The sequence below is a fragment of the Butyricicoccus pullicaecorum DSM 23266 genome, from assembly GCF_900167005.1.
Lineage (GTDB): Bacteria > Bacillota > Clostridia > Oscillospirales > Butyricicoccaceae > Butyricicoccus > Butyricicoccus pullicaecorum.
In genome coordinates this window covers 1-56,033 of record NZ_FUXW01000013.1, presented here as the reverse complement: position 1 = coordinate 56,033, position 56,033 = coordinate 1, and the positions used below count along the sequence as shown (strand labels likewise).

General features: G+C 56.3%; 52 protein-coding genes and 1 pseudogene. 18 read left to right on the top strand and 35 right to left on the bottom strand.

The features are described from left to right. The 9 genes and pseudogenes from B5D52_RS13480 to B5D52_RS13440 form a co-directional block, all read right to left on the bottom strand. Window positions 1-186: pseudogene (locus tag B5D52_RS13480) on the bottom strand (acryloyl-CoA reductase electron transfer subunit beta); the annotation flags it as partial. Between the two features lie 19 nt (window positions 187-205). Then, complete coding sequence (acrB, locus tag B5D52_RS13475; RefSeq protein WP_078689233.1) at window positions 206-1,006, bottom strand: acryloyl-CoA reductase electron transfer subunit gamma; 801 nt, start codon at window positions 1,004-1,006, stop codon at window positions 206-208. Between the two features lie 24 nt (window positions 1,007-1,030). Then, window positions 1,031-2,176, bottom strand: a complete 1,146-nt coding sequence (locus B5D52_RS13470; RefSeq protein ID WP_016148913.1) for an acyl-CoA dehydrogenase — start codon at window positions 2,174-2,176, stop codon at window positions 1,031-1,033. A 305-nt stretch (window positions 2,177-2,481) separates the two neighbouring features. Then, window positions 2,482-4,035, bottom strand: coding sequence for a HAMP domain-containing sensor histidine kinase (locus B5D52_RS13465; protein ID WP_016148912.1), 1,554 nt, complete (start codon window positions 4,033-4,035; stop codon window positions 2,482-2,484). Between the two features lie 109 nt (window positions 4,036-4,144). Further along, window positions 4,145-4,612: a YbjN domain-containing protein gene (locus B5D52_RS13460; protein ID WP_016148911.1), complete on the bottom strand. Its 468-nt coding sequence runs from the start codon at window positions 4,610-4,612 to the stop codon at window positions 4,145-4,147. Window positions 4,613-4,633: 21 nt separating this feature from the next. Further along, a complete protein-coding gene (locus tag B5D52_RS13455) occupies window positions 4,634-5,098 on the bottom strand; it encodes a YbjN domain-containing protein (protein WP_016148910.1) in 465 nt (154 codons plus the stop codon). 114 nt (window positions 5,099-5,212) lie between these two features. Further along, on the bottom strand, window positions 5,213-5,893 hold the full coding sequence (locus tag B5D52_RS13450) for a response regulator transcription factor (RefSeq protein WP_016148909.1): 681 nt from the start codon (window positions 5,891-5,893) through the stop codon (window positions 5,213-5,215). Window positions 5,894-6,037: 144 nt separating this feature from the next. After that, window positions 6,038-6,544: a flavin reductase family protein gene (locus B5D52_RS13445; protein ID WP_016148908.1), complete on the bottom strand. Its 507-nt coding sequence runs from the start codon at window positions 6,542-6,544 to the stop codon at window positions 6,038-6,040. Between the two features lie 410 nt (window positions 6,545-6,954). Continuing rightward, a complete protein-coding gene (locus tag B5D52_RS13440) occupies window positions 6,955-9,603 on the bottom strand; it encodes an FtsK/SpoIIIE family DNA translocase (protein WP_016148907.1) in 2,649 nt (882 codons plus the stop codon). Between the two features lie 381 nt (window positions 9,604-9,984). Here B5D52_RS13440 and rfbA point away from each other — a divergent pair, with 381 nt between their 5' ends. The 5 genes from rfbA (at window position 9,985) to B5D52_RS13410 (ending at window position 13,781) form a co-directional block, all read left to right on the top strand. Further along, on the top strand, window positions 9,985-10,848 hold the full coding sequence (gene rfbA / locus B5D52_RS13435; protein ID WP_016148906.1) for a glucose-1-phosphate thymidylyltransferase RfbA: 864 nt from the start codon (window positions 9,985-9,987) through the stop codon (window positions 10,846-10,848). Between the two features lie 41 nt (window positions 10,849-10,889). Continuing rightward, window positions 10,890-11,342 (top strand): YjbQ family protein, encoded by a 453-nt coding sequence (locus B5D52_RS13430; RefSeq protein ID WP_016148905.1) that lies wholly within the window; start codon window positions 10,890-10,892, stop codon window positions 11,340-11,342. A gap of 483 nt (window positions 11,343-11,825) precedes the next feature. Then, window positions 11,826-12,188: a GntR family transcriptional regulator gene (locus tag B5D52_RS13420; protein ID WP_016148904.1), complete on the top strand. Its 363-nt coding sequence runs from the start codon at window positions 11,826-11,828 to the stop codon at window positions 12,186-12,188. A 7-nt stretch (window positions 12,189-12,195) separates the two neighbouring features. Next, window positions 12,196-12,969 (top strand): ABC transporter ATP-binding protein, encoded by a 774-nt coding sequence (locus B5D52_RS13415; protein ID WP_016148903.1) that lies wholly within the window; start codon window positions 12,196-12,198, stop codon window positions 12,967-12,969. Then, entirely contained in the window at window positions 12,969-13,781 is an 813-nt protein-coding gene (locus B5D52_RS13410; protein WP_016148902.1) for a hypothetical protein, read from the top strand. The genes B5D52_RS13415 and B5D52_RS13410 overlap by 1 nt, the downstream gene beginning before the upstream one ends. Before the next feature lie 40 nt (window positions 13,782-13,821). Here B5D52_RS13410 and B5D52_RS13405 read toward each other — a convergent pair whose 3' ends face one another. The 9 genes from B5D52_RS13405 to treP all read right to left on the bottom strand — a co-directional run bounded on the left by B5D52_RS13405 (window position 13,822) and on the right by treP (window position 24,598). Then, window positions 13,822-14,025: a helix-turn-helix transcriptional regulator gene (locus tag B5D52_RS13405; RefSeq protein WP_016148901.1), complete on the bottom strand. Its 204-nt coding sequence runs from the start codon at window positions 14,023-14,025 to the stop codon at window positions 13,822-13,824. 5 nt (window positions 14,026-14,030) lie between these two features. Beyond that, window positions 14,031-14,240, bottom strand: a complete 210-nt coding sequence (locus B5D52_RS13400) for a hypothetical protein (protein ID WP_207637503.1) — start codon at window positions 14,238-14,240, stop codon at window positions 14,031-14,033. A gap of 105 nt (window positions 14,241-14,345) precedes the next feature. Next, window positions 14,346-15,131 (bottom strand): hypothetical protein, encoded by a 786-nt coding sequence (locus tag B5D52_RS13395; RefSeq protein WP_016148899.1) that lies wholly within the window; start codon window positions 15,129-15,131, stop codon window positions 14,346-14,348. Between the two features lie 30 nt (window positions 15,132-15,161). Then, window positions 15,162-15,980 carry a Cof-type HAD-IIB family hydrolase gene (locus tag B5D52_RS13390; RefSeq protein WP_016148898.1) on the bottom strand — a complete coding sequence of 273 codons (819 nt, stop codon included), beginning with the start codon at window positions 15,978-15,980 and terminating at the stop codon, window positions 15,162-15,164. Window positions 15,981-16,190: 210 nt separating this feature from the next. Next, the gene (locus B5D52_RS13385; RefSeq protein WP_016148897.1) at window positions 16,191-16,691 is read right to left on the bottom strand and encodes a VanZ family protein; all 501 of its coding nucleotides are present in this window, start codon (window positions 16,689-16,691) and stop codon (window positions 16,191-16,193) included. Window positions 16,692-17,203: 512 nt separating this feature from the next. Beyond that, window positions 17,204-17,539, bottom strand: coding sequence for a hypothetical protein (locus B5D52_RS15960; RefSeq protein ID WP_016148896.1), 336 nt, complete (start codon window positions 17,537-17,539; stop codon window positions 17,204-17,206). Window positions 17,540-17,558: 19 nt separating this feature from the next. After that, window positions 17,559-20,189 carry a pyruvate, phosphate dikinase gene (ppdK, locus tag B5D52_RS13380; protein WP_016148895.1) on the bottom strand — a complete coding sequence of 877 codons (2,631 nt, stop codon included), beginning with the start codon at window positions 20,187-20,189 and terminating at the stop codon, window positions 17,559-17,561. 760 nt (window positions 20,190-20,949) lie between these two features. Further along, window positions 20,950-22,593, bottom strand: coding sequence for an alpha,alpha-phosphotrehalase (treC, locus tag B5D52_RS13375; RefSeq protein WP_016148894.1), 1,644 nt, complete (start codon window positions 22,591-22,593; stop codon window positions 20,950-20,952). A gap of 28 nt (window positions 22,594-22,621) precedes the next feature. Then, window positions 22,622-24,598, bottom strand: a complete 1,977-nt coding sequence (treP, locus tag B5D52_RS13370; protein WP_016148893.1) for a PTS system trehalose-specific EIIBC component — start codon at window positions 24,596-24,598, stop codon at window positions 22,622-22,624. 260 nt (window positions 24,599-24,858) lie between these two features. On the opposite strand from treP, the gene B5D52_RS13365 reads away from it, so the two are divergent. Continuing rightward, entirely contained in the window at window positions 24,859-25,587 is a 729-nt protein-coding gene (locus B5D52_RS13365; protein WP_016148892.1) for a GntR family transcriptional regulator, read from the top strand. A gap of 15 nt (window positions 25,588-25,602) precedes the next feature. After that, the gene (locus B5D52_RS13360) at window positions 25,603-25,995 is read left to right on the top strand and encodes a nuclear transport factor 2-like protein (RefSeq protein WP_016148891.1); all 393 of its coding nucleotides are present in this window, start codon (window positions 25,603-25,605) and stop codon (window positions 25,993-25,995) included. A 310-nt stretch (window positions 25,996-26,305) separates the two neighbouring features. Here the strand turns inward: B5D52_RS13360 and B5D52_RS13355 are convergent, their stop codons facing one another. Then, window positions 26,306-26,872, bottom strand: coding sequence for a hypothetical protein (locus tag B5D52_RS13355; RefSeq protein ID WP_016148890.1), 567 nt, complete (start codon window positions 26,870-26,872; stop codon window positions 26,306-26,308). A gap of 30 nt (window positions 26,873-26,902) precedes the next feature. After that, complete coding sequence (locus tag B5D52_RS13350) at window positions 26,903-27,178, bottom strand: hypothetical protein (protein ID WP_147535142.1); 276 nt, start codon at window positions 27,176-27,178, stop codon at window positions 26,903-26,905. A 262-nt stretch (window positions 27,179-27,440) separates the two neighbouring features. Here B5D52_RS13350 and B5D52_RS13345 point away from each other — a divergent pair, with 262 nt between their 5' ends. Beyond that, window positions 27,441-28,562 carry a Coenzyme F420 hydrogenase/dehydrogenase, beta subunit C-terminal domain gene (locus tag B5D52_RS13345; protein ID WP_016148888.1) on the top strand — a complete coding sequence of 374 codons (1,122 nt, stop codon included), beginning with the start codon at window positions 27,441-27,443 and terminating at the stop codon, window positions 28,560-28,562. A gap of 447 nt (window positions 28,563-29,009) precedes the next feature. After that, window positions 29,010-29,711: a ferric reductase-like transmembrane domain-containing protein gene (locus tag B5D52_RS13340; RefSeq protein WP_016148887.1), complete on the top strand. Its 702-nt coding sequence runs from the start codon at window positions 29,010-29,012 to the stop codon at window positions 29,709-29,711. Window positions 29,712-30,015: 304 nt separating this feature from the next. Here the strand turns inward: B5D52_RS13340 and B5D52_RS13335 are convergent, their stop codons facing one another. The 4 genes from B5D52_RS13335 to B5D52_RS13320 all read right to left on the bottom strand — a co-directional run bounded on the left by B5D52_RS13335 (window position 30,016) and on the right by B5D52_RS13320 (window position 34,973). Then, window positions 30,016-32,499 carry an ATP-dependent Clp protease ATP-binding subunit gene (locus B5D52_RS13335; protein WP_016148886.1) on the bottom strand — a complete coding sequence of 828 codons (2,484 nt, stop codon included), beginning with the start codon at window positions 32,497-32,499 and terminating at the stop codon, window positions 30,016-30,018. 415 nt (window positions 32,500-32,914) lie between these two features. After that, complete coding sequence (locus B5D52_RS13330; RefSeq protein ID WP_016148885.1) at window positions 32,915-33,922, bottom strand: hypothetical protein; 1,008 nt, start codon at window positions 33,920-33,922, stop codon at window positions 32,915-32,917. Then, complete coding sequence (locus B5D52_RS13325) at window positions 33,915-34,466, bottom strand: UvrB/UvrC motif-containing protein (RefSeq protein ID WP_016148884.1); 552 nt, start codon at window positions 34,464-34,466, stop codon at window positions 33,915-33,917. Before B5D52_RS13325 ends, B5D52_RS13330 begins: the two co-directional genes overlap by 8 nt. 54 nt (window positions 34,467-34,520) lie before the next feature. Further along, complete coding sequence (locus tag B5D52_RS13320) at window positions 34,521-34,973, bottom strand: CtsR family transcriptional regulator (protein WP_016148883.1); 453 nt, start codon at window positions 34,971-34,973, stop codon at window positions 34,521-34,523. A gap of 395 nt (window positions 34,974-35,368) precedes the next feature. Between B5D52_RS13320 and B5D52_RS13315 the strand changes: the two genes are divergently transcribed. After that, on the top strand, window positions 35,369-35,539 hold the full coding sequence (locus tag B5D52_RS13315) for a DUF362 domain-containing protein (protein ID WP_016148882.1): 171 nt from the start codon (window positions 35,369-35,371) through the stop codon (window positions 35,537-35,539). 603 nt (window positions 35,540-36,142) lie between these two features. On the opposite strand, the gene B5D52_RS13310 is transcribed toward B5D52_RS13315, so the two are convergent. From B5D52_RS13310 to B5D52_RS13300, 3 genes are all read right to left on the bottom strand, one after another. Next, complete coding sequence (locus tag B5D52_RS13310; protein ID WP_078689229.1) at window positions 36,143-38,014, bottom strand: DUF4914 family protein; 1,872 nt, start codon at window positions 38,012-38,014, stop codon at window positions 36,143-36,145. Between the two features lie 332 nt (window positions 38,015-38,346). Next, window positions 38,347-38,787 carry a ribonuclease HI gene (gene rnhA, locus B5D52_RS13305; protein ID WP_016148880.1) on the bottom strand — a complete coding sequence of 147 codons (441 nt, stop codon included), beginning with the start codon at window positions 38,785-38,787 and terminating at the stop codon, window positions 38,347-38,349. Between the two features lie 588 nt (window positions 38,788-39,375). Beyond that, on the bottom strand, window positions 39,376-40,230 hold the full coding sequence (locus B5D52_RS13300; RefSeq protein ID WP_016148879.1) for a hypothetical protein: 855 nt from the start codon (window positions 40,228-40,230) through the stop codon (window positions 39,376-39,378). 169 nt (window positions 40,231-40,399) lie between these two features. Here B5D52_RS13300 and mnmE point away from each other — a divergent pair, with 169 nt between their 5' ends. The 4 genes from mnmE (at window position 40,400) to B5D52_RS13280 (ending at window position 46,279) form a co-directional block, all read left to right on the top strand. Beyond that, window positions 40,400-41,764: a tRNA uridine-5-carboxymethylaminomethyl(34) synthesis GTPase MnmE gene (mnmE, locus tag B5D52_RS13295; RefSeq protein ID WP_016148878.1), complete on the top strand. Its 1,365-nt coding sequence runs from the start codon at window positions 40,400-40,402 to the stop codon at window positions 41,762-41,764. Window positions 41,765-42,363: 599 nt separating this feature from the next. Beyond that, a complete protein-coding gene (gene mnmG / locus B5D52_RS13290; RefSeq protein ID WP_016148877.1) occupies window positions 42,364-44,247 on the top strand; it encodes a tRNA uridine-5-carboxymethylaminomethyl(34) synthesis enzyme MnmG in 1,884 nt (627 codons plus the stop codon). Beyond that, window positions 44,244-44,936 (top strand): 16S rRNA (guanine(527)-N(7))-methyltransferase RsmG, encoded by a 693-nt coding sequence (gene rsmG / locus B5D52_RS13285; RefSeq protein ID WP_016148876.1) that lies wholly within the window; start codon window positions 44,244-44,246, stop codon window positions 44,934-44,936. The genes mnmG and rsmG overlap by 4 nt, the downstream gene beginning before the upstream one ends. Before the next feature lie 530 nt (window positions 44,937-45,466). Beyond that, window positions 45,467-46,279, top strand: a complete 813-nt coding sequence (locus tag B5D52_RS13280; RefSeq protein WP_016148875.1) for a ParB/RepB/Spo0J family partition protein — start codon at window positions 45,467-45,469, stop codon at window positions 46,277-46,279. 461 nt (window positions 46,280-46,740) lie between these two features. Here the strand turns inward: B5D52_RS13280 and jag are convergent, their stop codons facing one another. From jag to B5D52_RS16400, 6 genes are all read right to left on the bottom strand, one after another. Next, on the bottom strand, window positions 46,741-47,751 hold the full coding sequence (gene jag, locus B5D52_RS13275) for an RNA-binding cell elongation regulator Jag/EloR (RefSeq protein ID WP_016148874.1): 1,011 nt from the start codon (window positions 47,749-47,751) through the stop codon (window positions 46,741-46,743). A 2-nt stretch (window positions 47,752-47,753) separates the two neighbouring features. Beyond that, entirely contained in the window at window positions 47,754-48,716 is a 963-nt protein-coding gene (locus tag B5D52_RS13270; RefSeq protein WP_016148873.1) for a YidC/Oxa1 family membrane protein insertase, read from the bottom strand. 94 nt (window positions 48,717-48,810) lie between these two features. Then, a complete protein-coding gene (gene yidD / locus B5D52_RS13265; RefSeq protein ID WP_016148872.1) occupies window positions 48,811-49,023 on the bottom strand; it encodes a membrane protein insertion efficiency factor YidD in 213 nt (70 codons plus the stop codon). Then, window positions 49,020-49,379: a ribonuclease P protein component gene (gene rnpA / locus B5D52_RS13260; protein WP_016148871.1), complete on the bottom strand. Its 360-nt coding sequence runs from the start codon at window positions 49,377-49,379 to the stop codon at window positions 49,020-49,022. Before rnpA ends, yidD begins: the two co-directional genes overlap by 4 nt. Before the next feature lie 306 nt (window positions 49,380-49,685). Next, window positions 49,686-49,820, bottom strand: coding sequence for a 50S ribosomal protein L34 (gene rpmH, locus B5D52_RS13255; protein ID WP_016148870.1), 135 nt, complete (start codon window positions 49,818-49,820; stop codon window positions 49,686-49,688). Between the two features lie 926 nt (window positions 49,821-50,746). Continuing rightward, a complete protein-coding gene (locus B5D52_RS16400; RefSeq protein ID WP_155827640.1) occupies window positions 50,747-50,902 on the bottom strand; it encodes a hypothetical protein in 156 nt (51 codons plus the stop codon). Between the two features lie 312 nt (window positions 50,903-51,214). Here B5D52_RS16400 and dnaA point away from each other — a divergent pair, with 312 nt between their 5' ends. Continuing rightward, the gene (gene dnaA, locus B5D52_RS13250; protein ID WP_016148868.1) at window positions 51,215-52,519 is read left to right on the top strand and encodes a chromosomal replication initiator protein DnaA; all 1,305 of its coding nucleotides are present in this window, start codon (window positions 51,215-51,217) and stop codon (window positions 52,517-52,519) included. Window positions 52,520-52,591: 72 nt separating this feature from the next. On the opposite strand, the gene B5D52_RS16395 is transcribed toward dnaA, so the two are convergent. Then, window positions 52,592-53,101, bottom strand: coding sequence for a hypothetical protein (locus B5D52_RS16395; RefSeq protein ID WP_040333032.1), 510 nt, complete (start codon window positions 53,099-53,101; stop codon window positions 52,592-52,594). Window positions 53,102-53,213: 112 nt separating this feature from the next. Between B5D52_RS16395 and dnaN the strand changes: the two genes are divergently transcribed. From dnaN to recF, 3 genes are read left to right on the top strand one after another with little or no spacing between them, the layout of a single operon-like run. Continuing rightward, the gene (gene dnaN / locus B5D52_RS13240) at window positions 53,214-54,326 is read left to right on the top strand and encodes a DNA polymerase III subunit beta (RefSeq protein ID WP_016148867.1); all 1,113 of its coding nucleotides are present in this window, start codon (window positions 53,214-53,216) and stop codon (window positions 54,324-54,326) included. Continuing rightward, a complete protein-coding gene (locus B5D52_RS13235) occupies window positions 54,319-54,525 on the top strand; it encodes an RNA-binding S4 domain-containing protein (protein WP_016148866.1) in 207 nt (68 codons plus the stop codon). Before dnaN ends, B5D52_RS13235 begins: the two co-directional genes overlap by 8 nt. Window positions 54,526-54,585: 60 nt before the next feature. Next, window positions 54,586-55,686 (top strand): DNA replication/repair protein RecF, encoded by a 1,101-nt coding sequence (recF, locus tag B5D52_RS13230; protein ID WP_016148865.1) that lies wholly within the window; start codon window positions 54,586-54,588, stop codon window positions 55,684-55,686. Between the two features lie 75 nt (window positions 55,687-55,761). Here recF and B5D52_RS16390 read toward each other — a convergent pair. Further along, window positions 55,762-56,033, bottom strand: a 272-nt coding sequence (locus B5D52_RS16390) for a hypothetical protein (protein WP_207651149.1), incomplete at its 5' end; no start/stop codon positions are given.

The following is a 56,033-nucleotide window of genomic DNA, read 5'->3' as shown; positions in this document are numbered from 1 at the left end:
CTTAGCCATGCCCTCGACCTTGTCGCCCAGCAGCAGGCCGCAAACCTCTACGCCCATGTCGTCAGCCAGCTTGCGTGCCTCGGAGATCAGCTCCAGCACGGTCGGCTGCAGCTCGCCCTGGCGCTGCTCGCAGAATACCCATACGCCGGAGAAATCAGCCAGATTGGTATTGTTAAATTCAGCCATTGTAAGTATCCCCTTTCAATCAGATGATGTGCTTCTTCAGCAGCTCTGCAGCCAGCTCGGCAGCAGTGTTCTTGTCTGCGCCTTCCAGCATGCGGCCCTGGCCCTTCTGCGGAGGCGTGAAGGACTTGAAGATGTTGGTCGGAGAGCCCTTCAGACCGATGGTGTCTACCTCGATCAGCGGATCATCCTTCAGGGTGTTGTAATCGTATACTTCTACCGGCTTCTGGTAGCAGTCGAAGATACCGCCAACAGACATGTAACGGGGCTCGTTGAGCTCCTTGATGCAGGTCAGCAGGCAGGGAGTCTGGGTCTCGATGGTCATGTAGCCGTCTTCCAGCATGCGCTTAACGGTTACCTTCTTGCCCTCGATCTTAACGTCTGCTGCGTAGGAGATCTGCGGGATGTTCAGCTTCTCAGCGATCTGAGAACCTACCTGTGCGGTATCACCGTCGATTGCCTGACGGCCGCAGAATACAACGTCCTCTGCGTCTACGCCGATCTTCTTGATTGCAGCTGCCAGAATCTGGGAAGTTGCAAAGGTATCGGAACCGCCGAACTCACGGCCGGATACCAGTACACCGCGGTCTGCGCCCATTGCGAGCAGCTCACGCAGCATGCCCTCTGCCGGAGGGGGACCCATGGTAACTACAACAACTTCGCAGCCGGTGTTGTCCTTCAGGTTCAGTGCAGCCTCTACTGCATTCTTGTCATCCGGGTTGATGATGGTCGCCATGGAGGCGCGGTTGAGGGTGCCGTCCGGATTAACTGCAACCTTACCGGAGGTATCAGGAACCTGCTTTACGCAAACGATAGCTTTCATAATTCAGTAAATCCTCCTTAAGTCTTACTTGCCGATAACCTGGCCGGAAATGACCATACGCTGTACCTGAGAAGTACCCTCGTAGATCTCGGTGATCTTAGCATCACGCATCATGCGCTCTACCGGATACTCACGGGTGTAGCCGTAGCCGCCGAAGATCTGAACACACTGGGTGGTAACCTTCATAGCAACCTCTGCAGCATACAGCTTTGCCATAGCGGCTTCCTTGGTGTAGGGGATGTCATGATCCTTGTTGAATGCAGCGCGGCGAACCAGCAGACGAGCTGCCTCGATTTCGGTTGCCATGTCGGCTACCATCCACTGCAGACCCTGCTTGGTAGCGATCGGCTTGCCGAACTGTACGCGCTCCTTCATGTATGCAATCGCCTTGTCCAGTGCGCCCTGAGCGATACCCAGTGCCTGTGCAGCGATACCGATACGGCCGCCGTCGAGGGTGGTCATAGCGATCTTGAAGCCGCCGTTCTCCTTGCCCAGCAGACGGTCAGCCGGCAGACGCATATCCTCGAAGATCAGCTCGCCGGTCTGGGAGCCGCGGATACCCATCTTATGCTCGATCTTGCCGATGGAGAAGCCCGGGTCATCCTTGTCTACGATGAAGGCAGAAATGCCCTTGTTGCCCTTGGACTTATCGGTCATAGCGAAGATGACGTAAGTATCAGCGCAGCCTGCGCCGGTGATGAAGACCTTAGAGCCGTTGATGATGTAGGAGCCGTCTTCCTGCTTCTCAGCGATGGTCTGCTGAGCAGCGGAGTCGGTGCCGGCATTGGGTTCGGTCAGACCGAATGCGCCAACCTTCTGGCCGGAAATCAGCGGGCGGAGCCACTTTTCCTTCTGCTCCGGGGTGCCGTACTTGAAGATCGGCCAGCAGCAGAGGGTTGCGTGGGACGACAGGATACAGCCGGTCGTGCCGCAGAACTTGGATGCTTCCTCGATGGCGATGGTGTAGCAGATGTTGTCGCCGCCGGAGCCGCCCAGCTCCTTGGGGAACTGAATGCCCAGCAGGCCGTACTTCTGCAGCTTGCGAACGGTCTCCCAGGGATAACGCTCTTCTGCGTCGATCTCAGCCGCGAGGGGCTCGATCTCGTTAACCGCGAACTCGCGGCAGAGCTTCTGCATCATTTCCTGCTCTTTGGTAAGCCTAAAATCCATGCTATGAAACCTCCCAAATAAATTGTTCAAATTTGTGTAACAGTCCACACCTGCGTGCCGCACGCCTGCCGCCCGGAACGTTTGGGCGCGTGCAGAACGCTGGGCAGACCGAAAAGATACGGGTCTTGCGGTATGGTTTTGGTAACGTGCGTTTTTGGCACATCTATAATCATTATACTGCTGGGAAAAAGATTGTCAAGAATTTAACGCGTATTTCTTTGTGTAAAAATTATAGGTTCTCGTTGCATATAGCTGCAAATTTGCAACAAGTTGTGGGGTTTGGGTAATTCTTGATGAAAAGGCGGTCATGTCTCGGACAGGTTTGCGGGTACGTGCACACATGCTGGAAGTTCAACCCAGAACTGGATGCCGCCCGGTACGTTTTCCGCTCCCGTTGTGCCGCCCAGAAGGGCAGCCGATGCGCGTACGATGGACAGGCCGACACCCGTTCCGCCCGATGCGCGCGAGCGCGCCTTGTCCGTTCGGTAGAACTTGTCCCACAGACGGGGCAGCTCTTCCTCGGCCACGCCCTCGCCCTCGTTGAACACGATCACTTTGGCGCCGCCCTGTGCGGTGCGCTGCACGCTCAGCGCAATGCGTCCGCCGTCCGGCGTGTACCGAATGGCATTTGTCATGTAGTTCATAATGATCTGGTCGATCTGGTGCGCGTCGCTCTCAATCGTCACGCTGCCCGTACAGGTCACGGTCAGGTCGCGTCCGGTGCGCAGCACCGCCGTCTTGTCCACCGCACGCCGCATGCACTCACCCAGATCCACCGGCTCGCTCTGCACGCTCTCGCGTCCCAGTTCCAGCCGCGACAGGCTTAACAGCTGGCTCACCATGGTGTTCATGCGGTCGGCTTCCTCGGCAATCGTCGTGCAATAGAAGTCACGGTCTTCGGGCGACTCGGCTACCCCGGCCGTCAAGCCCTCGGCATAGCCCTGAATGAGCGCGATGGGCGTTTTCAGCTCGTGCGAGACGTTGATGATGAACTCGCGGCGCATCTCGTCGACCTGCTCCTTCTTCTTGATCTCCTCGGCCAGCTTCTGGTTGGACGTGCGCAGCTCGCGGATGGATTCCTCCAGATGGTCGGACAGCAGGTTGAGCGACTCGCCCAGCTGCCCGATCTCGTCGGTGCGCCCGCCCTCGTATTTCTTGGAAAAGTCCAGCCGGGTCATCGCCTTGGCCACCTCGCCCATCTCGATGAGCGGCTTGGTGAAGTGCGACGCCAAAAATGCACTCAGCGCCAGACAGATGAGCAGCGTCACCATGCCCGTGATGACCAAAAAGGTCATGTTGAACATGGAATTTTGCTTCATATAGGTGAACGGGACGCGCTCGACCAGGTAATCGTCGCCCAGTTTGCCCACCAGACACAGGAAATTCTCGCGCAGATCACGCATCTGGACGGCCACAAAGTCTACCTCGCCCGCGTTCAGCTTTTGGGGGTCGGCTGCCGACAGCGCCGACTTAACCAGCTGTTCCATGCGCCAGTTGGCAAACACGTTGTGACCAAAAATGTTCTGGCTCTCCTGCGCCGTGTCCGAGTCGTAGATCATCTGTCCGGTCTCGTCGATGATGCTCAGGCGCACGCTGTCGCTGTTCTCGATGCGAAAGAGCACGTCCAGAAAGGCTTCGGAATCACCTGCGTGATAGCTCGTGCGCACTTCCTCATAGATCTCGGTCAGCGAGTTCTGTCGCTGCGCCATGTAATAACTCTCGTAAAAAAACAGGTTCAGACTGGTAATCACCAGAATGAACACCACTGCCACCGCCGCAATCGCCGCGAAAAACTTCACTTTGACCGACCGCATCCGCGCAAATCGCAGCGACAGACTGTTTAAAAATCGCTCGGGCATATCGTTTTTGCCTCCTGATTCTTCAATATAGGGACAAAAAAGGGGATGGCCTGCGGCCATCCCCCTCGCTCTGCCGGGTCAAACCGGCTCTTTTTCCTGATTTCAGACCTTAGTGCATGTCCTTCTCAGCTTCTGCGATTGCTTCTTCCGCAGTCTTGCCGCCGTACAGGATGGACAGCAGGCTCGGAACGTAGCGGTCGAACATGCTGAAGCCTACGTAGGTCAGACGACGGATGACGTCCAGACCGGGCATGGTGTTCTCGTCTGCAACACCGGTGGTCTTGTAGCGAACTTCACCGTCGGTCATGTCCATCTCGAAGTTACCAACATGCAGGCCGTAGTTTGCACGGGTCAGGTACTCTGCAACTGCTGCACGCTTGTCTTCCTCGACCTTCATGGGCAGGTAGGTCAAAAACAGCATGGTGTGCGGGTTTTCCTTGTATGCCATGAAGCGAACTTCCTTCATTGCCTCGGTATCCATGGAGAAACGAATGCGGTTGTTCTCCTCCTCGAGCGCGAAGTTAAGCTGCATATCTTCCTTATAGTACTTTGCGATTTGCTTCAGATCAAAAGCCATTGTTTTGTCCCTCACTTTTTCTTAGTTGTTGGATTTCGTAAAAGATTGGTATGCCTCCGCGGCAGTCTTTCCTCCGTATAGGATGGCCAGAATGCCCGGCGCATATTTATCGAGCATGCTGTTGCCCAGATAGAGCAGACGGCAAAATGCTTCCCGGTCGATCTCGTTCTCCCGTCCGAGTGCGCCAACGATCTTATAATTGACGTCGCCCTCGTCCAGGTTCATCTCGAACCCACCCAGCACAACACCGTAATTGACACGGGTGATGTACTCGCACACGGCTGCGCGGTGCTCAGGCGGAACGCTCAGCGGCAAGCGGGAGAGAAAGAGCACGGTACGGCTGTTTAAAATCGTGATATCGAGCGAGACGTTGGACAGCGCTTTGGTCTGGAAGACGACCAGGATACGGTCGGGGTCTTCCTCGTCAAGATGGTATTCAATGTCCTCTTTTTCCAGATAAGCTTCCAACTTTTCGCGTGACAGCACGGGTTCCACCTCCGTATCCGATATACCCCTAGCATACCACAGCCCGCAGGAAAAGTAAACCAATTTTGGTAGTTTTGACAGATTCCGGCAGGGGAAGGGCAGGGGAAAACCGGGTCAGTCGGCGTCGAAACGGTAGCCGTAGCCGCGTACCGTGCCGATGAGTGTACCGCATGTGCCGAGCTTTGCGCGCAGCTTCTTGATGTGGGTGTCAACCGTGCGCAGATCACCGAAGTAATCATAGCCCCAGACCGCGTTCAAGATGGTTTCACGCGACAGCGCAACTCGGCGGTTGTTCTTGAAGTACACCAGAAGCTCGTACTCCTTGGGGGTCAGCTCGACCGGATTACCCGCGACCGATACCGCGCGGCTGCGCTCGTCTACGGTCAGATCACCGAAGCTCTCGGCCTCGTCAGCCGGTGCACCCGAACGCTTCAAAAGCGTCTTGACACGTGCTGCCAGCACCAGCGGCGAAAACGGCTTTGCAACGTAGTCGTCTGCGCCCGATTCCAGACCGTGCAGCTCGTCGGTGTCCTCGGCGCGCGCGGTCAGCATCATCACCGGCAGCGGTTTGCCGTGATCGCCCGCGCGAATGGCCGAAAGCACGGCGAAGCCGTCCATCTTGGGCATCATCACGTCTAAAATCACCAGGGACAGTTCATTCCGGCGCTCGGTCACGATGTCCAGCGCTTCCGCGCCGTCTCCGGCCTCCAATATCGTATGACCGTCCCGGCGCAGAAAATCCGCAACCAGTCTGCGAATACGTGCCTCGTCGTCGGCAATCAGGATTAGTGCCATATATGCGGTCTCCTTCCAAGCGTACTTCATTATTATATCCGATTATACCGGATATTTTTGAATATTTCGTGACCAAATCCGAAATTTTTTGAATTTTTTATAAAAAGAGCACACCTGTCGGTCAGATGTGCTCGAAAAAAGGCTTTATTCTGCTGCGTAGGCTGCGACGATCTCACCGATGTACATGGTGTGGTAGTTCTGATCGGCGTACCACTTATCCAGCGTTTCCTGATTGACAAAGTTTTCCTTGGGCATGTCCTGCACAAAGCGCTTGCGGCAAACCAGTACCAGCTCGGCTTCCTCGAACATGACTTCGCCGTCGACCTCGATCGGGGTCAGGCCGGAATCCTTCATCTTATCCATGTCGCGTCCCGACTTGCTGCCCAGTACGTTCAGTGCGTCGCGGTTGCCGTCCTTCAGGAAGGTCAGGGTGAAGGTATCGCTCGAGTCGACGAACTCCTTGGTGTAACGGGTCTGGCGGATGTAAGCGGTCACCGAGGGCTTGCCCCAGATGACACCAACTGCGCCCCAGCTGACTGTCATCATGTTGAACTTATCCATGCTGCCTGCGCCCACGAGTGCCCACTGCTTGGAGAGCTTCTCAAAGGGGTTAAAGGTGAGCGTGCTTGCGTCGATTTTCTTGAGAGACATGGTAAAAAACCTCCTGTAAAGTGGATTTTTTGAGGTAGGGGAGAACTGATTCCCGCCCGCAGGCGAAATGAAGTTTGGATCAAACCTTTTCAAAGGTTTGCGGGTTCTTAGGGCAGAGCCCTAAGTCGCCCGTCGCAACGGGCGAAACTCCCCTTTTTGATTCCCGGGATTCGGCCCGGGAATCAACCAATTTATTTTTTTAGTTGATTCCGGCTTCGGCCGGAATCAAAAGAGTTTTGCGCGTCCTACGGGACGCGCTTCTTTTTTATTTTTTAGTTGAAACCCGGGTCGGACACCGGGTTTCAAGTGGGGATTCCGCTCGCTGCGGCGAGCGTCTCAGGGCTCTGCCCTGAGAACCCGCAGCCTTTGAAAAGGCTGGCGAAACTTTCAGTTATGGGTGCGGTGGTTTTTTAGGGGAGCTGTGCGCGGCGCATCTTCATTTCCCGCCAATCGTCCTTAGAAATCAAGATTTGACGCGGTTTACTGCCCTCAAACGGGCCGACGATGCCGCGTTCCTCCATCTGATCGACGATTCTTGCGGCGCGGGAGTAGCCGAGTTTGAGTCTTCTCTGGAGCATGGACACCGATGCCTGACCGCAATCAAGCACGACGTCGATGGCTTCCATGAGCAGTTCGTCTTCCTCGCCGCTGCCGTCACCGCCGCCGCTGCTGCCGCCTGCGCTGTCGCCTGCGGCCTGCTTCTCGATGTGTTCCAGAATTTCCTCGCTGTACTCCGCCGAGCCGTTTTGTTTGACGAACTCGATGACGCGTTCAATTTCGTCATTGGAGATAAAGCAGCCCTGAATACGCTGGGGTTTGCCCTCGCCGAGCGGTGCGTACAGCATATCGCCCTTACCGATGAGTTTTTCCGCGCCGGTCTGGTCGAGGATAATACGCGACTCGATCTGGGATGCGACGGCAAATGCGATACGCGAGGGGATATTTGCCTTCATGATACCGGTGATGACGTCAGACGACGGTCGCTGGGTCGCGACGATGAGGTACATACCGGCGGCACGCGCCTTCTGTGCGATACGGCAGATGGAAGTTTCGACTTCCTTGGCTGCGACCATCATCAGATCGGCCAGCTCGTCGATGACGATGACGATTTCGGGCAGGACTTGGTAAGCCTCGGGCGTTCCGCCCTCGATCTCAGCCGCTTCGGCCTTCTTTTTGCGCATGAGGGCGTTGAAGTCCTCGAGTTTACGCACCTGATGATCGGCAAACAGTTTATAGCGGCGCTCCATCTCGCCGACCGCCCAGTTGAGTGCGCCTGCGGCCTTTTGGGGGTCGGTGACGACCGGGATGAGCAGGTGAGGGATGCCGTTATAGTTACCGAGTTCGACCATTTTGGGGTCGACCATAATCAAACGAACCTCTTCGGGAGAGGATTTATACAGCAGGGAAATGAGCATGGAGTTGACGCACACCGACTTGCCCGAACCGGTGGTACCTGCGATGAGCAAGTGGGGCATCTTTGCGATATTGCCGACGACCGGTGCGCCGGTGATGTCCTTACCGACCGAGAAGGAGACGTGTGATTTTGCCTTCTCGAAGGTTTCCGAGCCCAGAACCTCGCGGATATTGACCATGGTGACCGTTTTATTGGGCACCTCGATGCCGATGGCAACCTTATCCGGGATGGGTGCGATACGCACCGACACCGCGCCGAGCGACAGGGCGATATCATCAGACAGGGCAGTGATACGGCTGAACTTGATGCCGCGCTCGATGGTCAGTTCGAAGCGGGTGACCGACGGGCCGCGCACGATGCCGATGATCTGCGCCTCGATGCCGAACGACTCCAGTGTATCGATCAGACGCTGGCTGTTCTCGGTCAGCTCGGCCTGCACGTTGCCCTTGGAACCGCCCTTGGGCGGGTCGAGCAGGTCAATGGGCGGATGTTCATAGACCGGGGCGGGAGCCTTCTGGCTCTCGTCCATCTGTGCCGACAGGGTGGCCTGCTCGTCCTCCGAGATTTTACCCGGCTTATCCGCAGGCTTGGGCTTGTCCGCGTGCGACGCGGGCTGCTCCCACGGCGGCGTATCGTCCTCTTCGGGTTCCAGCGCGTCCCGGTTTTCCAGCAGGGACAGGATATCGCCGAAGGCGTTGTCCTCGTCCGCGTCGTCCTCCGCGGACGGTTCGGGGATGTGCACCGACTCGAAGTCCGACTGGTCGCGCACCGCGTCCATCACAAGTTCGGGGATGGACTGGGCTGCCTCGTCCGGCTCGGTCGGGGTGTCGTCCTTATGTACCGACTTATGCGTCGGCTGGATGTCCTCGTCCTCGTCATCCAGTGCAATGTCGAACGCTGCGCGCTTTTCCGCACGCTGTGCGCGGCGGTTGGCGATGGCCTCGTGCACGTTGGGCAGCACGATCGGGCCGTCGTCGATCTCGTCCTCGTCATAGTCAGCGTCCAGCGGTCTGAGTGCGTCCCACACCGCGCCCGGTGTGATGCGGCAGATGGTCATAATGTCCGCCAGCAGGCCGATGACCAGCAAAATATTCGCGCCGATGCCCGAAAATGCCCAGCGCAGAATGGTATACAGTCCACCTGAAATCAGGCCGCCCGCTTCCAGCTTGGCGCCGTCGCCCAGCAGGCGGAAGAGGGTCATACCGGCTGCGCTGTAATCGGCACCGCAGAAAAAGGCGTGCGCCAGTGCACCGATGAAGATGGGCAGGCAGGCGATGGCCGCACCGCGCAGACGCACCGCGCCGCGGCGGCGTGCAAACAGCAGGCCGCACAGGCCGAAGAGGGCGAACGGCCAGACGTACAGACCCCAGCCGAACAGTCCGCCCAGAGCGGTATGGATCATGCGCAGCACAAAGCCGTCGTTTTTGAGGACCGAGATCAGGCACAGCACGCCCAGCACGCCGTAAATGGCAGCCCAGACCTCACGCGGGATGGATTCCTCCTCGGGATGGGGCGTGGACACCCGTGCGCGGCGCTTTTCCTCCTGCACCGCCGGCATCTTGCGCGTCTTGCGCGAACCATCAGACGTGGATTTCCGGCTTGTATTCTTGTTCGCTGTCGCCGTGCGCTTCTGTCGCTCAGCCATGCACCGCACCCCCTCTCAAATCACAGGCGCTCTTCGCCTGGGATACATTCATAGTCACTTCTTCCTCCATTTTTCAAAAATGTAATACGGTATCATAATACCACATTTCTGCGTCTTTTTCCAACCTTTTCTCTCCCCTCTATCCCCATCCTTCCCCGGATTTTTGACCGTATTCTCCCAGCAATTTTGAATTCTTTGCGTCGAATTCGTTAATTTTTTGCGAAACATTGTTTTTTCGGCCCACAGTGTGCTATAATGTGGTATCAGAATCGATATCACCCGTATCTCGATCCGCGGCACCCGGCCCCGTTTGGCCGCGCCGCACCACCGCCGTCCGCTTATCGCCCGACGGTCATCTATTAAGGAGGAAGTGCAACCGCAATGAAAGGTATTATCCTAGCGGCTGGTAAGGGTTCCCGACTCTATCCCATGACCCGCCCGACCTGCAAGCCGCTCTTGCCCGTCTACGACAAGCCCATGATCTACTATCCGCTTGCCGTGCTCATGCAGGCCGGTATCCGCGACATCCTCATCATCATCCCGCCCGGAGAGGAAGGCCCCTTCTACCGTCTGCTCGGCAACGGTGCGCGCTGGGGCGTCAACATCTCCTATGAAGTTCAGGAAGTCGCACGCGGCATCGCTGACGCTCTGCTCATCGGCGAACGCTTCATCGGTAAAGACCCCGTCTGTCTCGTGCTCGGCGACAACATCTTCCATAGTCTCACCCTGGAATCTACCCTCGCACGCGCCGTGCGTACCTCCCATCAGGGCGGTGCGACCGTATTCGGCTACTACGTCCACAATCCCCGCGCATTCGGCGTGGTCGAGTTCGACGAGGATGGCCGCGCCATTTCCATCGAAGAAAAACCCCGTCTGCCCAAGTCCAATTACATCATCCCCGGCCTCTACTTCTACGATAACTCGGTGATCGAGATCGCCAAGGGCATCAAGCCCTCGGCACGTGGTGAGCTGGAAATCAGTGATGTCAATTTGGAATATCTCCGCAGAAATCAACTGCATGTAATCAAACTTGACCGCGATTTCGTCTGGCTCGACGCCGGAACTGCGGACAACCTGCTGACCGCCGGCATGGGCGTCAAGGAAGTACAGGACGACACCGGCAGATATGTGGCTTGTCTGGAAGAGATCGCCCTCAATCGCGGCTACATCGACGTGGACGATGTACACCGGATGGGCAACGAGCTTAGCCAGACCCTTTACGGACAGTATTTACTCTGTCTCTAATTACTTATTGTAAATCTTACCCAAAAAGGAATGTGACCCCCATGGCAGTCTACACCATGACCAAAACCTACAAAACCCGTGCTCACATGGGTATGATCGACATTACCGAGGACTTTCAGGCCGCTGTCACCGCTGCCTGCCGGGAAAAAGGCATCTCCTCGGGCACCATCACCGGTTTCACCACCGGCGGTGTCGCAGGTCTGACCACACTGGAGTTTGAACCCGGTATGGTGCACCACGACCTCAAGGCCGCAATGGACATTTTCTCGCCCTACACCGATGAGACCGGCCGCGTGATTCACTATCATCATCACGATACTTGGCATGATGATAACGGTTCGTCGCATATCAAGGCCGCTCTGCTCTCGCCGTTTATCGTGATTCCGTTTGTAGACGGAAAATTGACGATCGGCCCGTGGCAGAATCTGACATTGGTGGAATGCGATACCAGAAACCGCGTGCGTGACGTGGTGTTTCAGGTCATGGGCGAATAACCACCCAAACCACCGCACCCCTAACTGAAGTTTCGATCAAACCTTTTCAAAGGTTTGCGGGTTCTCAGGGCAGAGCCCTGAGCCGTGTCCCGCAGGACACGGAACCCCCTTTTGATTTTCGCTTTGCGAAAATCAACCAAAAAATAATAAAAAAGCGCGTCCGCAGACGCGCAATGCTTCGCGCACAAAGTGCGCTCATGGGAAAGACCAACCATCCGGTTGGTCTTTCCTTTTTTGTATGTTTAGATTGATTCCCGGGTCGGACACCGGGAATCAAGAGGGGAGTTTCGAGCCTGCGGGCTCGACCAGGTTCCACCTGGACGGGCTCAAGGGACTCGTCCCTTGAGAATCCCGATCTCCGCCTGACGGCGGGATAAGTCCGGCGCTAACTTTCCGTCACAAAAAAGACACTTGACAAATCAACCTTCTTATTGTATCCTTGTATTAAGCTACTAATACACAAATACACAAGGAGGGATGAGCATGCAATGGAAACTGACTGACGATCGCCCGATCTGGACCCAGCTCACCGAACAGCTCACCGAGCGCATCGTCTCCGGTGTCTATCCGCTCGGCTCACGGATGCCATCCGTGCGCGATCTCGCCGCGCAGGCCGGTGTCAATCCGAACACCATGCAGCGCGCACTCGCGCAGCTGGAAACCGATGGACTGGTCGCGACCAATCGCACCGCCGGACGCACCGTCACCGAGAACGCAGACGCGGTCGAACACGTCCGCCTGAGTCTGGCAGAAGACAAAATGGAACTCTACGTATCCGGTATGGCCACGCTCGGCTACACCGAAACACAGGCAGCGCAAATGCTGCTAAACCGCAGAAAGGGGTAAATGATTCATGGAAGAAATGCGCACAGGCGCTGATTTCGTACAGGTCGATAAGAATGTCGATCCCGTACTCATTCGGCTGCAAAATCTGAGAAAAACATACGGCGCAAAGCCTGCGCTGAACGGCCTAGACCTCGAACTTGGCCGCGGCAAAATCGTTGGTCTGCTCGGCCCGAACGGTTCGGGTAAGACCACTTTGATCAAAATTTTGAACGGTCTGCTCCGTCCCACCGAGGGCATCGCCCTCATCGACGGCTACGCACCCGGCGTCGAGACCAAGGCGCGCGTCAGCTACCTGCCCGACCGCATGTACTTCGCTGACTGGATGCGTGCCTGCGATCTGATGGACTTCTTTTCCGACTTCTACGCCGATTTCGACCGGCAGAAGGCTGCGGAAATGTTCTCCGCGCTGGGCATCCGTCCCACCGAGCGCATCAAGACCATGTCCAAGGGTACCAAGGAAAAAGTACAGCTCGTACTCGTCATGAGCCGCAAGGCTGAGCTCTACCTGCTCGACGAGCCCATCGCCGGCGTCGATCCCGCGGCCCGCGACTTTATCCTGAGCACCATCCTCACAAACTACAACGAGGACGGCACGGTCATCATCTCCACCCACCTCATTTCCGACATCGAGCGCGTACTCGATGAGGTCATCTTCCTGCAAAACGGTCAGATCGTTCGTCACGACACCGTCGACAACATCCGCGCCGTGGAAGGCAAGTCGGTCGATCAGCTCTTCCGTGAAGTCTTTCGCGCGGTACCCTATCAGGGAGGTGACTTCTAATGTTTGGTAAACTGATGAAATACGAGATGAAGTCGCTGTCCAAGGGACTCATCCCGCTCTACGGCGCAATCCTCGCCGTCGCGCTCATAAACTCCATCATGTGGTCGGTCAGCGGCAACGGTCCGACCTCCACCACCAGCACGATCAGCGGTCTGTCTCAGCTGACCGCCATGCTGGTCTACTTCGGTCTGTGCGTCGCCATCGCCGTCGTGACCTTCCTCGTCGTCATCCAGCGATTCTACAAGGGTCTGCTCGGTCAGGAAGGCTACCTGATGTTCACTCTGCCCGTGCCCACCTGGCAGCTCACCCTGTCCAAGCTGGTCGGTGCGACCATCATGACCATTCTCTCCGGCATCGTCGGCATCCTGTCGGTCATCATTCTGGGTTCGGTCGGCCTCAACTGGGGCGCATTCCTGCGCGGTCTGGGTCAGCTGCTCGCAAACTGGGATTTAGACATGACCTTCATCTGCATCGAGCTGTTCCTGCTCGGCGTCGTCGGCACCGCAAGCATGGTCACCGACATCTACATCGCAATGGCGCTCGGTCATCTGTCGAGCAAGCACCGCGTTGCGATGAGTTTTGTCTGGTTCATCGTCATTCAGACCGCTCTGTCCTTCCTCACCGGTCTCATCGGCATCGTTCTGGGCAATATCCCGGCGTTCACGCTCTTTATCACGAACTTTTTCATTATTTCGCCCATCATCGGCACGCACAGCATGCTGTGGTTCAGCATTCTGGTTTGTCTGGTCGAAACCCTCATTTTCTACTTCGGTACGACCTGGGTGCTCAAAAACAAGCTCAATCTGGAATAAGCCGGAACATACAGAAAACCGCCCGAAAGGGCGGTTTTTTTCATTCCTCGGTAAACCAAAAAAGCTCTTCTACCGTCGTCTCAAACACCCGGGCAATGTCCATTGCCAGTTTGAGCGACGGATTGTATCGGCCTTTCTCCAGGTTTCCGATCGTCTCGCGCCGCACGCCGACCAGTCCGGCCAGATCTTCCTGGCTCATCTGGTACCGCGCGCGGTATTCCTTCATTCTGGTTTTGAGTGCCATCGGTCTCACTCCTCCGACTCGCGCAGGCCCTGTTTCTCACGATGGCGGAAAATCAAAAGCGAACCGGTGAAAACCACCAGCATGAGGATAAACGACAGCACAAAGGCCGCCGAGCCGAACAGTGCCTGCAAATAAAATTGCTCCGAAATCTGCGCAAAGCCGTCTGTAAACTGAAGTTCCCGGAAGCCGTAGTACATCGCACGGGGCACCATCACGGCCTGAGACAGGATGCCAAAGGCAAAACCGGACAGAAAAGCAAGGGGGTTTCCAAAAGAAAAACCGCTCCGAAGAGCGGTTTTTTTGCTGTGTGCATTTGAACTTTACATATCCTGTGCGCCGGGACGTGCCCACAGGAGCATAGTGTCGGTATCGGTGTAGCCCTGATCGTCAAACATCATAGTGACGAGCAGGCTGTCCGCGCTGTCCGACGCGCTCAGGTACATGGAATAGCCGTAATCATCCCAATTGGGGTACAAATCTACCTGATAGCCGTACTGCGTCGTGCCGTCGTCGTTGTCGAACGTGTCCATCTCGTAGATGAAGGCATAGCCATATTCCACTTCGCTCTGATCGTCCGGTGCATAGCTGTAATCCATGGTGTCCAGGTCGAGGTACAGGTATCCGCCCTCGTCCAGTCCGACCCACTCGCCCTGCACGGTGTCATACGCCGAGGCAGGCACCTGATATTCGGGGCTGGCTTCCTCGATTGCGGGCGCGTTGTCCGGGATGTCCGGTTCGGCTTCCACGACGGAAAAGGAATTCAAATCCAGATCGTCCACGACGTCGCCGACCGCCGAGATCACGGTCGGGATCAGGCTGATGATGACGACCGCGACCGATGCCACCGCGCCGATCTTTGCCGAGGACTTCTTATCCGAGCGATGGGTCTTGCCCTTGAGGTCGGCACTCTCGACCGGCTTGGCCGTCGCGTGCGTCTTTTTGTGCCGCACCGCGCTATATTTCCGGTCATCGCTCGCCTTGCTCGACTGCTTATACTTCTTATTCACGCGCTGCTTGCCCGACCAGCGCTCTGGGTTGGGCGTGCCGCACATCGGGCACTCCCGGTCATCATCCATATAATGAATCTTACAGTAGGGGCATTTCATCTTCGTCGCCCTCCTCTCCCGATTCCAGTCTTACCGCTCGCGGCCGAGCAGATAATAAATGGCCTTGGCTACGCCGTCGTTGGCGTTCGTATCGGTGATATATTTCGCGATTGACTTAACCTCGTCGTTTGCATTGCCCATCGCAACCGGCATACCGACTGCGTGCAGCATTTCCAAATCGTTCTCGCTGTCTCCGATGGCGATGCAGCGGTCGATCGTCGTGCCCAGATGGGTACACAGCATGGTCAGTGCGCTGCCCTTATCGGCCAGGGGAGAGATAATCTCGATGTTATCGTCCGCCGAGCTCATAACCCGCACGCCCGGGATAGACGCAATCTGACGGCGTGCCATTTGCAGCATAAACGGTTCGCGCGAGCGGCAGAAAATCTTGTCGACCGACAGGTGATGGGTCGCGATGTACTCGGCAACCGAGGGCACGACCTGTTTGCTCGACAGAAAGCCCTCGTTGGTCTTATACTGGCTGAAAAACATCTCGTCGTACGGCGTAATATACAGATGTTCTCCGGCGTAAATCATCGAGGTCATGCCCACGCGCTCGACAACCGCTGCCGCGCGCACAGCCGGTTCCCACGGGATCGAAATGCGCATGGTGCATCCGCCCTTGGACACGCTGGACAGGGTGGCTCCGCCCGACGTGACCATCTCATCATTCGCGCCCATCATCTGCGCAAATTCTGCCGCTTCGCTGCAAATACGTCCGGTCGAGATGACGACATGGACACCGCAGCTGCGTGCCCAGGCGACGGCCTCGCGGACGGCGGGAGATACGGTGTTATGCGGGTTGAGCGCCGTGCCGTCCAGGTCAAGCGCAATCAGATCATACTTCATACGGGCTTTCCATCCTTACTTCTGTTACTAAAAATAGGATAAAGCATTTTGGCAAAAAAAGCAAGGGAAGGTGGGCGAGAATGATGGCGGGGAAGGGTGATACGAGGGGCGAAAATTATACGAAATGTATTATGATTGCAATTTGTTATATTCATAGGGTGAGCGGGTGGGAAATACGAAAAAGACCGCCCGATATAGGCGGTCTTGCGGTCAGTTCATCAGCATCAGCACGATCAGCGCCGCCATCGCGGCCGAGGCAAGGGTCGCGAGCACGTTGAGCACGGTTGCAGTTTTTTGTCCGCAGAGTCTACGAAAGATTGCGTAAACACCGAGGCCGACCAGTGCGCCCAGCGTGTTGCCGAGCAGGTCGGTGACATCCGATGCACCCAGCATGAACACAAATTGCAGGCACTCGTATGCCAGGCTGGTCAGGGCTGCCGGAAGCAGACGCAGAGCAAGCGGTCGACCGGACAGGAGCAGTCCCAGATAGATGCCGAACGGTACAAAGGCCAGCACGTTCTGCATCACCTCGCCGTAATCGGCTTGGCCGTTAACGCGCAGCGGATCGCCCAAGGGGATGAGGTTCACCGTGCGCAGGTGCGGCAGGTCACTCGGGGACAGGGCGAGCTTGAACAGGATAATCCAGGTCAGCATGATGAAGTAAAAGACGAACAGGATGACCGTCCAGCGGTAGGTCTTTGTATGGAACATGAGCGTCAGCGCCTCCTTGCAGCATTTGGGATAGGTGTGCTATTAAGATAGAGGCGCGGAGGACGGGGTCGGTTCAAAGATTTGGGGAAATTTTATAGAAATTTTTTAGGAGTAGGGAAGCATCGGAAACGGCAAAAGCCGCACCCGCCATCCGGGCGCGTAGATCAGCACCGCAAAAGCAGGTCGTACTGCCGCACTGAGCGCCCGAACTGCACAAAGCCGGTACTTGGCTCGCAGTTGTCCCATAAAGTATACTGTTACTTCGTAGCCCCAGCATAACAGGGAGCGCCGGACGGCACGCACCCGCCGTGCGGAGTTCGTACATTCCCACCCTATCGGCGGCTCACAGTAACCCGGATGACAAGGGAAAACGGGGTCGCAAGGGGTGGAAAACCGTAGGTTGTCCATCCCTTGCTTTCGTTCTCCTTCTAAGGTGAGAACACCGGCCTTCCGGGTGAAACGGAAGCAAAAAAGATTAAGGCTGCAGCGCCAGCCGCCACGGGAAAAACGCTTCAGGCGTTTTTCATGAGCGCGCTTTGCGCGCAAAAGAGTCTTGCCGCCTGCGGGCGGCGCTTGAAACGAGAGTTTGTTGAAACCCGGGCCGAACCCCGGGTTTCAAGAGGGGATTCCGCATCCTGCGGGATGCGGCTCAGGGCGCTGCCCTGAGAACCCGCAAACCTTTGAAAAGGTTTGATCCAAACTTCAATAGGGGGTGCGGTGCTTCCCTGAACATGCGAAAAGCACCGCTTTTGACAAGCGGTGCTCTTCTTGGGATATTTGGACGATTCACGGAGGGCTAAATTAAGATAGGAGATTTCGCCGGTTTCCGCAATTCGATCCGGGCTCATTCAGTTTTGTCCCTGAGGCTTAGTCCTTGGGATACTTAACAGCTGCCTGTGCTGCTGCCAGACGTGCGATCGGCACGCGGTACGGCGAGCAAGATACGTAGGTCAGGCCGATTCTATGGCAGAACTCAACAGAGGACAGGTCGCCGCCGTGCTCGCCGCAGATACCAAGCTTGATCTCCGGGCGGGTCTTACGGCCGTTCTCGACTGCCATCTTAACCAGCTGGCCGACGCCTTCCTGATCCAGGCGAGCGAACGGGTCGGACTCCAGGATCTTCTCTTCGAAGTAACGATCGAGGATCTTGCCCACGTCGTCACGGGAGAAGCCGTAGGTCATCTGGGTCAGGTCGTTGGTACCGAAGGAGAAGAACTCTGCTTCCTGTGCGATCTGACCAGCGGTGATCGCTGCGCGCGGGGTCTCGACCATGGTACCAACCATGTACTTCATCGGGATGCCAGCGTTCTCGATCAGCTGATCTGCGACTGCCTTGATCTTACGCTTTACAAAGCGCAGCTCCTTGACGTCAACAACCAGCGGAACCATGATTTCGGGCGTGATGCGCAGGCCGTCTTCCTTCCAGACGTTGATTGCTGCCGAGATGATCGCCTCGGTCTGCATCTCTGCGATTTCAGGATACAGAACGTCCAGACGGCAGCCGCGAGTACCCAGCATGGGGTTGAACTCGTGCAGGCCTTCGATGATACCCGTCAGCTTGTCGACCTCGATGTTCATCTCAGAAGCCAGCTCTGCGATATCCTCGGGATCGGTCGGAAGGAACTCGTGGAGCGGGGGATCGAGCAGGCGGATGGTTACCGGCAGGCCGCCCATTGCGCGATAGATGGCTTCAAAGTCGCCGCGCTGCATGGGCAGGATCTTAGCCAGTGCCTTGCGGCGCTGCGCCTCGTCCGGTGCGATAATCATTTCGCGGACAGCCTTAATGCGGCTCTCCTCGAAGAACATGTGCTCGGTGCGGCACAGGCCGATGCCTTCTGCGCCGAACTTACGTGCCTGGGTTGCATCACGCGGGGTATCACCGTTGGTGCGTACCTTGAGCACGCGCAGCTCGTCTGCCCAGCCCATGAAGCGGCCGAAATCACCGGTCAGCTCTGCTTCCTGGGTCTCGATCTTGCCGACATATACGTTACCGGTCGAGCCGTCGAGCGAGATAAAGTCACCCTCGTGCATAACCGTGCCGTCTGCAAAGGTAATGGTCTTATTTTCCTCGGATACCTTGACGCCCGATACGCCTGCAACGCAGCAAGTGCCCATGCCGCGTGCGACAACGGCTGCGTGCGAGGTCATGCCGCCGCGTGCGGTCATAACACCCTCTGCCGATACCATGCCGTCGATATCCTCCGGCGAAGTCTCCTGACGAACCAGAACGACCTTAGCGCCGGTCTTATGTGCTGCAACGGCTTCCTCTGCGGTGAAGTAAACAGCACCGCAAGCTGCGCCGGGCGATGCGGGCAGGCCGGTTGCGATCGGGGTTGCTGCCTTGAGGGCTGCGGGATTGAAGGTCGGGTGCAGCAGTGCGTCGAGCTGGTGCGGTTCTACCTTCAGAATCGCCTGCTCCTTGGTGCAGATGCCCTCATCGACTAGGTCAACAGCGACCTTCAGCGCTGCCTGTGCGGTGCGCTTGCCGTTACGGGTCTGGAGCATGTAGAGCTTACCATTTTCAATGGTGAACTCCATGTCCTGCATGTCCTTATAGTGCTGCTCGAGGCGCTGGGAAATGTCTACAAACTGCTGATAAACTTCGGGCATGGTGTCCTGCAGTGCGGAGATCGGCTGCGGGGTACGGATACCAGCTACAACGTCCTCGCCCTGTGCGTTCATCAGGAATTCGCCGTACAGCTTCTTCTCGCCGGTTGCCGGGTTACGGGTAAATGCAACGCCGGTACCAGAGGTCTCGCCCATGTTGCCGAAGACCATCGACTGTACGTTAACTGCGGTACCCCAGGAGTACGGGATATCGTTCATGCGGCGGTAAGTATTTGCACGCGGGTTGTCCCAAGAGCGGAATACTGCGCGGACAGCTTCCATCAGCTGCTTCTTGGGATCCTGCGGGAAAGGCTCGCCGATGTTCTTTTCGTAGTGGTCCTTGAACAGGTTAATCAGTTCGAGCATGTCGTTCTCGTCCAGCTCGTTGTCGTGGGTCACGCCACGCTTCTCCTTGACCTGATCGATGAACTGCTCAAAGGTACTCTTCGGCAGCTCCATAACGACATCCGAGAACATCTGGATGAAACGGCGGTACGAATCGCGTGCAAAGCGCGGGTTGCCGGTCAGCTTTGCAACGGCGTCGCAGATGACGTCGTTCATGCCGAGGTTCAGGATGGTATCCATCATACCGGGCATGGATGCGCGTGCGCCCGAGCGAACCGATACGAGCAGCGGGGAATCGGGATTGCCCAGATGCTTGCCGGTCATCTTCTCGAGCTTATCGAGGTATTCCATGATCTGTTCCTGAATATCGGGATAGATCTGGCGGCCATCCTCATAGTAACGGGTGCAGGCCTCGGTGGTGATGGTAAAGCCCTGCGGCACAGGCATGCCCAGACCGGTCATTTCGGCCAGGTTTGCGCCCTTGCCGCCCAGCAGTTCACGCATGGAGCCGTTACCCTCAGAGAACAGATACACATATTTTTTCATATTCCGTTTGCCTCCGTTTCGTCCGTGTTCGATGAATCCTGAGTTGATTCGTCATTTCGTCCAAATTTCTGGTTCCCACCAGCACGTTTATTATAACATATATGAAAAGAAATAGGTTCTGGCAACTTCCACCTTTTTACTGTTTGTTCTTTGTGCATTTTGCACAGTTTTCAAGCCAAAAGCAATTTATTGACGGTTTTCCCTGCAAATAGATAGGTAAAATGACGGAGTATTATGCATTTTGTTTTGTAATATTGTGGTAATTTCCTGTCACGCAGCAAAAAATCGTCATTTTCTCCAATTTTCTCTCCTTTTGCCCTTGTTTATCCACAGGGTGGGGACAATTTTTCCCTGCTCGGGAAAGAAAAAAAGTCATGCACAGACTGTGCATGACTTTGGGGAATCGTTTGGGTGCTATCCGTTTGTATGCCCGTTCAGTCGGGGGACTGGTGGTTCCCCTTGGAAGGGGAGGACGGAAAGCAAGGGATGGACAACCTACGGTTTTCCACCCCTTGCAACCCCGTTTTCCCTTTCCGTCAGATAGACATTTCAGCCGCCGACAGGGTGGGAATGTAAGAGCTCCGCACGGCGGGTGCATGCTATCCGGCGCTCCCGGTTGTGCTGGGACTGCGGATTTGCCGCGAGCGTTTAGAGGTGAGTGCGAGCCGAGTGACGGTTTTGTGCAGTTCGGGCGCTCCGTGCGGCAGTATGGTCTGCTTTTGCAGTGCTCATTTACGCGCCCGGTTTGCGGCTGGGGTGGTTAGGCGCGGTACAGGATGACCGACTCGTAGGGGCGCAGGTGGAGTTTGGTCTGCACTTCGGTGTCGGGGTAGTTACTCAGCAGGCAGGTAAAGCCGGTCAGGTCGATGGGGCACGTCCAGTCGGTTTCGGTGCGGTAGAAGTTATTGACGACCACGATCTGCTGACCATCCAAAGTACGGGTATAGGCGAGTACGCTGGGGTTTTTCTGGTCGAGGGGTGCAAAATCACCGGCAGAAATCACGTCGTACTGCTTACGCAGCGCGATGAGTTTGCGGTAGTGGTTGAAAATGGAATCCGGGTCGTCGATCTGGCTTTCGGCGTTGATGGTCTTGGTATTGGGGTTGACCGACAGCCACGGGGTACCGGTGGTGAAGCCGCCCTGTGCGCTGTCGTCCCACTGCATCGGCGTACGGCTATTATCGCGGGAGTGCACGCGCAGGATATCGTAAACGCTGTCCTCGTGCAGGCCGCGTGCGCGCAGGATATGGTAATGGTTGATGCTCTCGACGTCGCGGTACTGGTCAAGCGAGGTGAAACCGGCGTTGGTCATGCCCAGTTCCTCGCCCTGATAGACGTACGGCGTGCCGCGCAGGCAATGAATGACCGTGCCCAGCATCTTCGCCGACTGCTTCCAATACTCGCCCTCGTCGCCAAAGCGCGACACGACGCGGGGCTGGTCGTGGTTGCACCAGAAAACAGCATTCCATGCGTTGTGTTCGGTCATGCCGGTCTGCCACGAGAACAGGATGTCCTTGAGTTTCTGGAAGTCGAAGGGGACGAGTACCCACTTCTCATTGCCCACAAAGTCAACCTTGAGGTGATGGAAGGAGAAGGTCATGGACAGTTCGCCGGTGTCCGCGCCCGCGTAGCGGTAGCAATTTTCCATGCTCGTGCTCGACATCTCGCCCACGGTCACGATCTCGGCATCGGTGCCGAAGGTCGCCTGGTTGAGCTCGTGCAGGTACTCATGCACGCGCGGGCCGTCGGTGTAGAATCTGCGGCCATCGCCCTGATCGTCGCTCTCATACGAGCCCTTGCTGATGAGGTTGACCACGTCGAAGCGGAAGCCCTTGACGCCCTTACTCATCCAGAAGCGGATGACTTCCTGCACCTCGTGCCGCACGTCCGGATTTTCCCAGTTGAGGTCGGCCTGGGTGGGATCGAACAGGTGCAGGTACCATTTGCCCTTCTCCGGGACGTACGCCCACGCGCTGCCGCCGAACTTGCTCTGCCAGTTATTGGGCGGGGTGTCCGGGTCACCGTCCTTCCAGATGTAGTAATTTTCGTACTTGGGGTCACCTGCGAGTGCCTTGCGGAACCACTCGTGTTCGGTCGAGGTGTGGTTAAACACCATGTCCAGCATCACGCGGATATCTCGTGCCTTGGCCTCGCGGCACAGCGTCTCGAAGTCCTCCATCGTGCCGAATCTGGGGTCGATGTTGCGATAGTCGGCCACGTCGTAGCCGTTATCGCGCTGGGGCGAGACGAAAAACGGGGTCATCCAGATATAGTCGACGCCCAGCGTTTTGAGGTAATCCAGCTTGGCGGTCACGCCGCGCAGATCGCCCAGTCCGTCGCCGCCCGTATCACAGAACGACTTGGGATAAATCTGATAGACAACGCTTTTGCGGAAATCGTACATGGAAATTTTGCCTCCTAAAAAACAGGTGTCAGCCCAGTTCAGCGACCGGGGTCTCGCCGTGCTTGACCTCACGGCCGGTATGCGTTACCAGGCTGTGTGCGCCCGGGTCGGTGACGATCAGCATGGTGGTCGTCGGATGGCCTGCGGCTGCGATTTTATTTGCGTCAAAGGTAATGAGTGCATCGCCGCGGCGCACCTTGTCGCCCTCGGATACGTGCAGGGTGAAGCCGTCGCCGCCCATGTCCACCGTATCTACGCCGACGTGGATGAGCAGCTCGGTGCCGTCATTCATGCGCAGGCCGCATGCGTGCCCCGTATCGGCCATGACGACCGTGATTTCAGCGTCTGCCGGTGCGTAAATGGTATCGCCGGTCGGCTCGAAAGCCACGCCGTCGCCCATAACGCCCTGAGAAAATACTTCGTCGGGTACGTCGGACAGCGGAATGACGCGGCCATCTGCGATGGCGGTCAGGACGTTGTCTGCCTGCTGGGTGGTGGCCGGTGCAGGGGTCTGAGAAGCGGTCTCAGCGGTGGTTTCGGGTACGCTCTCTGCGGCTGCCGGTGCGCCTGCGGTCACAAGACCGCGCTCCTCACGGCCAAGCTTGCGGCTGCCGACCACGATGGTCAGGACAAAGGGAACGACGATCGCGGTCAGCATCGCGAGCAGGAAGTTGACCCAATACTCGGGGAAGATGGACAGGATGCCCGGCAGGCCGCCGACACCGATGGAAATTGCGGTCACGCCCGTGCCGATCGAGATCATAGCCGCGCAGGCCGAGCCGATCATGCCGCATACCAGCGGGAATACATATTTCATGTTAACACCGAACAGTGCAGGTTCGGTAACGCCGAGATAGCAGGAGATACATGCCGGAATGTTGATCTGCTGGGCGCGCTCATTGCGCTTTTGCAGGACGATCATGCCCAGAACAGCCGAGCCCTGCGCGATATTGGACAGCGCGATCATCGGCCAGAGGTTGGTGCCGCCGTAGGTGTTGACCAGCTGGGAGTCGATGGCGTTGGTCATGTGGTGCAGACCGGTCATAACGATCGGTGCGTACAGCAGGCCGAACAGTGCGGCAAAGAGCAGCTTGACATTGGATGCAAGGCCCATGTTGACGATATTTGCGATAAAATCACCGATTTTCCAGCCGATCGGGCCGACCACGGTGTGTGCGATGAGTACAGCGGGAACAAGTGCGCAGAAGGGAACGACAACCATGCGGATGACTTCCGGGCAAATCTTCTGGAAGAATTTTTCAAGATAAACCAGGACGAAGCCTGCCAAAATGGCCGCGATGACCTGACCCTGATAGCCGATCATCTGTACCTGTGCAAAGCCGAAATCCCAGACCGGAATGTCTTCGGCTGCGGTGGTTGCGACCGAGAAGCCGTTTAAGAGCTGGGGAGAGATGAGCGTCAGGCCGAGTACGATACCGAGAATCTGGGTCGTGCCCATCTTCTTGGTGATCGACCAGGTGATACCAACCGGCAGAAAGTGGAAGATGGCCTCACCGATCAGCCACAGGAAGTTATACAGTCCCGCCCAGAACTGGGATACATCGGTCAGCGACTGCGTGCCGCCGCCCAGCAAATTGACCTCACCGATGAGGTTGCGGAAACCCAAAATCAGACCGCCGCAGATAAGTGCCGGGATGATGGGGGCAAAGATTTCGCCCAGTGCGCCCACGACGCGCTGTACCGGGTTCTGGTTGGTCTTGGCCGCGCTCTTGACCGCGTCCTTACTCACGCCCTCGATACCCGCGTACTTGGTAAATTCCTGATAGAAAGTCGCAACGTCGTTGCCGATGATGACCTGATACTGTCCGGCCTGGGTGAATGTACCCTTGACGCACGGAATCGCTTCGATGGCCTTTTCGTTGGCCTTTTTCGGGTCCACAAGCACGAAACGCATGCGCGTCATGCAGTGGGAAACTGCCTGGATGTTGGCCTTGCCGCCAATTTCATCCAGCAGCGTTTGGACTGCCTGCTGGTATTTTGCCATAAATGGGGTTCCTCCTCTTTCATTTGTTTCCTTGTACTCAACTTGTTTAAACAAGTTATTTTGCTTGTACATAAGATACCCCTTTTTCAGGGCGATTGCAAGGCGATTTTTGACCAAAAAATCAAATTCTTTTTTAGGCACTCTGACCAGTCGGTTTGCGCACAATTCCAGGATTGGCAAGCGCTCCTTTGTGCGATATAATAGGGTTTAGAATTCACATCCGGACGGCTTTCCGCGTCCGATGAGAGTGAGGGTCGTCCATGCCAAAGGCTATTTACGAACAAATTTATCGCGAACTGAAAAGCAGGATTGAGTCCGGTTTCTACCCCCCGCAGGAGCTGCTGCCCTCGGAAAACAAGCTCATCGTCGAGTTCGACTGCTCCCGCGGCACGCTCCGCCGTGCGGTCGCCGAGCTGGTCCGCGCCGGCTACGTCCAGACCATGCAGGGCAAGGGCGTGCGCTGCATCTTCCAGCCCTCCGGTCAGGCTACCTTTACCCTCGGCGGCATCGAATCCTTCGCCGAGTCCGCTGTACGCAACCACTGGCGCGGTACCAGCACCATCCTGTGCTTTATGCCCCTCGAAGCCGACGAGTCGCTGGCGCGGCGCACCGGGTTCCCGGTCGGCACGCCGCTCTATTATCTGCGCCGTCTGCACTATTTAAACGATCGGCCGCTGATTTTAAACCACAGCTACTTCCGGCAGGATGTCGCGGTCGGGCTGACCGCTGAGATCGCGTCCGGCTCGATCTATCGCTATCTCGAGCAGGACTTGCACGTCGCCATTATCAACAGCAAGCGTGTTGTGACGGTTGAAAAGGCGGACGGGCTTGACCTCCAGTACCTCGACATGGACGACTGCAACTGTCTGGCCGTGGTGAGCAGCCAGACCTACAATGGGGACGGTGTGATGTTTGAGTACACCCAATCCCGCCACCATCCCAAGTTCTTCCGCTTCCAAGACAATGCCGTAAGAAAAACGGGAATTTAAAGGAGTGTGTCGGCTATGAAAAAAATCACCATTCTCTGTCTGACCTTACTGTGTGTGCTGCTCACCGCCTGTCAATCGGGTGGGCAAGCGGAAACCTCTCCCGAGGACACGGTACAGGCCTTCTTTGCCGCGTTCGAGACCGCAAACTACCAGTCCATGCAGGATTACTGCACCGAGGACTGTGTAGACACGTATTTCCACGACGGCGATGTCTTCGGCATGGTCTGGGCCAAGGCCGAAAACATTCAGGAACAGACCATTGAGGATAAAGAGGGTTTTCTGGTCGCTGTCCAGATGGAAACCGCGCCGACTTCGGCACTCTATCCCGAAACCGAGACCTCGTTTTATGTCTGGCTGACCCAGAATGCGTCGGGCGACTGGCTGGTCGACTCGTTTACGACCGGGTAAAATTGCAAAATGGGTATAAAAAAAGACCGCTCCGAAAGAGCGGTCTTTTGATATGCAGAAATGGAAGGGTAGGGAGGTGGGAATCCGTTCCGGTGGGAACGGATTCTATGAGCGCGCCAGGCGCGCAGAGAGTCTTGCTCGCTGCGGCGAGCGCTTTTTTTTATTTTTTTGTTGAAACCCGGGTCGGACACCGGGTTTCAATGGGGAATTTCGTGTCCTGCGGGACACGACTCAGGGCTCTGCCCTGAGAACCCGCAAGCCTTTCGAGAAAGGCTTGAGCGAAAGCTTCAATAGGGGTGCGAGCTTTCTTTTACAGTTCCCGGCGAGTCGAGCGCGTCGAGCGGGTGATTACGCGATAAGCTGCGTCTGCGGCTGGCAGCAAAAACAGGGTCGTCGTGATGCACAGCACGTCGAAAAAGCATGCGCTCACGCCCCAGCCAAACAGCCATTCAGGTGACAGCCAGACCAGAGCACTCAGTCCCAGAGCGGCGCAGTCAAGCACCACGTGCAGTGCAGTGCGGCGGCAGATGACCGCCGTGCCCAGCAGCATGAGCACAAAGCCCGGTGTGAACTGGGACAGGTCGATCGACGGCCCGTCCACCGTGAGCATGCTCAGCTGCACCACCGACAGGACAACCGCTACCGCCAGTCCAAGCAGGTAGATGCGTCCGGTCTGGGTGCGCGTGCGTGCGCGGCAGGCCGCAAGCCCGGCGGCTGTCAGTCCCATGCACACAAGGCGTACCACCAGCAATTCGCCCACAAACAGCACCGCTCCTGTCTCCGGTCGGCGCACAAAGATAAATCCATCCGTAATCAGCGCTGCAAACAACAATCCTGCACCTACGGCGCACAGGATCGGGGTTCTCTGTCTCTCCATCCGTCCTTCACCCCTTCGGCTTTCTCGCCGTCAAAGCATCCAAAATATCAGCCACAGCAAAAGCGGCACAAAATCCAGCACGATCTTATACCATCGTCCTACCGGCCGGCGCAGCAGCAATCGCACGCCGTCGGCTGCCAGTATAATAGCTCCGACCACCGACGCTACCAGCGTCAGACCCAGTCCGCCGTATAAAATCATGGGCAGCGGGTGCAGAATCCAGCCCGACCGCAGGTATAGCAACATGAAGATGCCTGCAATCGCGAGCGATCCGTACGCAAACGCATACCCTGTCTTTCTTTTCATCGGTATCGGCATGATTCTTTCCCCCTCCGCCTGCATTTTTTCTCACTACTTATTAGACGATCCTTGATTCCATTTTGTTACCTGAATTGTAAAAAAATATCAACAAAATTTTAAGACGTTTTTTATCCATTTTGGCAGATATCTCCTGACTCCGGTCATTTCTCTGCCTTCTGCATGCCAGCCGTTCGACTTTTCACGAATCTGTGGTATAATACCCTTATCCGCTCTATTTCGAGAGTTAACAGAAAAGGTGAACGCTATTATGATTCAGATTACCGATAAAACCAAATGCTGCGGCTGCACCGCCTGCGTGTCGGTCTGCCCGCAAAACTGCATCACCATGCAGACAGATGACGAGGGTTTTTCCTATCCGGTCGTCAATCCTGACCTGTGCATCGGCTGCGACGCCTGCGAAGCCGTCTGCCCGTGCCTGAACCGCAAGCCCAATCCGCCCCAGCCGCAGGCTATGGCCGTACGCGCAAAGGACGACATCCTGCGCCGGTTCTCCTCGTCGGGCGGCGTGTTCTCGCTGCTGTCCACCGATGTTCTGAACCATGGCGGCGCGGTGTGCGGCGCGGTATTCGGCGACGATTTCCGCGTCCAGCACGTCATCGCCTGGGACGAAACCGGCGTGGAGCCCATGCGCGGCGCAAAATATGTGCAGTCCGACCTCGGCGACGTGTTCCGCCAGATTCGTGACCTCGTAGACAACAACACCCCGGTTCTGTTCTCGGGTACGCCCTGCCAGACCTCCGGTCTGCGTGCTTACCTCGGCGGCGACGCCGACAAGGTGCTCACGGTCGCCATCGTCTGCCATGGCGTGCCGTCTCCCAAAATCTGGGAAAAGAACCTGCGCGAACTGGGCACAGTCACCGACGTGCGCCTGCGCGACAAACGCCAGAGCTGGAAGCGATACGCAACCAACTACTTCGTCGATGGCAAGGAGATTCTGCGCCCGGTCATGGACGACCCGTATATGAAGGGCTTCCTGCGTGACCTCTATAACCGTCCCTCGTGCACCGATTGCCCGGCTAAAACCGGCGGCTACGCCGACCTCACCCTGGGCGACTTCTGGGGCATCGAAAAATTCCTGCCCGATATGGACGATGATAAGGGTACTTCGCTCGTGCTCGTGCAGACCGAACAGGGTAAAAAAGCCCTCGCGGCGATCGCGGATCGGGTGGAGAGTAAGGCCGTCACTTTTGCCCAGGCGACACAGTATAACCCTGCTGTCACCACCTCGGCACACGATCACCCGCAGAGAAATGAGGCTATGAAGCGATTGGAAAACGAACCCCTCGCCGCTGTCGTCGCAGATTATACCAAGACAAGCGGTATGGAGAAACTCAAAGGCTTCGCGCGGAAATTGCTCGGTCGAAAGTAACGATAATCACCGCACCCCTCACTGAAAGTTTCGCCAGCCTTTTCAAAGGCTGCGGGTTCTCAGGGCAGAGCCCTGAGTCGTGTCCCGCAGGACACGAAATCCCCTTTTGAAACCCGGTGTCCGGCCCGGGTTTCAACCAAAAATAACTAAAGAGCGCTCGCCTCAGCGAGCAAGACCCTTTGCGCGCAAAGCGCGCTCATAAAAACCGTTCCCGCCGGGAACGGTTTTCTTTTTTCCCACTTCACCGCAAAAACGTCTGTCTCCCTCTGTTTCCATCATACCATTTTCTCTTAAAAACTCCAATTAAGGACAGTTTAAGATTATTTTAAGATTTATTTAAGACTTTGCACGACAAAATAGTTGACTTATCGAAATTTCTGTTATATACTCTCAGACAGTTAGCTATGACTAACTAATCGATCTCTCACACAAAGAAGGAGGAATGGTATGTACCCCTATATCCTGGTATCTCTCGTACTCACGCTCATTTTCGCCCTCGGCTGTCAAGGCGCTATCCGCAAACATGCCGGCGCGTTTTACGCCCTCGCGGTGCTCATCGTCGTCGCCGAAGTCCTGTATTACCAGCTCGGCTGGCGCGATATCGCGCCCGAATGGCTCACCGACCACATCGTAAATCCCTTTAAGCGCGGCGCACTGTCCACCGCCATGTTTATGGTCGTCATGTATGTGGGTGCGCTGGACGCAAAGCGTCCCGCTGTCCGCAAGCTCATGGGTGTACGCGGTCAGCTGTCCATCATCGCGTGCATTCTGACCCTCGGTCACAACATCATTTACGGCAAAAAGCACTTCGTGATGCTCTTTACCAATCCCGCCGAGATGAAGCCCCAGACCATGACGGCGGCCATCATCTCGATCGTGATGATCGCGGTCATGCTCCCGCTGATGGTGACCTCGTTCAAGGCCATCCGCGGCAAGATGCGCGGGGGAGACTGGAAGAAGCTCCAGCGTTTGGCGTATGTGTTCTTTGGCCTCATCTACGTACATGTGATGGTACTGTTTATCCCGAAATTTGAAAAAAAGTGGATGGATATTGTGCTGTACACGGTGATTTTCGGCGTTTATCTGGTGCTGAGAGTGGCCAAGGCTGCGAGAAAGCCGGCGCAGGTGTCGGCTGGATGTGGTGCGTAAGTAAGGCATAAAAAAAAGACCCGATCCAGTAGGTCGGGTCTTAATGAGCCTTACGGATTGAGAAAAGGCCCCTGTGGGGCGTTTTCCCGTAAGGCTGTGGCCGACTTGCTCGGCCAAGCCATGAACGGAGAAGAGTTGCGCGACCTGCGGGTCGCGCTTTTTTTGTTGTTTTTATTGATTCCCGGGTCGGACACCGGGAATCAAGAGGGGATTCCGCGCTCTGCGGAGCGCGTCTCAGGGCTCTGCCCTGAGAACCCGCAGCCTTTGAAAAGGCTGGCGAAACTTTCAGTAAGAGGTGCGGTGATTAGTCCTTAGACTCCTCGGTGGTCTGTGCAGATTTGAGAATCAGCTTACCGTCTTCCTCGTCCAAGGTGACGTGCTGGCCGCGCTGGACATTGCCGCGCAGGAAGTCCTCAGCGACGAGGTCCTCGACCTCGGACTGGATAGCACGTCTGAGCGGACGAGCGCCGTAGATCGGGTCGAAACCAGCCTTGACCAGATGTGCACGCGCTGCCGGAGTCCAATCCATCGTCAGCTCCATCTCGTCCATGCGGGATGCAACCTGCTTGAGCATGCCGTCTGCGATCTTGCCGATTTCCTCCTCGGTCAGGCGGTTAAAGACGATGATCTCGTCGATACGGTTAATGAGTTCGGGGCGGAATGCCTCCTTGAGGTCGGACAGAACTTCCTTCTTGATATCCTCAAAGCTCTGCTCGCCGGTGGGCTGCTCGTCGCCGCCGAAGCCCAGGGTCTTACGGCCCTTGCCGGTGATCTTCTGTGCGCCGATGTTGGAGGTCATGATGAGCACAGTGTTCTTGAAGTCCACCTTACGACCCTGACCGTCGGTCAGCTGGCCGTCTTCCAGAATCTGAAGCAGGATGTTAAAGACATCGGGGTGCGCCTTCTCGATCTCGTCGAACAGGACAACCGAGTACGGCTTTCTTCTGACCTTCTCGGTCAGCTGGCCGCCCTCGTCATAGCCGACGTATCCCGGAGGCGAACCAATCATGCGTGCAACGCTATGCTTCTCCATATACTCGGACATATCGAAGCGCAGCATTGCGTTTTCGTCACCGAACAGGGCTTCTGCAAGGGTCTTGCACAGCTCGGTCTTACCGACACCGGTGGGGCCGAGGAAGATAAACGAACCAATCGGGCGCTTGGGGTCGCGCAGGCCGACACGGCCGCGGCGGATGGCGCGGGCAACGGCGTTAACAGCCTCGTCCTGACCAATCACGCGAGCGTGCAGGGTATCCTCGAGCTGTAACAGGCGCTGGCCTTCGTCCTCGGTCAAACGAGCTGCCGGAATACCGGTCCAGCCTGCGATGACCTCTGCAATATCGTCAGCCGATACCGTATCACGCGCAGTTGCCTTGGTGTCCTCCCAAGCCTTGCGCTGCTTGTCAGCCTCGGCCTGCTTTGCGGTCTGCTCGTCGCGCAGCTTAGCAGCCTGCTCATAATCCTGCGCACGGACGGCCTCGTCCTTCTTGGCAGACAGGGCAGAAATCTCGTCCTCGAGGGTCTTCAAATCGGGCGGGGGCGTCATGGCCTGCATGCGAACACGCGAGCATGCCTCATCGATCAGGTCGATGGCCTTATCCGGCAGCTGACGGCCGGAGACATAGCGGACAGACAACTTGACGGCTGCCTCGATGGCCTCGTCGGAAATCTTGATGCCGTGATGTGCCTCGTAGCGGTCACGCAGACCGGTCAGAATCTGCACAGCCTCCTCGGGCGACGGCTCGTTGACCGTGACCGGCTGGAAACGACGCTCGAGTGCTGCGTCCTTCTCGATGTGCTTGCGGTACTCGTCGAGCGTGGTTGCGCCGATGATCTGGATGTCACCGCGAGCGAGTGCGGGCTTTAAGATATTTGCAGCGTCGACTGCGCCCTCTGCGGCGCCTGCGCCGACGATCATGTGCAGCTCATCGATGAACAGGATGACGTTCTTATCCTTTTGCAGCTCCTCCAGCACACTCTTGATGCGCTCCTCGAACTCGCCGCGATACTTTGCGCCTGCAATCATGCCGGTCAGGTCAAGGGCGATGAGCTTCTTGTCCTTGAGGTTATCCGGTACGTCGCCCGACGCGATTTTCTGCGCCAGACCCTCGGCAACTGCGGTCTTGCCGACGCCCGGGTCGCCAACCAGTGCCGGGTTGTTCTTGGTACGGCGGGACAGGATCTGGATGACGCGGTCGATCTCGTTCTTACGGCCGATGACCGGGTCAAGCTGACCGTCACGCGCAGCCTTGGTTAAGTCCTTGCCGTACTGTGCCAGCGCCTTGCCAGCGCCGCCGGCAGCCTCCGGCTCGGATGCGCTCTGACCAGCTGCGCCGCCGGTCGGCTGATGCTCACCCATGTGCTGCGACAGCGTCTGCATCAGGCTGCGGGAATCCACGCCAAGAGCGTTCAAAATCGTGATTGCGACATTCTGACCCTCGTACATCAGGCCGTACAGAAGGTGCTCGGTGCCGACGTAGCTATGACCAAGCTGGGATGCGGCTGCGACTGCCAGTTCGACGATGCGCTTGGTGCGCGGGGTCAGACCCTGCGGTGCAGACGGGTCGGGTGCGCCGAAGCCGACCAGCTTCTCAATCTGCTGTTCGATTTTCTGAGCGGTCACACCGGCCTCGGTCAGCACTTTGGCAGCCATGCCGCCGCCTTCCAATACAAGGCCGTCGAGCAGATGCTCGGAACCGACGTAGTTATGACCCATGCGTCCGGCGGCTTCCTGCGCAAGCTGGAGCGCCGAAGATGCACGGTCGGTGAAGCGGTTGTTATAAAGCATATAGATACACTCCTTTCGGGAGAGAAAAACGTAAATTTAGGATTGAATTTAAAATGGGTCCGGGCCTGCGGCCCGGCGCAGTCCAGGCGCGCAGCCTGGCCCGTCCAGGTGGAACCTGGTCGCCATCCGCAGATGGCGAAATCTCTTCTTGATTCCGGCCTCAGCCGGAATCAACAAAAATTTTCATGAGAAGCGCGACCCGCTGGTCGCGCTTTTTTTGTTATTTTTGGGTTGAAACCCGGGTCGGACACCGGGTTTCAAGAGGGGAGTTCCGCGCTCTAGCACTCATTTTATCCGCGCACAGCGCGGAAATAAGGATAGTGACCTACGGGCCGGAGCGCGTCTCAGGGCTCTGCCCTGAGAACCCGCAGCCTTTCGAGAAAGGCTGGCGAAAGCTTTAATTAGGGGTGCGTACTTAGCCCTGAATTCTCAAGTTCTCAGTGACTTCACGCAATTTCTGTGCGCGGACGCGGTCGCGTTCATGCGGAGCGCCGGCGATCAGAGCCGGTTGGGTCATCTGTTCTGTCTCGATGAGTTCTTCCGGGGAAACGCCGGTCAGATAACCCATCTGCAAGCCGATAAGCACATCGGAAATACAGGTGACTGCTTCCTGACTGGGCAGCAATCTTGCGTGGCGCAGGACGCCAGCCGAGCGAGCGATACGGTCAAATAGAGCATCTTCGTTCTGACTTCTGAGCTGTTCGCGTGCCTTTTTCTCCTGATCGATGACCTCGGTTGCGGCGGTGATGAGTTTATCGACAATTGCGTCCTCACTGAGACCCAGAGTGATCTGGTTGGAAATCTGATAGAAACCGCCTGCGGCGCGAGTGCCCTCGCCGTACGCACCGCGCACGGTGAAGCCCTGTCGAGCAGCCCAGCCGACCAGTCGTTCCGCTGCGCCAGACTGGGTCAAAACAGGCAGGTGGAGCATAACCGACACGCGCAAGCCGGTGCCCAGATTGGACGGGCAAGCGGTGAGGTAGCCCAGCTGGTCGCTGTAATCAAAGGGGACACGGTTTTCGATCAGATCGGCAATGCGTTTTGCCGTCTCCATGCACTCCTTGGGGCACAAGCCGGTGCCCATGACCTGCAAACGGATGTGATCTTCCTCGCCCAGCATAATGGCGATATCGCCGCTGTCCGAGGCGATCAGCTTGCCGCCCTTCTTGGCAAACTCCGGGGAAATCATGTGTTTTTCAATCAGCTGCATGGCTTCCTGACTGCCTGCGCGGACATCGGTCATGTGCAGGCCGTTTGCGACTGCCGGTGCGGCAGAGAGTGCGTCCCAGACCTTATTTGCGATCTCGGTCAGCTGACCGGGTGTTAAATTGCGGTAGGGGTAACCCTTGACGTTACGCGCCAGACGGACGCGAGTAGAAGCGGCAAGTCCGGTAAAGCCGCCGTGAATGGCATAATTACGCATGGTTTTCACCCTCCAATCGACGAATTTCGTCGCGCAGCCGCGCGGCCTCCTCATAATTTTCCTGTTTGATGGCTTCGGTCAGTTTCTGCTTGAGCGAGGTCGTCGGGTTTTCCACAGGCTGTGCATCGTTTTGTGCCTTGGGCGCCTGGCCGACGTGTGCGGTCGCGCCTTGCAGCTTGCGGATGTACGGCGTTAAGATGTCCTCGAAGGTCTTATAGCAGTCGGCGCAGCCTGCGCGGCCACTCCGCTGCAATTCCGATTCGGTCATGCCGCACGTCGGGCAGCGTCTGCCGCCGCCAAGCTGTGCGGTCTGCGAAAACGGTGCGCCGAACAGCGACTGGAACGGCTGGGTGAAAAACGGATCGTCGTCAAACCACGAACCGAACGGTTTTGCGAAACTGGAATGGAAATTTTGGGCGAACTGATTGTTTACGCCCAGCTGATCGGCACATTCCGGGCACAGATGCATCTCTTTGGTCTGCCCGTTGACCGTCTGTCTGAAATACATGGTGGCTTCATTCTTACCACAGTTCTGACACAGCATAAAGGCTCAACTCCTTTGATCTATACACGAAAAGATTTTGTTTACAACGTTATTTTAAGTGGTGATGCCCAGGATCGCGCACCGGAACACGGCTGCACGGATGCGGTCGCGGTGCTCCGGGGGAATCTCGGACAGCGCACCGTCGGTGCAGGCTCCCATCAGCAATTTTCCCTCGCGGGTGGTCAGCAGGCCGATAGACAGGAACGAACGGATGAGTCTTGCGGCTTCGTTCTGTGTCAGCTGTCCGCCCGCCGCCCGTGCGGCCTCGAGCAGCATGCGCTGTTTATCATCCTGTACGCGCACGATGCGGATATATCCGCCGCCTCCGCGCCGGGACTCGACCAGATAGCCGTTTTCCGGGGTGAAGCGGGTCTCGATGACGTAGTTGATCTGGCTGGGCACGCAGGAAAACCGCTCGGCCAAGCCGCGCCGCTGTAATTCCGCGACACCGCCGCCATCGGATAAGCAGTCCATAATAAAGGCTGCGATCGTATCTGACATTTTCATAAGCGTGACCTCGTTTCTTTTTCTCAAGGCTTTGGTTCGGTTCCTGACCTTTCCTGACCTTGTGATTCTTATTATAATCCTTCCCGCCAAAATTGCAAGCGAAATTTCTGATCTTTTCTGACCTTTGCGTTCGATCTGTTTTACAGAATCCGGTGTTATCTCTTGTTTTCTCTCTGAATCTCGTTTTTTCTCACTTTTTCATTTTCTTGACCTTTTTCTGACCTTCTGACCTTTCTGACCTTAGTATACCCCTCGCTGGGGAGTGGGAAACGTCAGATTTTGGAACTTTTCCGACCCCTTTCAAGTTGCATATAGCTAACATTAAGCAAAACACTTGCCTTTTTGAAATCTTATGATAGAATAAGTATGTAATTTGAATTGGAGGTGCTATTCCCATGGCATACGTAATTTCTGGCGCTTGCATCAGCTGCGGTTCCTGCGCAGGTGAGTGCCCGGTAGGCGCAATCTCCGAGGGTGACGGCCAGTACGTAATCAACGCTGACGCTTGCGTTGACTGCGGTACCTGCGCTGGTGCTTGCCCCGTAGGTGCTATCTCTCAGGGCTAATTTCCTGAAGGATATCTGAAAAAAATGAGAAACCTCTCTGTCCGTGCAGAGAGGTTTTTTCATGCTCAAAATCGGCACCGCAGCCATAATTGAAGTTTCGATCAAACCTTTTCAAAGGTTTGCGGGTTCTTAGGGCAGAGCCCTAAGACGCGTCCCGCAGGACGCGGAACTCTCTTTTTGATTTTCGCCTTGCGAAAATCAACTAAAACAAAAAAATAATCACTCGCCGCAGCGAGCGAAATTCTCTGAAAAGACCGTCCGAAGGGACGGTCTTTTCCATGAGCGCACTTTGTGCGCGAAAGAGTCTTGCCGCCTGCGGGCGGCGCTTTTTCTTTTTATTTTGGTTGATTCCGGTCTTTGACCGGAATCAAGAGGGGATTCCGCCCGTTGCGACGGGCGGTTAAAACGAGAGTTTATTGATTCCCGGGTCGGACACCGGGAATCAAAAGGGGATTCCGCGCTCTGCGGAGCGCGGCTCAGGGCTCTGCCCTGAGAACCCGCGGCCTTTCGAGAAAGGCCGGCGAAAGCTTCCATTAGGGGTGCGGTGGTTTTCTTTACAAAAAAGACCGGGGAATTTCTTCCTCGGTCTTTTCTTTTTCTCTCTTACAGCTTCATCGGGGTGAGCTTGCAATAGTCCTCGATCGTGCCGCCGCGGCGGAAGCAATCGATGATCTCACGACCCAGCGGGTCCAGATCGTCGGTATAGAACTTATCCAGCTCCTTGGCAAAGAAATCGGTCAGGATCTTTGCGCCTGCATCGTAGCCGTCCTTACCCATGCGATCCTGAGTCTCAGTGCGCAGGTACTTGGAACGGATGGGCTGGCCCTCAATTACCATTTCCTTGAGTGCGTAACCGAGCAGCGGGCAGCGTGCCGGCTCGAGCTTATCCTTCTTAACATGGCCGTTATGACGTGCCAGCCATTCACGGCTGATCCATTCAGCGGAGAAGCCGACATGGTATACGCCGATGTGCTGGTTCGGAATCAGAACATAACGGGTGTTCGGGCAGCTTACAATCTGCTGGAGCAGCAGGTTCGCCTGCTTAACACGCAGACCGGTTGCAAACGGCCAGTAAGAGCCTACGCCCTCGCTCTTCAGCTCGCCGCCGCCAACGATGGACGGGTTCTTAAAGCCGCGCGGTGCGACCAGTCGCCACAGCCATGCCAGTGCGGGCGGGATGAAGTGCAGCATACCCATAATACCGTAGTTCGGGTTCTCACGGGTAGAGGGGGGCATACGAGTACCAAACGAGCGAATGTCGACCTCGACCGGCTCGTTGACGATGTGCGGTACCTTGGAACGCGGAACGATCGCACGCGGGTTCGGGCAGGGCTTGCCGTCAGAATCCAGCGTGTGCTCCCAGATCAGGCTGGTCGCGCCGACCACGCCCTGAATGTTGAAGAATACCAGCGGCTCGTCCGGCTCGGTGCAGATGCGCTCGTATACCGGGTCACAGCCGTAGTGGGTAACGCCGTCCATGCGCAGGAACCAGCCGTCCTCACCGTCTACCAGTACCAGCTTGCCGCTGTCGTTCTGGAGAGACGGGTAGCAGGTTGCCATATCATCGCACACCGGCTCGATGTGGCTGGTGCGGCCCATGTTCATGAGCGTCTGCTCACCGGTCACGGTGTTGGTGGACAGGACGACACGACCATCTTCGGTGCGTGCGATGTCCTGCAGCATCTCGCTCTTACCGCCGCCCGATGCGCCCTCGTGCATGATAACCAGCTCGTTATCGTATTGGGTGACCATTCTGCCGCACGATGCGTGTGCAGTGACCCAGTTTTCCTGCTCGCCGATGTCCAGCAGGACAGAGTATACGCCCTTCTTTGCAGACGGGCCGGGATACAGATTATAAGAGAATACTTCATGGCAGTCGTCGAGGCGGTTGTGTACGACAACCTGACGGCCATTGAAGTGGGTATGACGGAACGGAGGCGCTACGTAAACGATCGCGCGGGGCTTGAAGCCCTCGGACTCCTCAGCAGAGACAAAGCCCTGCAGGTTTGCCATTGCATACGCAAAGAATGCTGCGTTGCGCGGGCAAATCAGCATAGAACCGTAACCGTATGCGTTGCCGCCCGAACTGAAGGGCATCACGATCAGTTCCTGAGTCTTGAGCCAATTCAGGGTATCTGCCTTGCACTTTGCAAAGTCATAACCGTAAACATCCTTAAAGCGCGGCTTGTCGGTCGGCTTGTCATCACCGATGCGCATGCAGTCGGGATCGCGACGGCGCATGTAATCCTCAGGGTAGTTGACGACTACGCCGTTCTTTGCGCGTACGACGGTCGCTTCACACACCTCACCGCGGCCTGCTACGTCATATACGACATCGTACTTACCCGAACGGCCGGTACCGAATACCGACTCGTACAGCTCCTGCTTGCTGGTGGGTACGTACACGCCCTTGCACTCGTCCAGTAGTTCGATCAGCTCAGGCGTCCATGTGAACTTCTTCAAAAATCGATGCATATTCAGGTCCTCCTTACCGGGCCCGCCGGACGCTCGCCGCGGCCGCGGGATGTAAACACACAGCGCCGAAAAGCTCCGCGCCGGTGTTCCAATTCACTCCTGATATTATCATACTCGCAAATGCCCCCGCCGTCAATGGCTATTTTCACATTTTTGCAGGATTTTTATATTTCACTTGCATAAATTTTTAACAATTGCGACACGCTCCCAATCTAAACGGAAAATCCTCCCGCAAAAGCCGCAATTTTGGACAACTCTGTGAAAAGTCCACCGGTGAAAGACTGCTCGGTCTCTCTCCCGGTGGACGTTCTTCCGCAAGTTCTTTTGTCAAATTATGCGCGGTACTTCTTCCATTCTGCTACCGCAAGCTCGTCGCAGCGGTTATTATATGGATTGTCCGCATGCCCCTTTACCCAATGAAATGTTACCGCGTGCACCTCTAACAGCCCCAGCAGTCTGTCCCACAGCTCGGGATTCTTCGCCGGGGTCTTATCCGCTTTCTTCCAGCCGCGTGCCTTCCAGCCCTTCGCCCAACCCTTGGTGATGCCGTCGATGACGTACTTGGAATCGGAATAAAGATCGATCTTGCACGGCTCTTTAAGCAGCTCCAGGGCGGAAATGACGCCCATGAGTTCCATTTTATTATTGGTCGTCATCGGGTCGCCGCCCGAAATCTCCTTTTTTGCCGTGCCGTATTGCAAAATTGCTCCCCAACCGCCGGGTCCCGGATTGCCCGAGCACGCACCGTCGGTGTAAATCGTTACCTGTTTCATGCGTTGTCCTCCGCACTCGCGTTTTTTTATAGTATAGCAAGAAATCGGGGAAAAGAAAAGCGAAACGACCAGCACCGCACCCATAATTAAAGCTTTCGCTCAAGCCTTTCTCGAAAGGCTTGCGGGTTCTCAGGGCAGCGCCCTGAGTCGCGGCTCGCAAGCCGCGAAATTCCCCCTTTGATTCCGGTCAACGACCGGAATCAACTAAAATAGAAAATAAAAGCGCCGCCCGCAGGCGGCGCAATCTCTCGCGCACAAAGTGCGCTCATGGCGTCCGTTTCTTTGGAAACGGACGCCTCTCCCTAAACCCTTCTGCACACCCTCAATCTGTTCGTCCGCAGTTTGGGTAAAGTACAAAAGGAAAACCGTTCCCAAAGGAACGGTTTTCATGAGCGCACTTTGTGCGCGGAGTATGTCGCGCTCTGCGGAGCGCGATTATTTTTTAATTTTAGTTGATTTTCCCTCGCGGGGGATCGGGAAAATCAAAAGGGGATTTCGCATCCTGCGGGATGCGACTTGAGGCTCTGCCTCAAGACTCCGCGGCCTTTCGAGAAAGGCCGGCGAAAGCTTTAGCGTTGGGTGCGGTGCTTATTCGTTGACCGGCTTTCCTCTTTTGAGCTTCGGGCCTTCGGGTTCATCCGACAGTGCCATACGGCTGAGCTGATATGCCAGCCACAGGGCGCAGATCACATAACAACCCGCACGCGGGACGCGCTGCAAGTCGCTCAAATCAGTCATGACATACTGAATAATCAAACCGATACCGCCGGTCAGGCCAAAAACTGTACCGATTCCGGCAAATCCGGCGAGCAGGCGCGGGCGAGGGGTAGAGAACAAAAATCTTGCGTATGCGTGCAATGCGCACAGCAAGCCGCCGGCTGCCAGCAGTTCAAACACGAACTTACCTTCCATCGGCACGTTGCCGTTCTCCTTAAAGGTATTGACCAGGTCAAGCGCTGCCCAAGCGATCGGAATAAAGATCATATTCGCGTCGTCCTCGGTCACGGTACCGCGTACCGCGCTGCCGCCCAGTCGCATGAAAGCGACGCACGACACGATAGCCAGCAGGTACAAGGGAATGAGGGTAACGCGGTCAAACATGGTCATTTCCATGATGTGCGTCATGGTATAATACAAACCGGCAAGGCCGAACACGATAAACAATTCACCGCTCAGCACTGCGACCGTCTTATGCCGCGTGCCGCCGCCGGTCAGGTAGGATTCGAATGCCTTGTATCGGTCGCTCGTCTTGCGGTAGGTGAATGCCGCTGCGACGCACAGAACCACCGCAATCGCACTCAATACGTACAACATCGTCAGCCACGGTGCACCCGTCGGCAGATCGGCGCTGTCATAGCCCTGCACAAGATCCAATCCGTGCAGCACGCCGCCGGTCGCGCCCAGCACGATCGCCAGCACCGGATATGCTTTCTTTAACGTCATGGTTTCACGTTCCTCCACAGTCTGTGAATTTTCTTACGCCACCCATTATAGCATGCTTTCCCCGGCAGTTCCAGTTTTTCTTCGGGCTTTTTGTGTGTATTTTTTGCATTCGGAACGCTGTTATGGTAAAATAAAATAATATCAAGTATTTTTCAGGGAGGTTCGATCTATGGCGCAAACCATCGCTGCGCTGTCCACCGCCCCCGGCGGTGCGATCGGTATCGTGCGCATCTCGGGCGATGCTGCCGAGTCCTGTCTGCGTGCGCTCTTCACCCCGGTCGGCTCACGCGATCTACAGCCCCGCGTGCTGACCTACGGCGTGCTCACCGTGCACGGTCGGGTCATCGACCGGCCGATGGCCGTCTTTTTCCCCGCACCCGCGACCTACACCGGGGAACCTATGGCCGAAATCCACTGTCACGGCTCGTCGGCTGTCCTTCAGGCCGTCTTGTCCGCGCTCTTTGACCTCGGTGCGCGTCAGGCCGAACCCGGTGAGTTCACCCGCCGCGCGTTCTTAAACGGCAAGCTGGACTTATTCGCCGCGGAAGCGGTCGGCGATCTGGTCACCGCGCACTCTGAACAGGCCGCCGCGCTCGCGGTTTCCCAGCTCGGCGGGCACATGTCGACCGAATTTGCCGACATGCGTCAGCGTTTGATTGCGGTCTGCGCCCAGTTCCTCGCCGTCATCGACTACCCCGACGAGGAGATCGAAGACCTGCCGCTCACCGAAATCGGTCAGACCCTGTCCGACATGCGCGCTCGTCTGAACGCCCTTCACGAGAGCTATTCCCGTGGCCGTGCCCTGCGCGAGGGCTTGCCCTGCGCCATCATTGGCCGTCCCAATGCCGGAAAATCGACCCTGCTCAATGCGCTGCTCGGCTACGACCGCGCCATCGTCACCGATATTGCCGGTACAACCCGCGACACGGTCGAGGAAACGCTGTGCCTCGGCGGTCTGGTGCTCCGTCTCCAGGATACCGCCGGTCTGCGCGAGACCGACGACCCGGTCGAGAAAATCGGTGTGTCCCGTGCCCGTGACGCTGTGCGCCATGCAGCCGAATCCGGTGTCGTACTCGCCGTGTTTGACGGCAGCAAACCGGTCGGCGGGGAAGACCGCATGGTCATGCGCGAAGCCAAAAACGCTGCCCGTGCCGTCGCCATCTTAAACAAGGCTGACCTGCTCCGCGCAGAGGGCTGGGAAGAGCTGTCCGACTGCTTCCGCGCCGTCGTACCCCTGTCTGCCAAGCACCGCGAGGGTCTGTCCGAACTCACCGACACCCTGCTCACCCTCACCGGCGTGCGTGATCTGCCCTCTGACGGCGGTTTGATTACCAATATCCGGCAGGCAGAGACTTTGAAACGGACGGCTGAACGTCTGGAATTGGCTGCGGAACACTTGAAAGCCGGTTTTTCGCCCGATGCCGTGGTATATGATATCGAGGGCGCGATTGAGAGTCTGGGAGAACTCACCGGTCAGAGTGTCCAGAATGATATCGTAGATCATATCTTCGCGAATTTCTGCGTTGGAAAATAAAGCACCGCACCCATAATTGAAGTTTTCGGTCAAGCCTTTTTCAAAAGGCTTGCGGAGTCTTGAGGCAGAGCCTCAAGCCGCGTCCCGCAGGACGCGGAACCCCCTTTTTGATTTTCGCGGAGCGAAAATCAACTAAAATATACAAAATAGAAAACCGTTCCCTCGGAACGGTTTTCATGAGCGGCTTTCAGCCGCAAAGAGAGTCTTGCCGCCTGCGGGCGGCGCTCTAAATAAGTTTTTGTTGATTCCGGCTTTAGCCGGAATCAATAGGGGATTCCGCCGTCTGCGGACGGCGGCCAGCCTGCGCGGCTGGACCGCGCCGGGCCTCAGGCCCGGACCCGTTTTCGCCTGCGGGCGGGATGGGTTCACCGCAAGTCGAGGGTTGCGGGCGGGAATCCTCACCCAAAAAAGTTATCCACAATCCCCTTGTGCACATTGTGGACGCTCGTGCTTTTCTACCACAATTTTACATTACATTTCGACATATTATTTCTCTATATTACATTTCGTATTCTATTTTTCAGCTATCTATCCACAGTTATCCCAAGTATGCACAGAGTTATCAACAGATGTGCACAAAAATTTTCGGAGGAACATCCATGTATTTTGCTGGCACTTACGACATCGCGGTCATCGGTGCCGGTCACGCGGGCATTGAAGCTGCGCTGGCCGGTGCGCGTCTCGGACTGCGCACGCTGTGCTTTACCATCAACTTAGATGCCGTCGGCAATCTGCCCTGCAATCCCGCCATCGGCGGCACGGCAAAGGGGCATCTCGTACGCGAGATCGATGCGCTCGGCGGCGAAATGGGGCATGCAGCCGATGCGGCATGCATTCAATACCGCATGCTCAACCGCGGCAAAGGCCCTGCGGTGCACTCTTTACGTGCGCAGGCCGACCGCGTGAAATATCGCTCGTACATGAAGCACGTACTCGAGACGACCGAAAACCTCTCGCTCAAGCAGGCCGAGGTCGTGTCGGTCGAGGTGGACGAAACCGGTGCGGTGTGTGGTGTGACCACGGCCACCGGTGCGCAGTATGCGGTCAAAGCCGCGATCATCTGCTCGGGTACCTTCCTCGGCGGGCGCATCATCATCGGCGAATTTACCCAGGAGAGCGGTCCGGACGGCATGTTCCCGGCCAAGGAACTGACCGGCTGTCTGCGCAAGCTCGGTCTGCGTCTCCAGCGCTTTAAGACCGGCACGCCGCCGCGTGTCAACCGCCGGTCGATCTGCTTCGATGGCCTCGAAGTGCAGGAGGGAGAGAAGGAGATCATCCCGTTTTCCTTTGATTCCGAGCACCCGCCTGCAAATCAGGCGGTCTGCCATCTGACGTACACCAATCTGGACACGCACGCGGTCATTCGCGACAATCTCGACCGCTCGCCCCTGTTTTCGGGCACGATCGAGGGTGTCGGCCCGCGCTACTGCCCGTCCATCGAGGACAAGGTCGTGCGCTTTGCCGACAAGCCCCGTCACCAGCTCTTCCTCGAGCCGATGGGATTGGAAACCGAGGAAATCTATGTGCAGGGCTTCTCGTCGTCCATGCCCGAGGACGTGCAGCTCAAAATGCTGCACACCATCAAAGGACTCGAACACGCCGAGGTCATGCGCCCGGCCTACGCCATCGAATACGACTGCGTCGACCCCACCGAGCTGCTTCCCACGCTGGAATGCCGAAAAGTACCCGGTTTATACGGTGCAGGACAGTTTAACGGCTCGTCCGGTTACGAGGAAGCCGCAGCGCAGGGTCTGGTCGCGGGCATCAATGCCGCACGCAAGATCAAGGGAGAGTCCCCGCTCATCCTCGACCGCGCCGACGGCTACATCGGCACGCTGATCGACGATCTGGTCACCCGCGGCACGCGTGAGCCCTACCGCATGATGACCTCGCGCTCGGAATACCGTCTGCTGCTCCGGCAGGATAATGCTGACGAGCGTCTGGTACCCATCGGTGCACGCGTCGGACTCAACAGTCCCGAACGTCTGGCACGCACCGAGGCAAAATATCAGCGCGTGCAGCAGGAAATCGACCGTTTATGCACGGTCAGTGTACAGCCCACGGGTGAAATGCAGGACTTTTTGACCGCACACCACTCCACACCCCTCAAGGCCGGATGCCGCATGATCGATCTCTTGCGCCGTCCCGAACTCAGCTATGACGATCTCGCAATCTTTGACCCCGACCGCCCCGCGCTCGACCCCGCCATCCGCGAACAGGTCGAAATCCGCATCAAGTACGAGGGCTACATCGCCCGCCAGCAAAAGGATGTCGAGCAGTTCCGCAAGCTCGAAGCCCGCACGCTGCCCCAGGACATCGACTACGATGCTGTGCCCTCGCTCCGTCTGGAGGCACGACAGAAACTCAAGGACATCCGTCCGCTCAACTTCGGTCAGGCCGGTCGTATCTCGGGCGTTTCCCCCGCCGATATCACCGCTCTGATGATCTATCTCAACCTCGAAAAGGGAGGCAACGACGCATGACTGCTCATGAACTGCTTACTTCCGGTCTGGAACAACTCGGCCAGCACGATCCACAGGCTGTGGACAAATTGCTCGCCTTCTCCGACCTCTTACTCGAAAAAAATAAGGTCATGAACCTGACCGCCGTCACCGCCCCCCTCGAGGTCGTGACCCGCCACTTCCTCGACTGCGCACCCCTCGCGTGCTATGCAGCCGGAAAGACCGTCATTGACGTGGGCTGCGGCGCGGGTTTCCCGGGTATCCCGGTCGCGATTCTGTCCGATGCAAAGGTGACCCTGCTCGACTCGCTCGGCAAGCGCATCAAGTTCTTGCAGGAGGTCATTGACGAACTGGGTCTGACCGGCACGCAGGCCGTCCATGCCCGTGCAGAGGAGTTCGACCACCGCGAAGAATTCGACCTTGCGACTTCCCGTGCCGTCGCACGACTCAATGTGCTCGCAGAGCTGTCCCTGCCGCTCGTCAAGGTCGGCGGGTACTTCATCGCTATGAAGGCGGTCGGTTCGGATGAGGAAATCGAGGAGGCCAAGAACGCGATCACCATTCTGGGCGGCAGGTTAGAGCGCGTGATCGATTACACCGTGCCCATGTCGGAGGGTAGAAAGAGCCGTCTGGTGATTGTCAAGAAGATCAAGAGTACCCCGGCGAAGTATCCGAGAAGATTTCAGAAGATCTCGGCGGCGCCGCTGTAAGGGACAGCACCGCACCAATAATTGAAGTTTCGATCAAACCTTTTCAAAGGTTTGCGGAGTCTTGAGGCAGAGCCTCAAGTCGCCATCCGCAGATGGCGAAATCCCCTTTTGATTTTCGCAAAGCGAAAATCAACCAAAATAAAAAATAAAAGCGCATCCCGCAGGATGCGCAATTCTCTTGGAAAGACCAACCGAATGGTTGGTCTTTCCTTTTTTGTTTGTTTGAGTTGAAACCCGGGTCGGACACCGGGTTTCAATAGGGGAGTTCCGCGCTCTGCGGAGCGCGGCTCAGGGCTCTGCCCTGAGAACCCGCAGCCTTTGAAAAGGCTGGCGAAACTTTCAGCAGGGGTGCAGTGCTTGGGAATTATTTCCTGCCGAAAAATAGAAAATCTGCCGTTTTCTGCCCAAATGCCGCTGAATGCCGTCTTGAAAGTGCAACATCTGCGGACGATTTCCCTTTACATCCCGCCATTTTCTGGTAACCTTGTAGATAGAGCGAACCAAATCAACAAAGGAGGCTATTTCCCACCATGACACCGATGTTTAATCTGCCCGGAAACGGAAACGAACGACAGCTCAGGCGTATTAAGGCCGCGCTCATCTCTCGCAATCCCAACCAGCCGCGGCGGTACTTTGAACCCGAGGCGATCAATCAACTGGCAGACTCCATTCGCCAATACGGTGTACTCAATCCCTTGACCGTGCGGCGCACGCCCGACGGCTACGAGCTGATCGCCGGAGAGCGCCGACTGCGTGCGGCGCGTGCGGCCGGGCTTTCCGAAGTGCCCTGTCTGGTAATGAACGCCACCGAGGCAGACTCCTCCGCCATCGCGCTGGTCGAAAATCTCCAGCGCCGTGACCTGGATTTCTTCGAGGAAGCTGCCGGTTTCCGCCGTCTCATTGACCGCTACGGTCTGACGCAGGAGGAAGCGGCACGCAAGGTGGGAAAAACGCAATCTGCGGTCGCAAACAAGCTGCGACTGCTCAAATTATCGCAGGAAAATATGCGCCTCATCCGTGAGGGTGGGTTATCCGAACGTCACGCCCGTGCGCTCCTGCGTCTGCCCACCGAGGAAGAACGGTTAAAGGCAACCCAGGCAATCATCCAGCACCAATGGAACGTCAATCGCACCGAGCAATACATCGAACAGCTGCTCACAGCCCCGCCCGAAAAACCGGCTGGCACCATGCGGCGGCTCATCAAGGATGTGCGCTTGTTCCTCAATACAGTGGACAAGGCGGTGGGGATGATGAAGGAATCCGGGGTCAACACCAGTTATGAAAAGGAAGAGCGCGACGACGGGATCTTGGTCAAGATCTTGATTCCGCACGCGAGAAGATAAGGGGTCTCAGGAAAAATAAAACGGAATATCTGGTTTGATGCATCATCCTCCGCGAAGCGGAGGTTTTTTTCTGGGAAAAAAGGGTAGGGTAGACCGCCCGAAGGGCGGCAATGAAGTTTCGATCAAACCTTTTCAAAGGTTTGCGGGTTCTCAGGGCAGAGCCCTGAGTCGCCCGTCGCAACGGGCGAAAATCTCTTTTGATTCCGGTCAAAGACCGGAATCAACCAAAATATACAAAAAAAGAAAACCGTTCCGAATGGAACGGTTTTCATGAGCGTGCTAAGCACGCGGAGAATTGCGCGTCTGCGGACGCGCTTTTTTACGAGAGTTTTATTGAAACCCGGGCCGAACACCGGGTTTCAAAAGGGGAGTTCCGGACTCTGCGGAGTCCGGCTCAGGGCTCTGCCCTGAGAACCCGCAGCCTTTCGAGAAAGGCTGGCGAAAGCTTCAATTTTTTCCCCTTACTGCTGCGGACGCTGGGGTCTCTTACCCGCGTAGCGTCTGCCGCCTTCCGGCGAAATCACAACACGACGGTTGGGTTCGGTACCGGTCGAATGGGTGGTCACACCGCGGTAATCCTGCAGTGCAGAATGAATGATTCTGCGCTCATACGGATTCATCGGCTCCAGAGTCATGGGCTTATGATAGCGCGCAACCTTACCCGCCATCTTTCTTGCCAGTCTCTCCAGAGACTCGGCACGCTTACCGCGATAGTTCTCGGTATCAATGGTCAGGCGGACATGTTCCTCGGTGCCGCGATTGAGCACCAGAGAAGTCAGGTACTGGATAGCGTCCAGCGTATCGCCGCGGCGGCCGATGACCGGGCCCATGTCCGGGCCTTCGATCTCGATGCGCAGGTGATCGTCCTCGGACTGTGCGGTCACGTATGCGCGGCCCTCAACGCCCAGCTTGACCAGCAGGCCGTCGATGAACTGTACCGCTGCCTTTGCCTCTGCGCTCCACTCGCCCTCGGGCTTTTCCTCAGGCTTGACGAAAACGGTCGGCTCAGCCTGCTCGCGGCGCGGTTTCTTGTTCTCGGTCGGCTTTGCTGCCGGCTGCTCAGCCTTCTCACCGCTCGCGCGGCGTACCAGGCGCGGCTTCTCCTCGTCCTGTGCCGGACGGGCTGCCGGACGCTGTACCGGCTTCTTATTCTCTGCACTCTGCGGTGCAGCCTTGACCAGACGCGGGGTCTCGTTCTGTGCCGGGCGCGGCTTTGCCTCGGTCTTGACCTCGGCCTTGGGTGCAGGCTTCTCCTCCACCTTTGCCGCCGGCTTCTCGGCCGGCTTTACCTCGTCCGGTACTTCATAGGTCACGCGGATCTTGGCGTCCGATGCGCCAATACCCAGAAAGCCCTTGCGGCCCATCTCGATGACCTCTACCGAAACGGCATCGCGATCCATGTGCAGCTCGGTCAGCGCCTTTTCAATCGCGCGGTCTACCGTGGCCGCGGAGAAAATCTGTTCCTTCTGCATCTTTACGCGTCTCCCTTCGGCAATTTCTTTTTCTTCTTCTTCGGATCTTCAACCTCAACCGGATGGTACTTATTCATGTACCAGGTCAGGCCGATTTCCTGAATCATGGTGAACAGGTTGTTGGTAATCCAGTACACTGCCAGTGCTGCCGGCAGGATGAAGCCCAGATATACAGAGAACAGCGGCATGATGTACAGCATGGTCTTCATCGAACCCTGCATCTGTGCAGCTGCCGGGTTGGTCTTCTGCTGCATCTTCTGCATAACGACCGAGGACAGCAGTGCGGTCACACCGGACAGGATGGGCAGCAGCCAGATCAGACCCGGTTCCTTAATATTCGGGGTCTGCGCCAGGTTGAAGCCAAAGAAGTCAAAGTTCAGCGGTACCAGATGCTGTGCAATCTCGGTAGACAGGCTGGTGATGGACTCCGGGAAGTTGCCCGCAGAGTCTGCCAGCTTGTTGAGCGTCTCCATCAGCGGAATCTGGACGTAGTAATCATTGTACCCCGACAGGTCGGCAAGGCCGTTGTTCTGAACGTAATCGATCAGAAGCTGTACCGAATCCGGGATGCCTTCGGTCACAAAGTCCTTGTCGGTAATGCCCATCATAAAGGTAATGGGCTTCTCGATCGCGTAGTACAGGCCCATCATGATGGGGAGCGGCAGGAAAGAGGGCAGACAGCCACTCATCGGGTTTACACCCTCCTGCTCGTACAGCTTCTGCATCTCCTCGTTGAGCTTGACGCGATTGTTTCCGTATTTCTTCTGCAATGCCTGCTGCTTCTGCGACAGTGCACTCATCTTGCGCATGCTCTTCTTACTGTGAATGGTGAGCGGCAGCAGGATGAACTTACAGAGCAGGGCAAAGAGGATGATCGCGAGGCCGTAGGAATCTACCAGGTTGTAGATTGCCATCAGCAGCATACCAAACGGACGCACGATCAACAAACCAAAGAGCTTAGCCAAATCGTTGTTCCTCCAAATGGTTTTTCAGACGGGCGATTCTTCCCGTCCGTTCTTGTTCCTTCCGTACTTTTCCGGGCAGGATCTCCCCAAATGCTTAGGGTACGGGGTCGTAAGGTCCGCGCTTGGAGAACGGATGACAGCGGCAGATGCGCTTGAACGCCAACCAGCCGCCTTTGCGTGCGCCGTATTTCTCGATTGCCTCCAGGGCATACTGCGAACAGGTCGGGATATAGCGGCACTTCGGTGCGGTATAAGGTGAAATGGCACGGCGGTAAAACCGGATCAGTGCCAATAGCAGCCGTTTCAACCGTTCATTCCTTCTTTCACGTCCTGTACGACGTGCAGATCACGGGCAGCCTTCAAAAGCGCCTTTTCCACGTCGGCGCAGGAAGCTCCCTGCATCCGCGCGCGCGCAACCAGCACGAAATCAAATCCCGGTTTGAACTCCGCCTCGTGCAGCCGGTAAGCCTCGCGGAACAGACGCTTTGCGCGGTTTCGCTCGACGGCGCAGCCGTATTTTGCACTCACTGTCAGACCAAGACGGTTGTGTCCCAGCCGGTTTTTCAGGCAGTACAGCACAAGATAGCGGTTTGCCACCGACTTGCCCCGGTGGTACAGTCTGCGGAATTCATGGTTTTGTTTGATCACATAGGTTTTCTTCATGTGTTTTGCTCCCAAAAGTCAGAAGCGTTCTTGCTTTTTTGTGAGAGGGAAGCGGGCCGATGCCCGGGCGCGCTCCCGCCGCGCCGAATCCGGAAAGGCAAAACTTTTGCCCTGCGCGGCCTGCCTGCCGCCGTCCAAAGGATTCCAGAAGGGTCTGGAAAAAAGGTCCGCGTGTCCGATGCGCCGGGTCTTGGGTGCGGCAGGCCGAAAACATACGACCCCCGGCGTGGACAACATAGAAAAAAGAGCCGCTCATACTGGGCGGCTCGATCTGTTTTTTCTTTTGCGCTGCGGAATGGGCAAAGATTACAGGGTCAGCTGCTTGCGGCCCTTCGCACGACGGCGAGCCAGCACCTTGCGGCCATTCTTCGTAGACATTCTCTTGCGGAAGCCATGCTCCTTGCTGCGCTGACGCTTCTTGGGCTGATAAGTTCTCAGCATTTACCACACACCTCCTATTATCCTAAGAATCTGAATGGGCACCGGCACAGGTCCAATAACCAGGTATCGGGCTTATGCCGCTGCCTGTCCGTAATACTCCGAATCAGATATATTATAGTCAGGTGACCGGGAGTTTGTCAAGGGCAATTTTTGAAAATGCGCAGTTTTGACGGGGGAAAAAGTTCCCCCTTTCACTGGCAAGGGGTTTTACTTTACTCTGTGTAATTTTTGTACCAAATATTCCCGAATTTTGGGACAGGTTTGCAGCGGGTCGGATGGGTGAAGAAGGATGAGCGGCCTAATGAACAGGGCAAATCGTCAGCGACTCACACACATGCAGACAGACGGATAACCGCGAATGATACAAAATGCGGTCAAATAGAAAAGGATGAGACAAATTTTTTCGGAGGAGCAGGGAAGTCCAAACCAGGCGCGCAGATCAGCACCGCAAGAGCAGATCGTACTGCCGCACGGAGCGCCTGAGCTATACAAAACCTGTACTTGGTTCGCAGTTGTCCCATAAACTTCGCGTTCGCAACGCAGTCCCAGCACAACAGGGAGCGCCGGACGGCACGCTCCCGCTGCGCGGAGTTCATACTTTCCCACCCTATCGGCGGTACACAGTAACCCTAACGAGGAAGGAAGACGGGTTCCCAAAGGGACGAGAGTGCGCCTTAAAATACGCCGCAGGCGTGCGCACTCGAGGTGAGCGGCGGTACGCGATTTTCGAGCGTACCGTAAAAAATATTCCGGTGGAATATTTTTTAGCGATGGAGAGGAAAACCGTAGGTTGTCCATCCTTTGGTTTTCGGTTCCTTTTTTAAAGGAACTTTTCGTTCTCCTTCTAAGGATAGTTTTCGGTCCTCCCGGCTGTTCGGGAAATGAAACGGCAAGGGTGCGGCGCCAGCCGCTATGGGAAAAACGCTTTAGGCGTTTTTCATGAGCCTTGCGGAATCAGAAAATACCCCGGTGGGGTATTTTCCCGTAAGGCTGTGGCCGACTTGCTCGGCCAAGTCATGAACGGAGAGCGGGCTGCGGCGCCGGCCGCAAAATTGAAAACCAATCCGCAGGTTGGTTTTCATGAGCGCGCTTTGCGCGCAAAAGAGTCTTGCTCGCTGCGGCGAGCGCTTTGAACGAAAGTTTTGTTGAAACCCGGGCCGAACCCCGGGTTTCAATAGGGGATTTCGCCCGTTGCGACGGGCGACTCAGGGCGCTGCCCTGAGAACCCGCAGCCTTTCGAGAAAGGCTGGCGAAAGCTTCAATTACGCCTGCGGGCGGGTTTGCAGTTTATTTTTTCCACAACTGTGGACTCCCATGGGGATAACTTGAAATCCCTTGTCAAATATGATACTATGTACAGTGAATAAGAATCGGCAGAATTAGGAGGAAATGTTTTGAACAGCAACAACGACTTATTAAAAATGGCGTTGTCGCGCATGGAAGGTTCCTTCAGCCCGGTCACCCTTTCGGCCTGGTTTGACGACGCCGAAGCCGTCTCCCTCGAGGGCACTAGCTTCGTCCTGCGCGCTGCCAACCAATTCAAAAAAGAGATCATCGAATCTCGTTTCACCGCGCCTTTACAGCAGGCTTTGACCGAGCTGCTCGGTGAACCTATCACCCTTTCGGTCGTTTATGGCGATCAGGTTCCGTCCGCGGAAAAAACCGGTGAGTCTATCGGTCTTTCCCCCGACGAGGAATACACCTTTGAACACTTCATTGTTGGTTCGTCCAACAAGTTCGCCCATGCGGCTGCCGTTTCGGTCGCAAATCATCCGGCTGAAAACTACAACCCGCTCTTTATTTACGGTCAGTCCGGTCTGGGCAAAACCCACCTTTTGCATGCAATCGGCAATGTCATTCGCGGTACGCACCCGAATTTCCGCATTATTTATGTAAAAGGCGAGGATTTCACCAACGAGTTGGTCACCGCCATTCAGGAAGGTGATGTGCAGTCCTTCCGCGGCAAGTACCGCATGGCTGACCTGCTTTTGATTGACGATATTCAGTTTATCGCCGGTAAAGAGCGCACGCAGGAGGAATTTTTCCACACCTTTAACGCGCTTTATGAGGCTGGCCGTCAGATCGTTCTGACCTCCGACCGTCCGCCCAAGGAGATGAACACCCTCGAAGACCGCATGAAAACCCGTTTTGAATGGGGTCTTTTGGCCGACATTCAGCCGCCGGACTTTGAAACCCGTGTTGCGATCATCAATGCAAAGGCGGAAAAGCTCGGTTTCGATCTGCCCAAGGACGTCATTTACTGCATCGCGGAGAATTTGCAGTCCAACGTCCGTCAGCTGGAAGGCACGGTCAAGAAAATCAAGGCAAAACACGAGCTCGGCGGCGAGGCCATCACCATCGACATGACCCAGAAGGTCATCGAAGAGGTCAAGTCCATCAGCCCCGGTTTAAATCCCACCCCGCCGATGATCTTGCAGACCGTTTCCAACTTCTACTCGGTTCCGGTCGATCAGATTCTGTCCGATCGTCGTTCCAAAGACACCGTTCAGCCGCGCCAGATGGCAATGTATCTAGTCAGAAAGATGACCAATTATTCGCTGCCGGAAATTGGTAAGGTTTTCGGTCGAGATCATACCACGGTCATGCATGCGTGCGATAAAATCGACGGTGATCGTAAGAAAAATGCAGAACTCGAGGATATTATTAAGACATTGATCGAAAATATTCAGAATCTGTAAATAAGCACCGCACCAATCACTGAAGTTTGGATCAAACCTTTTCAAAGGTTTGCGGGTCCTTAGGGCAGAGCCCTAAGTCGGACTCCGCAGAGTCCGAAATCCCTTTTTTGATTCCAGGCCGAAGGCCGGAATCAACCAAAAAATAAACAAAATCGCGCTCCGCAGAGCGCGAAATTCCCCTGCGCGCGAAGCGCGCTCATAAAAACCAACCTGCTGGATTGGTTTTTTCACCCCTAGATTACTGCCAGTCTCTATATTATATAGATACGAACGACAGGTAAATTGAATCCCGGGGCGAACACCGGGATTCAAAAAGAGAGTTTCGAGCCTGCGGGCTCGACCAGGTTTCACCTGGACGGACCAGAGGAACGCAGTCCCTCTGGACTCCCGAGCTGGGCTGCGGCAGCGGGATTTTTCGGCCGAAATTTTATCCACACTGCCTGTGGATTGTGGATGGACAAACTGTGGATAAACATTTCCCCAAATTTCTCCCCACAATTCGTCCAAATCCATCCACATCCGCATGGGGACAAAAAATCCCATGACGTTCATGGACTTTTTCGGCTTTTCCACAGCTTCCACAGCTCTACTACTACGACTATAAAATTATCCTTCTATTTCTTTCCGCCATTACCCGGGAAATGCGGCGTAATCTCCACATCTCCTGTGGATAAAGAAAGGACTACCAAATACCATGAAATTTTCCTGCGAAAAATCGGCATTCCTCGACGCAATCTCGATTGCATCTCGTGCCGTATCGACAAAATCCACCATCGCAATTCTCGAAGGTCTGCGCCTGACCGCGGCCGACACCCTGACTCTGTCCGGCTACGACCTGTCGATGGGCATTCGTACCCAGGTCGATGCCGACGTTTTAGAACCCGGCGAGATCGTTTTGAGTGCAAAGCTGCTCGGCGACATCGTCCGCAAGCTGCCCAATGATGTTGTTTATGTCGAAACCGACGACAAACTGCTGACCACCATTAAGTGCGGTCGCTCGGTTTTCAACCTCGTGGCCTCGGCTTCCGACGATTTCCCGGCCATGCCCGAAGTTGACGCTGCCTGCGAAATCCCGATGCACGAAAAAGTACTCAAATCGATGATTAACCAGACCGTTTTCGCGGTCTCCGACAACCAGGCCAAGCCCATCCACACCGGCTGTTTGTTCGAGCTGACCGACGGCAAGCTGACTGTTGTCGCAGTTGACGGCTTCCGTCTGTCCATCCGCCGCGAAATGTTGGAAAATGCACCGGCTGAGGACATGAAATTCGTCGTTCCGGGCACTGCGCTGCGCGAAATCGAACGCATTCTGCACGAGGACGGCGACTCGGTTGCAACCGTTTGCCCCGGTGAAAAGCACATTTTGTTCGCACTGGGCAAGACCACTCTGGTCTGCCGCCTGATCGATGGCGAATTTTTAAACTATAATGCAGCAATTCCGGCCTCTTTTGAGTACACCGTCACCGCAGATACCCGCGAACTCATCACCTGCCTTGAGCGCGTATCCCTGCTCGTGTCCGAAAAACTCAAAAATCCCGTCCGTATTACCTTCGATGGCTCGGTTATGAAGATGACCTGCATCACCGCCGTCGGCAAATCTTACGACGAATGCGCCATCAATGGCTCGGTTGACCCGCTGGAAATCGGCTTTAACAGCCGTTATCTGCTCGATGCGCTCCGCGCTTGCAGCGATGACACCATCCAGCTGTCCATCAAGGGCGCACTGAACCCCATCGTCATCACCCCGACCGAGGGCGAAAAGTACACTTACCTCGTCCTGCCTGTGAGGTTGAAAGCCGATGCGTGAGATTCAGATTCAGAGCGAGTTTATTAAGCTCGATGCACTTTTGAAGTTTGCAAACCTTGTTTCGTCCGGCGGTGAGGCCAAAATCCGCATTTCTGAGGGAGAAGTTCTGGTCAACGGTGAGCCCTGCCTCATGCGCGGCAAAAAGCTGCGCCCCGGCGATACGGTCACGCTGGACGGCGAAACCGTCAAAATCATCTAAAATCCCCATTGTTTCACGTGAAACAGTTCAAATTCTTCACCCGACAAGGAGGCCGGACGCTTGATCCGCACGCTGACGCTGGAAAATTTTCGTAATTATGAACGGGCTGACCTGTGCTTCGACCCGGCGGTCAATCTGATCGTCGGAGAAAACGCCCAGGGCAAGACCAACTTGCTCGAAGCTGCGGCGGCGCTGTCCACCATCAAGCTGTTCCGCACCGCGCAGAAAAAAGAAGGTCTGCGCTTTGGCTGCGATCACGGTCTGATTCGCGGTTCGTTCGACACCGAGGGCATGGAAGTCGAACTGGAATTGCGCCTGCACCGCGACCGCGCCATGGAGCTTTACAAAAACGGCATCCGTCTGCGAAGGCAGGGTGAGGCGAGGGGATTATTACGCACTGTATTATTCTGCCCCGACGACCTGTTCCTCGTCCGCGCCGGTGCGGCTGCCCGCCGCAAATTCCTGGACGCTGCCCTGTGTCAATTACGACCGCAATATGCAAGTGCACTTGCAGAATATGAAAGAGTGCTTGCACACAAATTGCGTATTTTGAAGGACGGCGAGGAAAAACCTGCAATGCTGGATTTGCTCGACGACTTCACGCTGCGTCTGTGCCGTCTGGGTGCGCTCATCATCCGCTACCGCGCGTACTATATCCGTAAGCTCGCAGGACGCGCCCAGACGCTCCACGCCGAGGCCGCACCCCATGAGACACTCGAATGCGTCTATCACACCGTCTCGAGCGTCTCAGACCCCTACGCATCGCCTGCCGTCATCGAGGCGCAGCTGCAAAGCCATGCCATGAACCACCGCGCGGCTGAGATCGCGGCCAAGTCCTGCCTGTCCGGCCCGCATAAGGACGATCTGATCTTAAACCTCGGCGGCGTGTCCGCTGCATCCTTCGCGTCACAGGGTCAGGCCAGAACGGCTGCGCTCGCGCTTAAACTCGCAGAGCGGGAATTGTTCTTTGATGAGGATAATGTCTATCCTGTCTTGCTGCTCGATGACGTGCTCAGCGAGCTTGACCGCTCCCGCCAGGACTTCGTGCTCAATCATTTGGGGCAGGGTCAGGTGATTATTACGTGCTGTGAAGAGGAAACTGCCGCACGGTTCCACGCGGGTACCGTGTTCCACGTGGAAAAGGGAAGGGTCTCAAACTAGCACCGCGGAAAAACAAACTCCCGCCCGCAGGCGAAATAAAGTTTCGATCAAACCTTTTCAAAGGTTTGCGGGTTCTCAGGGCAGAGCCCTGAGACGGACTCCGCAGAGTCCGGAACTCCCCTTTTTGATTTTCGCCTTGCGAAAATCAATCAAAACAAAAAAATAATCGCTCGCCGCAGCGAGCGAAATACTCCGCGCACAAAGTGCGCTCATGGAAAAGACCGTCCTTCGGGACGGTCTTTCCCGTTGTCGGTTGCCCTGATTGCGGCAGCCGAAACGGAGGGAACGCACGAAGGGCAGGGAAGGGGAATCCGTTCCGACGGGAACGGATTCCATGAGCGTCGCCC

Bases quoted from the DNA above. Each gene is read 5' to 3' on its own strand.
- B5D52_RS13325 (WP_016148884.1), bottom strand. From the start codon at position 34,466: ATGCTGTGTCAGAACTGTGGTAAGAATGAAGCCACCATGTATTTCAGA.
- B5D52_RS13280 (WP_016148875.1), top strand. From the start codon at position 45,467: ATGACACCGATGTTTAATCTGCCCGGAAACGGAAACGAACGACAGCTC.
- B5D52_RS13385 (WP_016148897.1), bottom strand. From the start codon at position 16,691: ATGTTCCATACAAAGACCTACCGCTGGACGGTCATCCTGTTCGTCTTT.
- B5D52_RS13310 (WP_078689229.1), bottom strand. From the start codon at position 38,014: ATGCATCGATTTTTGAAGAAGTTCACATGGACGCCTGAGCTGATCGAA.
- B5D52_RS13365 (WP_016148892.1), top strand. From the start codon at position 24,859: ATGCCAAAGGCTATTTACGAACAAATTTATCGCGAACTGAAAAGCAGG.
- rnpA (WP_016148871.1), bottom strand. From the start codon at position 49,379: ATGAAGAAAACCTATGTGATCAAACAAAACCATGAATTCCGCAGACTG.
- B5D52_RS13395 (WP_016148899.1), bottom strand. From the start codon at position 15,131: ATGAAATGCCCCTACTGTAAGATTCATTATATGGATGATGACCGGGAG.
- mnmG (WP_016148877.1), top strand. From the start codon at position 42,364: ATGTATTTTGCTGGCACTTACGACATCGCGGTCATCGGTGCCGGTCAC.
- B5D52_RS13345 (WP_016148888.1), top strand. From the start codon at position 27,441: ATGATTCAGATTACCGATAAAACCAAATGCTGCGGCTGCACCGCCTGC.
- jag (WP_016148874.1), bottom strand. From the start codon at position 47,751: ATGCAGAAGGAACAGATTTTCTCCGCGGCCACGGTAGACCGCGCGATT.
- B5D52_RS13465 (WP_016148912.1), bottom strand. From the start codon at position 4,035: ATGCCCGAGCGATTTTTAAACAGTCTGTCGCTGCGATTTGCGCGGATG.
- rpmH (WP_016148870.1), bottom strand. From the start codon at position 49,820: ATGCTGAGAACTTATCAGCCCAAGAAGCGTCAGCGCAGCAAGGAGCAT.
- B5D52_RS13420 (WP_016148904.1), top strand. From the start codon at position 11,826: ATGCAATGGAAACTGACTGACGATCGCCCGATCTGGACCCAGCTCACC.
- B5D52_RS13470 (WP_016148913.1), bottom strand. From the start codon at position 2,176: ATGGATTTTAGGCTTACCAAAGAGCAGGAAATGATGCAGAAGCTCTGC.
- B5D52_RS16400 (WP_155827640.1), bottom strand. From the start codon at position 50,902: ATGAAAACCAACCTGCGGATTGGTTTTCAATTTTGCGGCCGGCGCCGC.
- B5D52_RS13350 (WP_147535142.1), bottom strand. From the start codon at position 27,178: ATGAAAAGAAAGACAGGGTATGCGTTTGCGTACGGATCGCTCGCGATT.
- rfbA (WP_016148906.1), top strand. From the start codon at position 9,985: ATGAAAGGTATTATCCTAGCGGCTGGTAAGGGTTCCCGACTCTATCCC.
- B5D52_RS13450 (WP_016148909.1), bottom strand. From the start codon at position 5,893: ATGGCACTAATCCTGATTGCCGACGACGAGGCACGTATTCGCAGACTG.
- B5D52_RS13330 (WP_016148885.1), bottom strand. From the start codon at position 33,922: ATGCGTAATTATGCCATTCACGGCGGCTTTACCGGACTTGCCGCTTCT.
- rsmG (WP_016148876.1), top strand. From the start codon at position 44,244: ATGACTGCTCATGAACTGCTTACTTCCGGTCTGGAACAACTCGGCCAG.
- acrB (WP_078689233.1), bottom strand. From the start codon at position 1,006: ATGAAAGCTATCGTTTGCGTAAAGCAGGTTCCTGATACCTCCGGTAAG.
- B5D52_RS13300 (WP_016148879.1), bottom strand. From the start codon at position 40,230: ATGACGTTAAAGAAAGCATATCCGGTGCTGGCGATCGTGCTGGGCGCG.
- dnaN (WP_016148867.1), top strand. From the start codon at position 53,214: ATGAAATTTTCCTGCGAAAAATCGGCATTCCTCGACGCAATCTCGATT.
- B5D52_RS13360 (WP_016148891.1), top strand. From the start codon at position 25,603: ATGAAAAAAATCACCATTCTCTGTCTGACCTTACTGTGTGTGCTGCTC.
- B5D52_RS13445 (WP_016148908.1), bottom strand. From the start codon at position 6,544: ATGTCTCTCAAGAAAATCGACGCAAGCACGCTCACCTTTAACCCCTTT.
- B5D52_RS13405 (WP_016148901.1), bottom strand. From the start codon at position 14,025: ATGGCACTCAAAACCAGAATGAAGGAATACCGCGCGCGGTACCAGATG.
- B5D52_RS13335 (WP_016148886.1), bottom strand. From the start codon at position 32,499: ATGCTTTATAACAACCGCTTCACCGACCGTGCATCTTCGGCGCTCCAG.
- B5D52_RS13430 (WP_016148905.1), top strand. From the start codon at position 10,890: ATGGCAGTCTACACCATGACCAAAACCTACAAAACCCGTGCTCACATG.
- B5D52_RS13340 (WP_016148887.1), top strand. From the start codon at position 29,010: ATGTACCCCTATATCCTGGTATCTCTCGTACTCACGCTCATTTTCGCC.
- B5D52_RS13410 (WP_016148902.1), top strand. From the start codon at position 12,969: ATGTTTGGTAAACTGATGAAATACGAGATGAAGTCGCTGTCCAAGGGA.
- B5D52_RS13315 (WP_016148882.1), top strand. From the start codon at position 35,369: ATGGCATACGTAATTTCTGGCGCTTGCATCAGCTGCGGTTCCTGCGCA.
- B5D52_RS13460 (WP_016148911.1), bottom strand. From the start codon at position 4,612: ATGGCTTTTGATCTGAAGCAAATCGCAAAGTACTATAAGGAAGATATG.
- B5D52_RS13415 (WP_016148903.1), top strand. From the start codon at position 12,196: ATGGAAGAAATGCGCACAGGCGCTGATTTCGTACAGGTCGATAAGAAT.
- B5D52_RS13390 (WP_016148898.1), bottom strand. From the start codon at position 15,980: ATGAAGTATGATCTGATTGCGCTTGACCTGGACGGCACGGCGCTCAAC.
- B5D52_RS15960 (WP_016148896.1), bottom strand. From the start codon at position 17,539: ATGAGCCCGGATCGAATTGCGGAAACCGGCGAAATCTCCTATCTTAAT.
- ppdK (WP_016148895.1), bottom strand. From the start codon at position 20,189: ATGAAAAAATATGTGTATCTGTTCTCTGAGGGTAACGGCTCCATGCGT.
- treP (WP_016148893.1), bottom strand. From the start codon at position 24,598: ATGGCAAAATACCAGCAGGCAGTCCAAACGCTGCTGGATGAAATTGGC.
- treC (WP_016148894.1), bottom strand. From the start codon at position 22,593: ATGTACGATTTCCGCAAAAGCGTTGTCTATCAGATTTATCCCAAGTCG.
- B5D52_RS13320 (WP_016148883.1), bottom strand. From the start codon at position 34,973: ATGAAAATGTCAGATACGATCGCAGCCTTTATTATGGACTGCTTATCC.
- rnhA (WP_016148880.1), bottom strand. From the start codon at position 38,787: ATGAAACAGGTAACGATTTACACCGACGGTGCGTGCTCGGGCAATCCG.
- B5D52_RS13235 (WP_016148866.1), top strand. From the start codon at position 54,319: ATGCGTGAGATTCAGATTCAGAGCGAGTTTATTAAGCTCGATGCACTT.
- mnmE (WP_016148878.1), top strand. From the start codon at position 40,400: ATGGCGCAAACCATCGCTGCGCTGTCCACCGCCCCCGGCGGTGCGATC.
- B5D52_RS13440 (WP_016148907.1), bottom strand. From the start codon at position 9,603: ATGGCTGAGCGACAGAAGCGCACGGCGACAGCGAACAAGAATACAAGC.
- B5D52_RS13355 (WP_016148890.1), bottom strand. From the start codon at position 26,872: ATGGAGAGACAGAGAACCCCGATCCTGTGCGCCGTAGGTGCAGGATTG.